Below are 57,671 nucleotides of genomic sequence, written 5' to 3' on the forward strand. Positions count from 1 at the left end.
AAATATCATTGAAAATGCCGATAGCAGCAGTTATGACATCCTTGCTCATTCTTACTACAGCCTGTTCGGGCGGAAGCTCAAGCACAGGCACAACCAGTGATGGCAAGAAGGAAGTAACTGTATCGTTCCGTTCTTCAGGATCTGAAGATACACTTACGAAATTCTTCCAATCAGGCTTGGTGGATCAATTCGAGAAAGAAAACCCGGATATCAAAATCAACATTGCGCCTGTACTGGCAAGTGAAGGCGATTATACGTCCAAAATGGTTCTGCAAATGAAATCCCCGGATACGGCACCGGATGTCATTGCTGAAGATACATCCATCATCAAATCCGATGCTGCTGCGGGATATCTGGAGCCGCTGGATACACAGGTTCAGGGATGGCCCGATTGGGAAGAACACATCATCGACAACCTGAAGGCAGGGGTTACCGGAGAAGACGGCAAAGTGTACGGCGTTCCGGCTACCTCGGATACACGCGGAATCTGGTACAACAAGGAACTGTTTCAACAGGCAGGACTTGAAGTTCCGTTCAAACCTGCAAGCTGGGCAGAAGTGCTCGAAGCAGCACGTACGATCAAGCAAAAACTGCCGGGTGTGACACCACTTAATATGATCGTGGGCAAAGCAAACGGTGAAGGTGTCACCATGCAAACACTGGAAATGCTGCTCTATGGTACGGCGGACACGCTGTATAACGACACCAGCAAAAAATGGGTCGTGAACAGCCCGGGGCTGCTGGATTCCTTCAAATTCATAGATCAAGTGTTTAACACGGATAAAACAGGTCCAACCATGCAGGTTGCCCTGAATGGACAAGCTGGCAGTATTGCATTCCAGCAACAGTTTCCGCAAGACAAACTGGCGATGGCTGTAGATGGTAGCTGGGCAGGTTCGACATGGGCCGAGAACGGTGCTGCTCCAATCGCCAACGTTGAAGAAAAAATAGGTTTTGCACCATTCCCGACACAAAATGGGGAAGAACCTGGAGCAACTACGATGTCTGGAGGATGGGCTTGGTCTGTTCCTGCACAAGCGAAGAACAAGGAAGAAGCTTGGAAATTTATCGAGTTTCTGATGAATAAGGAAAATGCGACTGCTCGTGTAATAGCGGAAGGCAGCCTCAGCCCACGTAATGATTCCACAGAAGTTGAAGGTTATACGGATCGTCCTTATACCAAAGAAGCACAGGAACTCTTGAATGTGGCCCACTTCCGTCCAGCGAACGATCAATATGCAGCGGTATCCGCACAATTGCAAAGCATTGTTGAGAGTATTGCCTCTGGCAAGCTGACGCCGGAAGAGGGAGTTACACAATTGAAGGACAACGTATCCCGTTCCCTTGGCGCGGACAGCATCGAAGAGAAATAAGGATATCGATATATTCGGAGGGGGAGGCACAATCTCCCCTTTTTCCGGTTCGAATGGAGAGTGACTTATGAAAAGGAAAGCACCAGGTTCATTTCTGTTTCTCATGCCTTCCGTACTGTTATTACTTGTGTTTTTCATTGTTCCCATCATTCTGACGATCTGTTTTGCCTTTACGAACATGGCTCTGACCGGGTCGGCAGCCAAGAGTTTGGAGTTTGTCGGATTCCAGAATTTCATTAATATGTTCCATGATCCGGATTTCCGGATTAGTGTTTGGCGCACGCTGGTTTTTCTCATCTTCTCCGCAGTGATTGGTCAGGTATTGCTTGGGTTCATTCTGGCTCTTCTAATGAAGGAGAAAAATGTGACCTTCCGCCGGGTCATCGGCATCATCGTCATTGCCGGTTGGGTGACACCCGAGATTGTTGTGGCATTCTGTATGGTCGCCTTTTTCAGTGACAATGGTTCATTGAATCAGATCCTCGGCTGGTTTGGAGCGAATCCAGTCTCCTGGTTGTTCAGTTTCCCTATGGTGAGTGTCATTATCGCGAATATCTGGCACGGCACAGCCTTTTCAATGATGGTCTATCAGTCGGCACTGGATGATATCCCGAAGGAAGTTGAAGAAGCTGCGATTATTGACAGTGCCACCGGGTTCCAGATTGTCAGACACATTACGATTCCAATGGTAAAAGGGTCCATCGTGACCAACATGATGTTGGTTACTCTACAGACACTGGGTGTTTTCACGCTGATCTATACGATGACCGGTGGTGGCCCGGGTACTTCGACACAAACCTTGCCGATATTCATGTACAATCAGGCCTTTGTGAACTATCAGTTTGGATACGGCACAGCCATATCTCTGGTTCTGTTGTTCATCGGTATTATCGCCAGCCTGTTCTACATGCGATCCATGAAAGTGAAAGTGTAACCATGAAGGAGGTTCGATCCCTATGGTCAAACATGGGCTTCAACGCAAAATCCAGTACGGGATTCTAGTTTTTCTAGGGCTCTGTTTTTTATTGCCGCTGCTCTGGATCATTCTGGCTTCATTTGACCCGAACGCGCAACAGGGCATCAAAATGCCCAGTACCTGGACCATTCAAAATTTCAAGGATGTACTAGGGGATTCGAGCAATCTTCGTTCATTCGGTGTAGGCCTGATTCTGTCGGGAGGGCAAGCGATATTGGTTGTACTGGTATCTGTTCTTGCTGCGTATCCTTTATCCCGTTATGAAATGAGATTCAAAAAAAGCTTCCTGTTATCGATTCTGTTCATGACAGCTCTACCGATTACTGCCGTGATGGTTCCGGTATTTCAGATGTTTCTGTTCTTCAAAATGCAAAATAGCATCATCGCCACGATGTTGTTCCTGACCGCATCCTCACTTCCTTACGGCATCTGGATGATGAAAAATTTCATGGATTCGGTGCCCATTGATCTGGAAGAATCGGCATGGATTGACGGAGCGTCCGTATGGAACGGATTGAGACGAATCGTGGCTCCGCTGATGTTGCCAGGTATTGCAACGATAGCGATATTTACCTTTTCGGGAAGTTGGGGCAACTTCTTCGTGCCATACATCCTGCTCCAGACACCGGAGAAACTCCCGGCATCAGTCACGATTTATCAGTTCTTTGGCAGCCACGGTATGGTTGAATACGGCAGATTGGCTGCATTTTCACTACTTTATACAATGCCTTCGGTTGTGCTATATATTTTCTCCCAGCGTTACATGTCCAAGGGCTTCAGCATGGGCGGGGCAACCAAAGGTTAATGACAGGAGGTACGCTACATGACAACCAAAAAGACGGCACATCTCATCTCGCATACCCATTGGGACCGCGAATGGTATATGCCTTATGAACACCATCACGTATTGCTCATTGAGCTGATGGATAAACTGCTGGACACGCTTGATCAGGACCCCGAATATCGCTATTTCCATCTGGATGGGCAGACGATTATTCGTGAAGATTATTTGCAGGTTCGGCCCGAACAACAGGAGAGGCTCGACCGTTATATTCGTGAAGAACGCATTCATTTTGGCCCATGGTATGTGTTACAGGATGAGTTTCTGACCAGCAGTGAGGCCAACTTGCGTAATCTGCTCATCGGTCATCGTGATGCTCGACCTTTGGGTGTGATATCCAAGACGGGATACTTCCCAGACTCGTTCGGAAATATGGGACAGGCACCGCAGATTCTGCAACAGGCGGATATTCATAACGCGATCTTCGGGCGTGGGGTGAAGCCTACGGGATTCAATAATGCCGTGGTTGATGCAGACAGTTATGAATCTCCCTATTCTGAGATGATCTGGCGTTCGCCGGATGGTTCGGAAGTGCTCGGCATTTTGTTCGCGAACTGGTACTGCAATGGGATGGAAGTTCCGGTTGATTCGGAGAAAGCCCGAGCCTATTGGGATAAAAATCTGGCGGATGCCGAGAAGTTTGCCTCGACTCCCCATCTGTTGTTCATGAATGGTTGTGATCATCAGCCGATCCAGATGGATCTGCCAGAGGCTTTACGCACAGCAGCTGCGTTGTACCCTGACGTGGAATTTATCCACTCCAATTTTGACGATTATATTGAGGCGGTTACGAAGGAAGTCCCTGAGCATCTGGCGACCATTGAGGGTGAGCTTCGCAGTCAGCACACGGATGGTTGGGGAACACTGGTGAATACGGCATCCGCACGGGTTTATCTGAAACAGTTGAACCAGCAGGGGCAGACGTTGCTTGAAAAAGTAGCCGAACCACTGGCCGCCATGGCCCATATAGCCGGGGTAAAAGATTATCCGCATCATCTATTGACGCATGCATGGAAGATGCTGATGCAGAACCACCCACATGATAGCATCTGCGGATGCAGTGTCGATGAGGTTCATCGTGAGATGGTGACCCGCTTTGCCAAGAGCAGACAACTTGCAGAGAAATTGGTTTCCCAGAGCGCGCAGGCGATTGCTGAGTCCATTCGTGTGCAACCTGCTGAGGCTTGGGGAGAGGAAGCGGTGCTGTTCACCGTGTTCAACACGAGTGGGTGGAATCGAAATGGAATCATTGAGATGGATCTGATTGTGGACAAAGCATTTTTCCCGGAAGGTCCTAACCCTCAGGCACTTGCGCAGAAGGTGGAAAAAGATGCACTACCAGTGTATCAGCTGGTCGATTCGGATGGACAAGTGTATTCGGCAGAAATTAACGATCTGGGTGCACATTTTGGCTATGAACTTCCGAAGGATCGTTTCCGACAACCTTATATGGCTCGTAAAGTAAGAGTGACTTTCCAGGCGGTGGATGTACCTTCGCTGGGATATAAGACTTATGCTCTCATTCCAGTAGAGAAGCAAGCAGAGAATGTTGAGATTGTAGAAGTGCCCGATACGAGCGAACTCATCCAGGTGCAGGGAATGATGATGGAGAACGGTCAATTGCGAGTGACGGTTGAAGAGAATGGTACGGCTACAATTGAAGATAAGGTCTCCGGTGCTGTATACAGGGGATTAAATTCATATGAGAATACCGGTGATATCGGCAATGAATATGTCTACCGTCAACCGGAGGGAGAGACAACGCTGAACACGGAGCATCTGAAGGCGGACCTGCGGATTGTGGAGCAGTCTCCGTATCGGGCAGTTATGCAAAGTGTATTACGCTGGGATATTCCTGCTGGAGCAGATGAACTGTTCGAGCTGGAGAAGCGCCAAATGGTTCCTTTTACAGAACGGAAGGCACAGCGAGTCGAGAACACTGTTCCCTTGGTGATTACGACAACGTATACGTTGGAAGCGGGCAGTAATATGGTCAAGGTAAAATCTGACTTTAACAATCAGGCCAAGGATCATCGACTGCGTGCATTATTTCCATCCGGACTGGTGACAGAGGAGCATTATGCAGATTCCATCTTTGAAATTGCAAAACGCTCCAATACACCGGCCAAAGAATGGGTGAATCCGAGTAATGCACAGCATCAGCAAGCATTTGTACATGTGACCGATGGTGATCACGGGTTGATGATTGCGAACAAAGGGCTGAATGAATACGAGATTTTACAGCATGAAGAGGGCAGTACGATTGCGGTTACGCTGCTGCGTGCCTCTTCGGAACTGGGAGATTGGGGTGTGTTTGAAACACCGGAAGCCCAATGTCTGGGACCTCAGAGTGTGGAATATGCGATTATTCCATTTGCGGGCGATGCTGCACAGTCAGGTGCATGTGCATCCGCATACGTGTATCCGATTCCGTGGACGACTGTACAGCAAGGGGCACTTGCGTATACATTTGAGCGAGAAAGTCATGCCGGTGCCGATGGGTACAAGGTGGAACTGCCTCTGTCGAAGCAATGGCTGGCATGGAATGCACAAGGTTCGTCACTAGCCTTCTCCACATTGAAGATCGCAGAGGAAACCGGAGATTTGATTGCTCGCTGGTATAATCTGAACTCCGAACCCGTTGAATTGAACGTACAGCCTGGATTCGAAATAGCCTCCGTCTATGAGAGCGATGTGCTGGAACGGGTTAAGGGCAAGTTGGAGGGGCATAGCCAGAAGGTATCCGGGTACAAGATTGTTACACAAGGTTATGCGATACTTTGAGTTGATTATTGAATATCATAATTATAGAAACCTCCTGGTCACGGTAGCGTGGACAGGAGGTTTTTGTTGTGTGCTCCGTTATGTAAAATATATCAGGGATTTGGGCAAGTGTATAAATGTCTAATAACATTCATGTCGTGATTTTATACATTTATTGTCGCGAGTTTCTATTAAAAATAGATTAAGTCTGTGATAACTTATAGATAAATGTCAGAATATTATATAGTATGGAGGTAAGACAACAGTGACCATTCGAATTGGAAAAATTAGCTTGTGGCATGTTCACGCATGGGATTACATCAAGCAGGCACAGGAACATGAGGATACAGTCATCGCCGCTGTATGGGATGAAGATGCCAAGCGTGGTCAGGAAGCGGCTGAACGTTTAAACGTACCATTCTATGCTTCACTCGAAGATATGTTGGCCAAGGATGACATCGATGCCGTTATTGTAGATGCGCCAACTCGCATCCATGAAGATGTGATCACCGCTGCTGCAAAAGCAGGTAAACACATTTTCACGGAGAAAGTTATTGCGTCGACACAGGTGGAATCCAACAGAATCCTTAATGAGGTAAAGGCAAACAAGGTCAAGATGACAGTCTCCTTACCGCGTCTGAATGCAGGATATACGCTAACGATACAGGATGTGCTTAACCAAGGATTACTTGGTAAAATAACTTATGTAAGAGCGCGTTTATCGCATGATGGAGCGACTTCGAACTGGTTGCCTGAACACTTCTATAATCTGAAGGATTGTCAGGGCGGTGCACTCATTGATCTGGGTTGCCATCCAATGTATCTCGCCAAACTGTTTCTTGGTCAGGAAGTAACTGCGGTTAACGCCAACTTCGGATATATTACAGGCAAAGAAGTGGAAGATAATGCCGTTGCAACCTTGTTTACGGATTCTGGAGCAGTCGGCGTTGTTGAAGCCGGTTTTGTGAACAGCCATTCTCCATTTACGATTGAGGTTCATGGTACGGAAGGTACACTTCTGTACGGAACACCCGAAGAAAAGTTATTGATTCGCACGAAAGCAGCACAGGGACAATATGATGACTGGACTGAACTTCCTTTGGCAGACCAAAGAGAAAGCGCATTCAATCAATGGGTTGCACATATACAGAATGATACGGATGCAACTGAAAACGTGCAGATCGCTATGGAGCTTACCCGTTTGATGGAAGCAGCGAATCTCTCTGCCAAAGAAGGGCGCAGAGTTGCTCTCGATGAGTTGAAGGGTTAGGTTTTATTAAGGAGGTGTGCAATCTTGAGCCTGTATCCTTATGAGAAAATGCTTGAACGGCAGGATCTCCTGGAGAGACTGGATATTCTAATGGTTTGGGGACATTATGAGATTCGCGTGATGCGATTTCATCTGACTTCTTTTCCAGCGGGCCGAGTTGTGGATTTCCATAATCATGCAGAGTTTGAGTTTCATTTTATCCCAAGAGGTAAAGGCAAAGTTATTCTCGATGATCAGACACATGCACTCTCGGAAGGTATGCTGTATTTGACTGGACCGGGTGTCGTTCATTATCAGGAGGCTGATGCCAAAGAGGACATGGATGAACTATGTCTTCATGTGGATATCGTTCACAAGCCAAGGGAACATATCGATCCCTGGGAAGCAGCAGAATCCGAGGAAACGATGGAAAAGCTGAGAACGCTTCCGCTTACTCCGGTGAATGATTATCATCGTGCAATGCATTGTTTTTTGGAAGCCTACGAGGCATGTGATCAGAAATTGTTAGGTTATTATACATCGATCAAGCAACTGGTCATCAGCATATTACTTAAAACCGTGCGAGCATACGACACCGGGGGGAATCGACCGGAAGCCCCTGTGCGGGATATGTCGGTGTATCGCTATGAGTATGCAGTGCAGTATATGGAGGCGAATCACCCTTCAGTGGTCACGCTGGAGCATGTAGCTGAGAAACTTCATATTAGCAGCAGACAATTGCAGCGAATCTTCTACCAAGTACAGCCGGAGATACCGTTCAGCCGTGTACTGGAGGATATTCGTCTGCGCGCCGTGTGCCGCAATCTGGAGGAAAGTAACGTATCCATTGAACAGATCGCACTTGCTTCAGGATTCAATAATGCCAACTATTTGCATGCTGTATTTCGCAAACGTCTGGGGATGACCCCGTCGGCTTTTCGTAAAATGAAACAACCAATACTTAAGTGAGGGTGAATATATATGAGTAAAGTATATCGTATCGGAATTATTGGCTGTGGCGGAATCGCGAATGGTAAACATCTGCCGAGTCTGAGTAAATTGGATAATGTTGAACTGGTGGCTTTCTGTGATATCGTTCAGGAACGTGCGGATGAAGCCAAACAGAAATATGGTACTACTGAAGCCGAAGTCTACACGGATTATCAGGAATTGCTCAAGGATGAGTCTTTGGACATTGTGCATGTGCTTACGCCGAATATTTCTCATGCCGAGATTTCTATTGCTGCCCTGGAAGCGGGGAAACATGTCATGTGTGAAAAGCCAATGGCGAAGACATCTGCTGAAGCACAGCTCATGCTGGAAGCGGCAGAACGTACCGGCAAAAAACTGACTATCGGATACAACAACCGTTTCAGAGAAGACAGTCAGTATTTGAAGAAGGTGTGCGAAGCAGGTGACCTGGGTAATATTTATTTTGCCAAAGCACATGCGATTAGACGTAGAGCAGTACCAACATGGGGTGTTTTCCTGGATGAGGAGAAACAAGGTGGCGGCCCATTGATTGACATTGGTACGCACGCACTTGATCTGACGCTCTGGATGATGGATAACTATCAACCAAAAGTTGTGCTGGGTACGACCTATCATGAGCTTTCACAACGTGAAAATGCGGCCAATGCCTGGGGCCCGTGGGACCCAAAACAATTCTCCGTAGAAGACTCGGCCTTTGGCATGATTGTGATGGAGAATGGGGCAACGATCATGCTGGAATCCAGTTGGGCACTGAACTCACTGGATGTGGATGAGGCGAAATGTAGCTTGAGCGGTAGCGAAGCGGGTGCGGACATGAAGAACGGACTGCGCATCAATGGTGAGAAATTCAGCCGTCTATACACCAATGAGATTGAACTGAGTGCAGGCGGGGTAGCTTTCTACGATGGTAAGAGCGAGAGCGCACCGGATGTTGAGATGAGAAAGTGGATTGAAGCGATTGAGAACGATCAGGAGCCGGTGGTCACACCGAAACAAGCACTGGTTGTATCTCAAATCCTGGAAGCACTCTATGAATCTGCTCGCACAGGCAAGGCTGTATACCTGAATAACGCTAGCGAAGCATAGAAAAGGCTTAAAACAATAGATTAGAGAACCCTTTGTCCTGTTATTTGGGGCAGAGGGTTTTTGGTGTTTTGGATACTAGGGCGTATCTGAAAACTCCGAAGGAAGCAGATTTTGCCGAATTTTCGTTCCAAGCCAGGAAGTTTTCCGCAGGCGTGCCGGGGCACGTCAAGGGAAAGTGACGCAGCAGGGGGCGAAAAGGCGGTAAAAGATGCACTTCAGCGAGTTTTGAGACACGCCCTAGCTATTGGTCCATACCAGACTCTATTTCGGCACATATGATGAGAGAAAAATGAGCTGAAAAGAGGGTATGTCTTGACTAAACACAGAACGGGTCATGGTGTTTCCATTGTTGTATGTACCAATCGGCCACAATTTTTTGACAACATCCTGCAAAATTACAGTCGGCAGCGTTATAAAAGCAAAGAACTGATCATTGTCCTGAATCATGACAGTATGAATCTGGCATTATACCAAAACCGGGTTCGGAATCTTGCCAATGTTCATGTATATCAAGTTCCGGAGAGCATTTCCCTAGGACAAAGCCTGAACGCTGGCATGACAAGGGCGCGCTTTTCGCTGATTGCCAAATTTGATGATGATGACTACTATTCGCCGTATTATTTAACAGAGCAGGTGAGAGAACTTAGACGGACCAAAAGTGATATTGTGGGTAAACATTCGTGCCTGGTCTATTTGGGCGCATCCAAGACATTGTTGGTCAGATCTCCTGCTGAAAAAAATAAACCGGTTGAATTTGTACAAGGGGGCACTATTTTATTCAAAAGAGAGATCTTGAAAAAAGTCCGCTTCACGGACCGTTCAATAGGGGAAGATGTAACCTTTCTCAGACAATGCAGGAAAAGAGGGTTCAAAGCGTATGCGACCTCTCCTTATAATTATGTCTATCACCGCAGACAGAACAAAAAGAGTCATACCTGGAGAGCGGATGACAGCTTTTACCTGAGGGGAAGCAAAAAACTTGCAGTTACAGAGGATTTCAGACCCTTTGCCAATAAGAAGTTATAGAGGAGAATAACGAAAGCGAAGATGCATCTGCTGCGTGTAGATGCGTCTTTTTTGTGCCAAAATGCTTCAATTTGGAGGTGATTAGAAAAAAAATATGAATTTACTTGAAAAAAAGTATTGCATATAAGTTTAGTCGGAATTATATTAATGGTATAAGGTCTAGACCATATACAGATCGGAGTGTTTAGATGTCCAGTACGTTTTCATTTCGTTTTGAGAAAGTATCTACCAAAAAGGTTAGTGAATTCATTAGGGAACAACTGGAAGAAGCCATTATTTTGAAAGAATTAATGAGTGAAGAACAGCTTCCAGCCGAGCGAGATCTGGCAGAGATTTTTAACGTAAGCCGGATTACTGTTCGCGAGGCACTCTCTTCACTGGAAGAGAAAGGCTTGATAGAGAAAAGGGTGGGTGCCAAAGGCGGAACATTTGTACTGCCTCTGACAGCCAATTCGCATAAACGGACCAGAGAAGAAATTAAACGGGATTGGTCACAGATGCTGAAGGTGTTCGAATATCGAACCATCATCGAGCCAGAGGGAGCTTTTCTCGCTGCTGAGCGGATCACCGCAGGCGAACTGGAGTTGCTTGAGGGTTACATGGAGCAAAGTATAGAGCCAGACTGCACAAGGGAATGGTTCAGGGCGCTGGATGTGAAATTTCATCTAACCATCTCCAAGGCTTCGGGGAATCCATACTGCGAGAGAGCCGTCAGACAGATCCGGACGAAAATTAATCCGGCGCTTGACTTGATGCCTTATGATGACCGGATACGTACCGTCAACCACGGTGTACATATGGAGATTCTTGAAGCATTGAAAGCCCATGATAGCACTAAGTCTAAGGAGACGATGAAAAGGCATATCGAATTCTCAGCGGATGCAATCTATGCCCGTTTGGTTTCTGAATCGGACAAAAATGAAGGGAATGACAGCAAATGAATCGTTCAGAACTAATACAGCTGGCTCAGCCACTACAAGCCCAGTTAAGTGCTTGGCGCAGAGATTTACATGAGCATCCGGAGATCGGTTATGAGGAGCATCGCACATCTGCTATCGTAGCTGAGCATCTGGAAAGCCTGGGGTTGGAAGTTACACGCAATGTCGGACAGACCGGGGTTACAGGCCTGCTTCGCGGAGAGACCGACGGACCAACCTTTGCTTTGCGCGCAGACATGGATGCCTTGCCAATCCAGGATCAGAAAGCGGTGGAATACCGTTCGCAAGTAGAAGGCAAAGCGCATCTGTGTGGGCATGACGCTCACACCTCCATCCTGATGGGAGCCGCCCAACTGCTTACTGGTCTTGGAAGACCGAAGTCAGGCAACATCAAATTTATTTTCCAGCCAGCAGAAGAGGGACTTGCAGGTGCAAGAGCCATGATCCAGGACGGCGTTCTGGAGAATCCAAAGGTTGATGCCATCGCAGGATTACACATGACACCTGGACAGGACACGGGAACCTTGGGCGTAAGTCAGGGCGTTGCTTTTGCATCAGCTGATCCCTTGATTATCAAGGTGTTTGGCAAGGGTGGCCACGCAGCTCGTCCGCATGAGGGTATTGATGCAATCGCGGTATCCGCTCAGGTCATCACCGCATTGCAAAATATCGTCAGTCGGATGGTTGATCCACTTGAACCGGCAGTAGTCACGATTGGCAAAATCACGGGAGGTTATATGGGAACAGCCATCGCCCCCGAAGTGGAGATGATCGGTACGGTTCGTACACTCTCACCTGCCATTCGTGAGCGGATGCCAGCTCTGATCGAGCAGGTTGTTAAAGGGGTCTGTGATTCATTCGGAGCAGGATGCGAAGTTGTCTACGGCGATGGATACCCTGTTGTCGTGAATGATCTCGGCATGGTTGACCTGCTAACAGAGACTTGTGATCAGGTTAATGCGGAGAAGGGATGGACTTATATCAAACCCTCCACAGGGGGCGAGGATTTCGCGTTTTATTGTGAACAGGTTCCGGGTGTGTTTTTCAGACTAGGATCTGGGAATGATGAGGAACGTACTCGCTATCCACTCCACCATCCCATGTTTGATCTTGATGAGACAGCGATGCCTTATGGTGTGGGCATGTTGTCTGCAGTGGCACTTGAATTTTTGGCACGGAATACAACTTCTGAGGGGGAGCAATCACAATGAAAAAAAGACAATGGACAGGCTTGTGGATCACGTTACTGGCAGTCGTAATGGTACTCAGCGCTTGCGGAGGAAAATCGACAAGCACAAATGATGGTTCCGCAACAGAAGGAACGGGCAGTGGAAGCGCAAGTACAACACTGACCGTTGCTGCGGCAACCGATATTGAGAGTTTTGATCCGCACAACAACAACAATACTTCCAGTGAGGCGGTTCTGGTCAACGTTTTTGATTATCTGATCAAAAATGACAGTGAACAGAAAAAAGTTGCGGGACTTGCGACATCATGGGATCAAGTCGATGATACAACGTGGAGATTTAAGCTGCGTGAAGGTGTTACCTTCCATAATGGCGATCCATTCACTTCAGCAGATGTAAAATACACGCTGGAGCGCGTAGCCAAGGACGAGACACTGAAACAAAACAGTTATTTCAAAAATATCGTAGAAGTTAAAGTGGTGGATGACTATACCGTAGATATCATCACAGATGGTCCAGATCCGTTGCTCCTGAACCGTCTGTCCAAAATGGGAGCAGGCATTCTGCCAGCAAAATATATTGCGGATAAAGGATTCGATGCTTTCCTGAAACAACCAGTAGGCACCGGCCCTTATAAGTTCAGTAAATGGACCAAAGATGATCGTGTGGAACTAGTAAAAAACGAGAACTACTTTGACGGTGAACCAAAATGGAATGAAGTGGTATTCCGCGTTATTCCTGAAGCCTCCACACGTGTATCCGAATTGCTTGCTGGTGGTGTAGATGTGGCGTCTTCCATTCCCTCCACTGACATTGCCCGGATCGAAGGCGAAGCAGATAAGAAGATTGTCAAAGCGCCAATCCAGCGTGTGCTTCAGTTGATATTCCGTCAGACAGAAGGTAGCATCACAGCTGATCCGAAAGTACGTGAAGCGATTGACCTGGCTATCGACAAACAAGGGATCGTGGACAGCATTGCCGGCGGAGCAGGTATCGTAACCCGCACATCCGTAACACCAGGCAACTTCGGTGCTGATCCTTCATTGTACAAAACATCACTTTATGATCAAGCAAAAGCCAAACAGTTGCTGCAAGAAGCTGGCTATGCGGAAGGTGAAGCCGAGATGACTATCTCCGTTTCCGCACAATACAAAGAACAGGCTGAAGTTGTTGCAGCAATGCTGGAACAAGCCGGATTCAAAATCAATCTGGATGTCCTGGAAGCAAGTGCATTCAGTGAACGTTACAGCTCCAAATCATTCAAAGAAATCTTCATGATTGGTATTGGTAACTCCTTGTTCGATGCTTCGAATAACTACAATCGTTATATGTTGGAAGAAGCAAAAGGCGAGTCGGATTACAACAACCCTGAAGTAGAGAAACTGCTTCAATCGGCATTGGTGAACATGGACCCTGCGTCTCGTGAGAAAGAGTATCAGCAAGTACAACAGATCTTCTCTGAAGAACGCCCAGCCGTATATCTGTACCAAATGGAAGGTGTCTACGGAACAAATGCTAAAGTGAACTTCGCGCCACGCAGTGACGAGATGTTCTATGCTGACGAGATTACACCTGTTGCACAGTAACATCGGGTATAACAACCGGTCATTGAAAAGATAGGCCGTGAACGGCAGGGACTGGATAACCATGTTCCTGCCGTTCTTTTTTAAAAGGGAGGTGAACAAGGAATGGGCAAATACGTACTTAAGTCACTACTGCAGATCATTCCGGTGCTGTTCATTGTTTCATTAATTGTATTCATTTTGGTTCGAGTCACCGGTGATCCGGTTGCGTTAATGTTGCCTGAAACGGCTACCGCTGAAGATCGTGCTGTCTTGACGCAGGCACTTGGTTTGGACCAGCCTTTATATACGCAATACGTGAAGTTTCTGGGCAGTGCGATAAAGGGAGACTTTGGTCAGTCTTTTCGCTACAATCAGCCTGCGCTAGAGCTTGTGCTGGAGAGATTGCCTGCCAGCTTTGAACTGGCTGTAGCCGCCATGTTTTTTGCTGTACTTATGGCTGTGCCACTTGGCGTCATTTCAGCTGTCAAACGCAATACGTTTACCGATCTCATTATTTCAGGAATATCCGTCATTGGTAAGGCGATGCCAAACTTCTGGATGGGGATTATGCTTATCCTCTTGTTCTCCGTCATGCTGGGCGTATTGCCGGTATCCGGTCGCGGAGGATTGTCACATCTGATCTTGCCGGCATTTACACTTGGCGTTGGACTGGCTGCGCAGATGACCCGACTGATTCGTTCCAGCATGCTGGAGATTCTCAACCAGGACTATATTCGAACAGCTCGCAGCAAGGGGCTTGGCCGAATGGTTGTCATTGTGAAACATGCGTTTCGGAACGGATTAATTCCTGTCGTAACGATTATGAGTTTGCAGTTTACAAGTCTGATCGGGGGGACTTTGATTACGGAAACAGTATTCTCCTGGCCTGGACTGGGTCAGTTGCTGGTCGTTGCAGTCAACACACATGATATGGCGATTGTACAGGCAGCGGTGTTTGTCATTGCCTTTATCGTTGTAGTAATCAACATCTTGACGGATGTAGCTTACAGGCTGCTCGATCCGCGCATCAAATACGACTAGAAGGAGGTGCAATCATATGACAGGCAGCAATGAAATGCCAATTCCGGGTACAGAACAGGAAAAAGACAATGGGCGTGCACCAACGGGATTTCGTTATATCTGGCAACAACTGATTATCAGCAAGACCGGAATGTTTGGTGCTGTGCTTGTATTGTTGGTTGTGTTAATTGCCATAGGTGCACCTCTATTGACGAGTCATGATCCGGCAGCGGTGAATCCGCTGGGCCGACTTAAACCACCAGCATGGCTTGAGGGCGGAACGGCCGAATACTGGCTGGGTACCGATAATCTCGGCAGAGACATGTGGAGTCGAATTGTATATGGTGCCCGAGTTTCCTTAATCGTGGGGATGGGTGCCGTGATTGTGTCAGGAATTATTGGCGCGATTCTGGGGCTGGTATCCGGATTCTACGGGAAATGGCTGGATGCTGTCATCATGCGTGTAGGTGATGCATTCATGGCGATTCCAACCATTCTGTTCATGCTTGTTGTGATGGCAATTGTTGGCCCGGGTATTACAACGTTGATCTTTGTCATCGGGGTGACGAACTGGGTTCCATTCACTCGTGTGGTAAGAAGTGAGGTTCTTAGTATCAAAGAGCGTGATTTTGTTCATGCGGCCAGATCGATTGGTGCCAAGAATGGAAGATTGATTCTGAAACACATTCTGCCGAATATCCTTTCATCTTTTATCGTCATCTGTGGTATGAATGTCGGCACAACGATTATTATGGAAGCTTCACTCAGTTTCTTGGGTCTAGGTATCAAACCACCTGATGTATCCTGGGGAGGGATGCTCAGTGATGGCAGACAATACGTTGCAACAAGCTGGTGGGTCGCTACATTCCCGGGACTAGCCATTACATTTACCGTACTCGGTGTTATTTTCCTTGGAGATTGGCTGCGTGATGTGCTTGATCCACGTACGGAGACAACCCATAAATAAACGGAGAAGGGAGCCATCATTATGAATCAAAGACCAATTATGCCGGAGGATCTGCGTCATTATCGTTGGATAAGTCAGCCGGTGATCAGTCCTAACGGACAAGTGGCTTATGTGGAACAGACCATAGATCAGGATAAAAACGAATATAACACGCAAATTCGAGGGATTTCCCTCGATGGTGATGAAGATATTGCACTTTCGGATGGAACAAAGGATTCCTCACCTGCTTGGTCGCCGGATGGCACACAGCTCACATTCATTCGCTCAGTGGATGGTGGCAAAGGACTATGGACGCTCCATTCAGATCAAAAAGAGCCTGTCATGCTGATATCTCCCGCACGTAAAATTTCAAGTTATATCTGGTCACCGAACGGGCAGTACATTGCGTTTACCAGCAAAGTACAACCGGAGGACCAACAGAAGAAAGCAGACGTCCAACAGGAGTCTGTATCTGAGCTGCGAGGTAAAGTCTTCGAGCGTACAACGCCGAAGGCGGAAGGGGCTGGTTGGTGGGATGGTCAATACAGCCAGTTGTTTGTATATGAGATCAAAAGCGGGGAGATCACGCAGGTGACTTCCGGGCTATGGAATATCAGTGCTCCAGCATGGTCGCCAGATAGCAAGCAGCTTTCTTTCATTTCGAAACAAGTAGAGGACGAGGAGCTTGATGCGGATCTGCTGTACTTTACCGATGTATACAGCATTCGATTGGGAGAGAGTGATCTGTTCAAAGTGACGGATTCCAGTCTGGCGATAAGCCAATTCTCCTATTCGTCCGACGGGCAGCGGCTGATCCTGATCGCCAGTGATCGTGAGTATGGAAGCGGGAGCCACAACAGCTTATACGGTGTTCCCGTTCATCGAGGTATACCCAGGCCAATCGCACCTCAATTAGATATGCAGATTGGTAACGCGGCGCTTGGAGATATGAAGTCGGCAGGTGCGTCACCTTCTCCTATCTCGGATGCCCATCATCCAGAACGTGGTGTATATGTACTCGGAACACATAACGGGAATGTGGACGTGTATCGCATTCAAGAAGATGGGAATTATCAAGCTGTGACGGGCGCTGGTGAAAAGGATGTGTATCAGTATACCTTAACGCCAGATGGTACCTCGCTGATTATCGCTGCGTTAACGGATGAACGCCCTGGAGAGTTATATCGCGTGGATATCGACAGTGGTGAAATGTTCAGACTCACCCGGCGTAATGATGAATTCATGGCTGAATTGGCTGTAAATGTGCCAGTCCGTGTAGAGTTTACGTCCTCCGATGGATGGCCGCTTCAAGGTTGGTTAGCTACACCGGCAATACGCGACACCGATGGAAAACTGCCACTGATTTTGCAGATTCATGGTGGACCCCACGCAATGTATACGGGAACATATAGTCATGAGATGCAGACACTCGTTGCGCAAGGTTATGCTGTGCTGTGGATCAATCCTCGCGGAAGTATGGGATACGGTCAGGAGTTTGCCAGAGCTTGCCGTGGTGACTTTGCCGGAGGGGATTACCGGGATCTGATGGAAGCTGTTGATTATGCCCTGGCTACATACGATTTCATTGATGCATCACGTCTGGGTGTAGCGGGTGGCAGTTATGGCGGAGTGATGACCAACTGGATTGTAGCGCATACCCACCGTTTCAAGGCGGCTGTAACCCAGCGTTGTATCTCCAACTGGTTGTCCATGTATGGAACGAGTGATATCGGAATTTCCTATGTCGAGGGAGTCATTGGTGGTAATCCGGCGGAAAACGCTGAATACCTGTGGTCTCGCTCACCTCTTGCCCATGCACATCACATTGAGACGCCACTTCTGATCATGCACGGAGAGCAGGACTATCGGACACCGATTGCGCAAGCGGAGGAATTATATACTACGCTAAAACGATATGGCAAAAAGACCAAACTGATTCGTTATCCGGGCTCCAACCACAGTTTGCTGAAAAGCGGTAAACCTTCATTACGTATCGATAGCTTCGAACAGGTGAATGCCTGGTTCAATCAGTACCTCGGGAATGAGGAGGGCGAGCAATGAATCGAACTCAGCTGTCCATTCCTGTAGGGCTTCTTGTAGAGAATGTTCTGACAAGTGGGGAACCAAAAGAAGTGATTATTGAATGTTTACAACGTCGAGACTATTCCCGTTTGTTGCCTCTGGTTAAGGAATCCGCGATGGATTTTGATGAAAGACTACAGACAGCAGATGATATCGGAGACGATTGGGAAAAGGCGATACGTCAAGGTTATGAGTTCAAGTTTTTGCATATTAACGGGTTGAAACGATTGCTCGATTTCCGGTTTGACCGTAAGGTGGATCGGGATTACGTTCAAGATGAGTTGTCTCTGAAGAATATTCGTTTGACCGCACAAGAGATTGAACTGCTACAATCGTTAATTGGCAGGCAGTGGATCGTGCAAGCAGAAGAAACAGAGGCAGCAGAAGAAGGTAGCAAAGAGAGTGGGATATCCTCCCGCATTCCTGTCCGTATTCAATTGAAGTTCCCTTAATATGGACCAAGAAGAAGCCGCGATGATCGCGGTTTTTTTGCTATGTACAGGTAGAAATGAGGATGACTCAATTCAAAAGTTGAAATTTGACTTTATATGATTTATATTTATATTAAATGATATTATTATCTATCAAAAATGCGGGTGTAAAGAGGGGGACCTAGGATGTCCATTCAAAATGTTTTGGGAAAAATTCAAATATCGGATGATGTGATCTCCAAAATTGTCGGCAAGATTGCGAATACCACCAGTGAGATTTCCTCCATGTCGACAGGACTTATAGAAGGCATCACCAAAAAGTGGAGCGGGAAAAGTCTACAAAATGGCATAGATATCCGCAAGGTAGAATCAAGACTGGAGATAAACGTAAAGGTTGTCGTTTGTTATGGAACAAAAGTGCATGAAGTCTGCAGGGAATTGCAAAACAATGTGAGATTACATGTGGAACAGCTGACCGGATTAACCATTGATACGGTGAATGTGATCGTTGAGGGGTTATCATTCAACCAACCTGTTGCCAAGCTTTAGTCCAATTTCAGCTACCTAGAGGAGTGACAGCGATGAATAAGATTTCCATAACAAAAGCCAGTCCACAATCATTAGTCGGCGGGCAACTAAATCAGATGGCACTTGAATATATGGCCTATTCGCTTGCAGGTACCAAGGACAAAGGCATTATAGAGAAAACATTTAACAAGTTATGGCGTTCAAATCAGAACCGATTCAGTCACCAATATGCTTATGAAGCTAAAATGGGTAACCAAACGCTGGGCATGATCGTATGTTATCCGACCACTATAATGAACAAACTTGCTTTGCCAACGTTCTCCAAGCTGTTTGAACTTCGGAAATGGAGCTTGATTAAGTATAATCTCCAACACTGGAAAGAGTTCTACTCCATGGTGACATTAAAAGAAGCGGAGAACGACGAGTACCACATCGGGACATTGGCTACGTTGCCAGAAAGCAGAGGACTTGGTGTAGGAACACAGCTCATTCATTTTGCTGAGGAGCAAGCTATAACACAAGGTCTGTCCAAATCCTCACTTACGGTTAAAAAGGAAAACCTACTAGCTATTAAACTCTACGAGCGTTTGGGATACCAGAGAGTAGGAGAAATTAATAAACCTTCGTTATCCCTATACAGGATGTCCAAAAAACTGGTGTAATGCTTTCTTATAGGAATAAAACAAGCAGCTAACTGGAGAGTTTCATATATATAAGCCCACATTGGAACAGTTAAAAGTGTGAGCTGGAGGGGCGCTTTATGCGTTCCTTTTTTAGTTTTCAGATTTTACTCATAAAAAAAGTAACTTGACTTTTGCTGGTGTTTAAGCAGGTGCTTGACAGGGGTGTGGTATAGTATAAAAAGTTCTTTTAATGAAGAAAGACGGAGAAATATACAATGTGGGGTGTAACCAGTGTATCAATATAAGGATCAGGAATATGAAGCAGTACATTTTGAGGGACGTGACCTGCGCTATGGAGAACTCATAAGCTGTGTTTTCAAACAGTGTACATTTATGAACGCTTCTATGGAAGAAATTGAAACGAGTAACTGTCGTTTTATCGAGTGTGACTTCAAAGGGGCTTCCATGAATGGTTCGATTCATACGGAATCGGCTTTTGAAAACTGCACCTTCGGTGGTGCAAATCTCTTTGCTTCCAAATTCAGCTCCTGCAAGATGACAGGCTCAGACTTCTCTGGTGCGCAAATGGATGGCATTACCCTGAGTCACGGCGATTGGTCCTACACAAATCTGAGACATACACGTTTGGGGAAACAGGATCTGCGAGGAATTCGTTTCTTTGAGGCTGACTTTACGGACACGGATTTCACCAAAGCGGATTTGAGAGACTGTGATCTTACCCGAGTTGTATTAAGCAGAGCCAAGTTGCAAGGAGCCGATCTTAGAGGGGCTAACCTGGAAGGCATCGATCTGAAATCACTGGATATCAAAGGTGTACGTTTGGATCGCGAACAAGCCGTTATGTTTGTGCGCTCGTATGGTGCGAAAGTAGACTAAGTTGAGTTGAACATACACAGCATGAAGCCGCCCTTAAGGCGGCTTTTTTGACTTTGAGGTTTTCCGATTCAGAGAGAATAGGCAGGAAAAAGAGATCTAAACAAGAAGTAGTTAACATAAGTTTCAACTAAAAGGAGGTTATCATGAGCGTCACATTAATTATTATTGTTGCTATTATTGTCTTTGGGCTTACAACAGGCACGATCACTACGATTATGGCATTTAAACTGTTACGTAACAATGAAGAGAAACATCACCTTCGCAAGAGCATTCTGATGGACGGAATTCCAACAGAAGCAATAATTCATGATATTGTACAGACATCATCCAGTAGGGATGGAAGGCCTGGCGTGCGATTGGATCTGACTGTAACCCAAGTTGACGGCCGCACCTTCCCAACAATTGTAGAGACTTATATTCCAATCACACATATTCCCCATTTTCAGAAAGGAAATGTCATTAACGTAAGATACATTGCGATGGGGAATGAACGAAAAGTTGAGGTAGAGGATGCCTACCTTCCGTGAGGTGCCACATGGTGGTAAGCTTCGGTTATCAGGCATATCAAAAACCATTACCTGAAACAACTCAGGTAATGGTTTTTGACGTTAATTTAATTGAGTTAATCCTCTTCTTTTGACATATTTCGTATATACCTCGCTTTGTTTCATGAAGTGAATTTCATTACGTTTTAACGCTGTGCTTTGGGGCTCGTTTCAACCGCACAGCAACCCAACTCATAATCAGAGCAGCAATGAACAGAAATACGGTCACACCTGCAATGACAACAAAGAAGGATTGGTCAAATGCAGCAAAGGCGGCATTTTTGAGCGATTCAGCAGACGCAACAGGCAAGCTTTCGGCAGCAATAAGCGCTTCATCCAGACTGTCCTTCGCATTGGCTGGCACACTAATCCCCGCAGGAATCTTCATAGCGAGTGTGTAGAAAAGGGTCGACATGCTGCCGATGATTGCAATACCGGATGCTCCGCCCAGCTCATAACCCACTTCCTCAATGGAAGCGGCCATGCCCGCTTTGTGTGGTGGGGCATAACTCATAATGGAATGTGATGCAGCGGTCATCCCTGATCCAAGACCTGCACCAAGCAGTGCCAAGCCGATAATCTGCCCGGTGAACCCAGCATTGAAATACATCAGATACGTCCCCATGCCAAGGGCAGCGATGAAGAGAGTGAAGCTTTTGATATATACAACATCCACACGGTGCATAATGGCCCCCGTAACAGGTCCGGCAATGAGTGCTGCAACAGGTATGGATACGGTGAATAGTCCAGCCTGAAGAGGTGACATGCCTTCCACCAGCTGAAGCCGCTGAGTGACCATATATTGCACACCCATTTGTGCGAACAAGCCAACCAGTGCGGTAATAAAGCCGGTGCTGAATCTTGGGATTTTGAATAAGGACAGATCCAGCAGCGGATTGGGACTGTTATTCTGACGGCGAATAAAGATGATCAGGGACAGAACACCGATCACAGCAGCTATGATAGCGAGTGTCAGAGATCCTTCGCGTCTTGTGAATTCCTTAATGGAATAGATAATTCCGACCATGGCAATCATGATCTGAATGGAACTGGTGAAGTCCCACTTTTTCGAGGTATCCCCTTGATGTTTAGGGATCATTTTCAAGGCGAATACAAAAGCGATAATGGCTATGGGCAGGTTAATCAGAAACACAGAACCCCACCAGAAGTGTTGAAGAAGCAGTCCACCAACAATCGGTCCCAATCCAGCACCACCTGATGCAATGGAACCCCAGATGCCGATTGCCAGTGCGAGTTCTCGCTCATTCGTAAACGTAACTCTGATAATCGACAATGTTGCTGGCATCATCATGGAGGCACCTACGGCTAGGAGAATTCTGCTCATGACTAGCACAGCCGGTACTGGAGAAAAGGCAGCAGCAAGAGAAGCAACAGAAAATACGACCAAGCCCAGGGTAAATATTTTTTTATGACCAAGACGGTCCCCGAGTGTTCCCATTGCAGGAAGAAGACCCGCCATGACAAGGGAGTAACCGTTCAGAATCCATAATTTCTCCGAAGCAGATGCACCGAGATCATGGGTCAAGCTGGGTAAAGCGGTGTACAGGATGGTCATATCCATCACAATGAGTAATAGTGCACTTGAGACAATAACAAGAATCATCCAACGTTTGAATTTAGACATGTTTCCCTCCGGCGATATGAATAACTTACAATTCAAAGACTAAACTATCGGGTAACCCTATAGTCAAACTTTTCTTTACACACTATAATGCATGTATATTGATAAAACTTAGACTACATATGACCATGGAGGGCCCATAGATGGCTGGACATCACGCACAACATTTTACCACCAGTGAATTTGCCAAGATCTGCGGAGTGACCAAACATACCTTGTTTCATTATGACGAGATTGGGCTGTTAAAGCCTGAATATACCAATGCCAAGGGCTACCGCTATTATGGTATGCAACAAACGTATGTGCTGGATGTCATACATGTGCTGAAGAAGGCAGGAAGCTCACTCCAAGAGATTAAGTCGTTTATTCAAAATCAGAATACACCATTGTTAATTGAGCTGTTTGAACAGAAATTAAAGGCACTTGAGTCGGAGCAACAACGAATCAAACGTATGCAAAAGCTGCTAAGTGGTGCCATTGAAATGACGAAACAAGCCACGGATGCTTCTCCTGAAGGGCTGCATATCGAACAATGTGAGCTGGAGTATTTTATTGCTGTACAACTGGAGCAAGGGGATGGGGATAAGGAATTCTTCCGTAAGTTCATTGAATACAGGACCCATTGTGATGAACAGATGATCGACTATGAGTTTCCGGTATGGACGATCTTAACTCAGGAGCACTATGAGGCAGGAGAATACTATCCGGATTACTTTGGCAACAAAATAAAAGCTCCCATTCCAGGGGAAACGATATGGATTAAGCCAAAAGGGATGTATGCCGTCATGAATCATCGAGGTTCATATGAAAGCATGCCGGAGACGTATTCCCTCATGAAAGAGGAGATAGAAAAAGAGGGACTGCAAGTCTGTGGACATGTGTATGCACTGGACCTGCTCACTTATTTTGCAGAAAGTAACCCCGATGAGTACATCATCAAAATTTACGTAGAGGTGTGTAAGCCAGAAAACACAATGGTTTAACGGTACGGGGATGGAAGATGAGATCGAGGCTACACTGTCTTGACCCATATCGTATTCCATGTTAAGTTTTCTGTATTAAATTTTGAACTTTCAAAGGGGGGATAGAGTCATGACTGAATTAGAGGTTGTGGATGTTTATGTGGACCTGTCAACAAACATGAACAGTGGCATGGTTCACAATATGACTAATCAGAATCCGACACTTTGTCCTCCTATGCATAGATCTACTTGGCGCTGAGTGGTTTATCGCCAGGTTTCTTTATTGTATAAGCGAATCTAAATTCTGATTATGTTCAAATATTAAAGTGAGGGAATCCATGCCATGTTCTATGGTGAAATCCCGTCAGTTTACTTTTATATTTCACATAAAAAGGATGATATGCATGTCTTTAATCAACGTTACCAACCTGACCTTTGCTTATGAAGGCAGTTACGATAATATATTTGAAAATGTTAGTTTTCAGTTGGACTCCGATTGGAAATTGGGTTTTACCGGAAGGAACGGCAGAGGCAAAACGACTTTCCTCAATCTGTTGCTTGGCAAATATGAATACAGCGGACATATCTCTGCGAATGTTAGCTTTGAATACTTTCCTTTCCAGGTAGAAAATAAGGGAGCCATGACCGTTGATGTCATCGGCGAGATTCATCCTGAATATCTACACTGGCAAGTTGTGCGCGAGTTTAACCTGTTGAAAGTGTCAGAAGATGTGTTGTATCGGCCTTTTGATACGTTATCCAACGGAGAACAAACAAAGGTGATGCTGGCTGCTTTGTTCCTGAAGGATAATCGGTTTCTGCTCATAGATGAACCTACCAATCATCTTGATCTTCATGCAAGACAAATCGTCAGTAATTATCTTGGCAGCAAGCGTGGATTTATTTTGGTATCTCACGATCGGTCGTTTCTGGATCACAGCGTGGACCATATCCTTTCCATCAATAAAAGTAACATCGAGATTCAGAAAGGCAATTTCTCCGCTTGGTGGGAAAATAAAAGAAGGCAAGATCAGTTTGAACTTGCGAGTAATGAGAAATTAATAAAGGATATCAAGCGTTTATCCGATTCAGCCAAACGGACCGGTGGATGGTCGCATGAAGTTGAAAAGACCAAAAACGGTACGAGAAATTCCGGCTCCAAGGTGGATAAAGGATATATTGGGCACAAGGCTGCCAAAATGATGAAACGTTCCAAAAATATCGAACAAAGGCAGCAATCTGCGATTCAAGAGAAATCCAAACTTCTCAAAAACATCGAGAGTGCAGAACGTTTACAGATTCATCAGCTGGATTTTCACAAGCAGGAACTTGTTGAAATGGAACATGTGTCGATATCATACGGCTCCAATACGGTGTGTAAGAATGTCAGTATCACGGTTGAAAAAGGGGATCGTATTGCCCTGTACGGTAAAAATGGATCTGGCAAATCAAGCATTCTTAAACTGATCTGTGGTGAAGATATCCCTTATACAGGTCTTTTCCGTAAGGATCATCAGCTTAAAATCTCGTATGTGTCGCAGGACACGTCCGATCTCGGAGGGCATTTATCTGAGTATGCGGCCGCACAGGGGGTTGATGAAAGCCTGTTTAAATCGATACTTCGAAAGTTGGATTTTTCCAGACTGCAATTGGAGAAAGATATCTCAACGTTTAGCGCAGGTCAAAAAAAGAAAGTGCTCATTGCTAAAAGTCTTAGTGAAAAAGCTCATCTGCATATTTGGGATGAACCACTCAACTTTGTAGATGTCATTTCACGTATGCAGATCGAAGACTTATTGCTGGAATACTCGCCAACCCTGCTTTTTGTAGAGCATGATCGTGAATTTTGTGCAAATATTGCAACGAGAATCATCGAACTATAAGTACGTATGAGATAAAAGATGACCATGTTAAGAGCCGCCAAATGGCGGCTTTTAGTATTACTCGTGAGGAAGTATGCTATAATTTTATAATCTCATCCAATCATTTGATGGATGACTAGATCAATTGTAGACTAATTCGCCAAGAGGTGTAATACCAATGAAAAAGGAAATGACAACAATCAAACAAACCAGGCTCCATTCCATTTTGGACGAGGCCACCAAATTGCTGATTGAAAAACCGAATGCTTCCATGAATGAAATTGCGGAATCTGCAAAAATCGGAATCGCTACGTTACATCGATACGTGGAAAGCCGCGAACAGCTTATGGTATATCTCGGATTACGCGCAATCGAGGTGGTCAGTGAGACCATGAAAGAAATCCAACTGGATGAGGAGCATTGTGAAAAGTACATACCTGAGCTGATCGAGGCGCTGATTCCATTAGGCGACAAAATTTATTTTCTGGCTCATGACACCACCATTAACTATAATCCCGAGATTGAGGGAGCAGATCTGAAACTGAGAGAACCTGTATTACACGCGGTCGGTCTGTTACAACAGAAAGGTTATTTCCGCTCCGATCTCGATAAAACCTGGATTGTCGATGTGTTGTATTCCATCATGTTCCTGACGTGGCAGCAGGTTGTAAGTGGTCATATCGCGAGAAAAGCAGCCCCTGCGCTTGTGGTGGATACGTTTTATCATGGATTTAAGCAGAGATGAAAATAGGGGTGAGACTAACTCAACAGCATCAGCTCGTTACTCAATGACCAAATGATTTCATAAAGTCGCTAATTTAGCGGCTTTTTTTGCTTGTTTACATGTATATAGACCTGTTCAAACAGCGATATTGAACTAATCTATTCTAGGTATCCGTGAATTTAGCAAAACCAACTATAAACAAAATGAACGATTACATAACATTATTTGTCTTATTAATGAAAACACGGCAAAGGGGGGATAGAATGACTGACAGAGAAATTTTTGAATTGTACAAAGAGCAAGTTTATTACTTCTGTTATTATCTGATGAAGAATCAAGCAGATGCCGAGGACATTTGCCAAGAAGTATTTGTCAAAGTTATTTTGGCTGACAGAACTAAGGTAAGGAACATGAAATCATGGATATTGCGGATTGCTTCAAATGAGTGTCATAACGTTATGAGAAGACGGAAATCTGGATGGTTGAAAGAAATGCGGCATTATTTGTTGTCCAAATCCCAGAGTTATAACCCTGTGGAAGAGGGTGTGTACCATAGGGAAACAAAAGAAGAGCTACGAGGATTATATAGTGGGCTTCCTGACAAGATTAGGATGGTTGTTGTCCTTCGATTTATCAATGATTTGACTGTACCTGAGATCTCTAAAGTTATGAACATACCTGAAGGGACTGCAAAATCCAGATTAAACAAAGGATTAAAACTTCTCAATAAAATGGTTGAACCTCAACTAAAGGAGCTGAGTAATAATGAATCAGTATTCTAATAAGGAAAAAAATATATCTCATCCGGATTATGACTTAATGTGGACAACCATTGAAAAAGAAGCACATAAACGACGAGTCAATCTGAATTCTTCACAAAAGCCTGCTGGATATCGAGCTAAAGCAATTCCTATAAGCATCATTTTTACTTTTTTCTTACTTGTTGCTATTCCTGTATTCGCCAGTATGACGATTGATTGGGATCGAATCGGAGGCCGGGGCGTTGCAAGCGCAATAAATAATGGTATCGGTCAGCAATATGATCTTCAGTCCGCTAGTTCAGGTGTGACAATGAATTTAAGCGGTGTTGTAACAGATGGAGAAAAAATGAAAATGCTCATATCTCTGGACACATCAATCGATCTTTCTCCATATAGTGAATTTGCGACTGAGGAAAATACTATAATAGGAGAATCCGATGCGAGAGCGAACGTATATGGTTATTTGGGGCACGATCCTGATAGTCAGAAACTCATTGGGATCTATGAAACAGCTGATACTTTAAAAGGTGGTACCAAAGAGTTTACATTCGAAGCAAAGAATCTTATCCTTTATCGGGATAGGGATATTTTCCTGAAATCTAATCAACATACTGGAGAATCAATGGTTACTGGTGTTTCACAGTTTCCGGCGATTCATATTGAATCGGTTAGACATGCAGATAATCAAACGGTCATCCGTTATAAAGTCGAGGTAGCAGCATCAGATTTGGAAAGCGTCAAACCTCACTTGAGAGTTCATACCGGGTCCCAGGTTGTAGATGCTATTCCGACCATCTTGCCTAACGAAGAAAAAGGATTGTTGATTGAACAGGTATTTGATATATCGGAAGCGGATTGGGCGAATGCGAACCTTCATTTCAATTATGTTGAAGCAGCAAAACGATTGACAGGTACTTGGAAATTCGATTTTGTCGCAAATGGGAAAAAAGCAAGTGAGGCGATATATACGAAAAAACTGTATACCAATCCTGAATTCCAAGCAAAAACCGGTGTTACTTTAGATCAACTTGTGATTACTCCATTGAATCTTCAGATTTTAATTGATGAAGAAGGTTCATATACAGAAGGTATTGTTCAATATAAATCGATTCAGATGATTATAGATGATAAAACAATCACAGGGGTGCAAGCCACGAAAGGGGGGCGTTCTGAAAATAATCAGCAATTGTTTGATTTTGAATCTCCTGAGTGGTATCAAAACTGGTCTGATGTTCCAATGAAACTCATCTTAAAAGATGCCATTGTTCAGAAACGAGATACAACTAAAAACTGGATTCATTTAAATGAACCCAAGAAACAAAAGCAATACACCAAACTCACTGTCGATGGACTTGAAATACAATTTTCTTATTATAGGGATGGGGAGAAATTAATTGTAGAGTCATATTCCAAAACGCCTAGTTTCAGAGGTATTAACCAAACAATGCTTCGGATCAATGGCAAAGAAGTCTTTCCTGAAATTAACCCCCAAGGGATGACACCTGCAAAAATTCATATAGATACCTACAAAGATATTCCATTTGATGGACATATTGAACTGAATCCGGGCATCTATAAATACAGCGATCCGGACAAAAATGTAGAGATTCAACTGTAGATAAAGTAATTCATAATTTGAGCTTGATGAACAATATAACACCTTCAGAGAGAATCCGTTACATGAGGAACGGAGACTCTTTGAGGGTGTTTTTTTGCGTTCACAAAAGCGTTTCTCAGTGCGCAAGCTGCAAAAACTTGATTTTCTCACATATTCAAATATTAACAGAGTTCAGAATTTAAGATTTTCAGTTTACAAAAAATGATATAAATTTCTAGTAGATTCAAATCATTACCAAATAAAGACAAAATATTCAAGTGAGGGGGCCGGACAGAAACACCAGCAATTGTGCAGTTCGAATCAGCTTATGTACTCATTCCATCAACCCAAATCAGGAGGGATTCCATGCTTTACACCATTATTGTGCCAGTCAACCAGGACTATAACATTTTGAACCTGTTCACAGATTCGCTACTCCGGACGGTAAGCCCATCCACTCAGATTATTTTCATCAACGATGGTTCCGGCTCAGCAGTCTTTCAACATCTGGATAAACTGAAGCAAGAAGTAAGAGAAGGTGTGACCATCGAGATTCTTCAGCATGATTTTCCACTCGGTTGCGCCGTGTCGATTAATAGCGCACTGAGCCTAGCCAAGGGAGAGTACATTTTCTTCCTGGATTCTGACACCATTCTTCAACCGAACTGGCAACCGATGATGAAAGAGACACTGGATAGCGATATTACGATTGGCATGATTGGGGGCGTTCTGTTGTATCCGCAAACAGGAGGCGTGCAGCATTGCGGCATTGCTTTTGCGGACACCATCGGCCGACACCTGTTCCTGAACGCATCTCCTGATGATATCCCAAAAGAAACCTTCTCTGTTCAACTGGTGGTGTTTGCCATGTTTGGCATGAAGCGGGAGGTGTATGAGACCATCGGCAACCTCGATGAGAAATTCTTTAACGGATACGAGGACTTTGATTATCAGATGCGGGCACGAGCTGCCGGATACGATACAGTCATTAATCCGAATATTCAAGCATATCACTGGGAACGCAGCAGCGGCATTCACCGCAACTTCAACCGGAAGAACAATCTGGCACGATTCTGGAAAAAGTGGGGCGGTCAAATCGAGGCTGATGTGTGGCCATTCGTTTTCAGTCATCTGAAAGCACAGCTGGAAAGCCAAGAGGAATACCAGCATCTGCCGATTGTCGGGATTGACCTTGCCGAGGTTCGAAGTGATGCCGATACATTCTGGAACAAGCTGGAGGAAGCCGAATTTGCAAATGTAGCCGAAGTACGGGACTATTCAAACCGCTTTAATTCCAACGGGGCCATCTGGCTGCCACAGGTACTGGGCAAGGAATTGATTCATAGTGAGAACCGGTTACTGTTTTTGGTGGACAATTTCGCCCGTTTGCTGGAGAACCGCTACTGGATTGAGATGAGACATGCTCATCGAGCCAAGGATCTGATCATTGATCTGTATGGCAATGTGATCACAATGGATCGCATATACGATGGATGCTGGCCTGGAACCAAAGTTCGGTAATACACTCACAACGAAAATAAACAGGGAGGTACTTAAGGTGAAAGAAAAAGAGAGCACGCTCGATCGTGCCGTACGGTTTACCCGTAATCTGGAGTGGTTGGAACAAGTCGAAAAGGTAATTCCGAGCGGATGCAGCACTTTAGCCAAAGCACCTGAACGTTTATTTCCGGGCCATACACCCGTATGTTGTGCAGAGGCTTATAATTCCCGATTTACAGATATCGACGGGAATGAATGGCTCGATTGCGAAATGGCCATGGGTACGGCGCCATGGGGCCATGCCAGACATGAAGTCCAATTAACCGTCATTCACCAGTTGAAAAAAGGGACAAGCTTTTCTTTACCTGCCGACATCGAGCTTGAATGTGCGGAGTTGATTCTGGAGCGGTTCGACGGTCGTTATCCATCGCTGCGCTTCACTAAGAGTGGGGCCGATGCAGTGAGTGGGGCCGTGCGTCTGGCCCGTGCCGCTAGTGGCAAAAGCAAGGTTATTGCGACAGCGTATCATGGGTGGCACGACTGGTCTGCCTACGGTTATTATGGTGGCCAGACAAAAGAACGTGGCATACCGGTGGATATCGAGCGTTCAACGATCTGGATCAACAAGCCTACTACGGAGCGAATTGAGGCCCAGATTACCGCGTCTCCCGAGGATATCGCATGTATTGTTCTATGCCCCAACGAGTGGAAAAAGGACGCGCTGGAGAGTGCCGTAAACCTATGTCGGTCTCTGGACATCATTATCATATTCGATGAGGTAACTTCCGGTATTCGAATGGGCAAGCAGGCTACAGCAGGAGAATATGACATCTGGCCTGATATGCTCTGTATCTCTAAAGGTATGGCCAACGGTTTACCGCTCGCAGCGGTTATGGGGCCTGAGCACTTGATGTCTTTGTCAGGACAGGTCAGATTCAGTAATGCCCATTCCAGCGAAACGACAGCGCTCGCGGCAGCCATTGCCTGTGAACGATTAATGAAAAATGCGAAAGTATGGCCGACTTGGCGTGATCCGGCAACCCGGATCATGGATCGTCTGGAATCTGAACTTGTGTTACTCGGATTGACGGATCAATTGGAAGTGAGAGGGACGTATGCAAGCTTCTGCATCCAATCCCTGGCTGAAGATAACTTCCAAACAGATCCTTTCCGCGAGTTCATGGTGAAGAGAATGGCTCACTTCGGCATTTTCACCAAAGGTTACTTTATTTTCTCTGATGCCCATACACGGGAAGAATTGCTGTGGGTCGAGGAAGCGCTACTGCAGATCCTGTCAGACTGGAAAGAGATTCAGAAGCAGGAACATCTTCATGCGATGCAACTTTCGAAAACGTTTGAAGCTTAATCCATAGATCATAATCAACAATCGACTAGGAGGAATTATTCAATGAAAGCACTCGTATATCAGGATCTCAAACAGGTGACTTACCAGGAGATTGAGGAGCCAACCATTCAAAAGCCAAACCAGGTGAAAATTAAAATCTATGGTTCCGGCATCTGCGGGACAGATCTGAATATTGTCAAAGGCAAAGTGCCAGCAAATAAAGGAACGATCATTGGTCATGAAGGCGTAGGCACAGTGGTTGAGGTGGGCGACGACGTTCGTGGTTTCAAGATCGGTGATCGGGTATTGGTTGATCCCACGCAATCTTGCGGTACCTGCTCATACTGCCGTGAGGGTCTGTTCATCTACTGCGAGAATTTTGATGACTATCAAGTAGGGATGACGACACACGGAACCTTTGCTGAATATTTTGTTGGGGACGAAAAGTATATCTATGCCATTCCGGATTCCATGAGTTGGGAAACGGCCATGATGATCGAACCACTGGGATGTGTACTTCAGACGTTCATGAAAGCAGGGACTAAGCCAAGTGACTCTGTACTGGTCCTCGGTTCTGGAGCAATCGGTTCCCTGTGTCAGCTAGTTAGCAAACGATTGGCAAGGCTTACCGTAGGCACGGAAGTTGATCCATACCGCAAAGAGTTCGCTTCAGGGATCGCGGATCATGTGTTCTATCCTCAGGATCTGACGCTGGATAAAGTATATGAGATCAATAATAACAAAAAGTTTGATATTGTAGTGGACGCGGTTGGTAACCAGCTTCATGTAGGGTTTGAGCTGATTGCCAAAGGCGGCAAAATTATTCCTATGGGATATGACGACAGCTATGAGGTGACGTTCAAATCAACAGCCGTCATTAATGATGGGATTAGTATCATTGGCGCGGTGGCTAATCACTCGATGATCAGTACGGCACTGAAATTTGCCCAAAGTATCCCGGAACTGGAACAGATGGTGACAGCCAAGGAACTGCTGAGTGATTATGAACAGGCCTTTAATGGAACGATTGGTTATGACATGCATACTGGAGAGAAGTTGCCGATGAATTCGGTCAAAACAGCTCTTATCCTATAAAAGGTACGATAAGCATGTAGACATTAGCGGGTTTGCCGCTGCGAGAAGTTTGAATTCGCAGCGGTGAAAACCGCAGAAGGAAGGGATATCGATTGAAATTGCTTCAAGATTTGCCGAAGAATCCACGCTACTCCATTTTACTTGAACCGGTATGGGCCATTCCGGGCACGATCGTTCTCTTTTACGCTCCTTTATATATGAAGGAAGCCGGACTTTCGGACATAGAAATCGGTTTAATCAATTCGGTGAATCTTTATTTTGCCTTTATCTTTCAATTGTTTGCGGGTTCCATTACGAATAAGCTGGGCCGGAAACGGACAACACTGATCTTTGATCTGCTTGCCTGGAGTGTTCCCATGTTCATCTGGGCCTTCTCCCAGAACTTCTGGCTGTTTCTGATCGCCTACTTACTGAACGCAACATCCAAGTTTGTAACGGTCGCCTTTAACTGTCTGATCATAGAGGATGTGGAGGAACACAAACGATCCAAGGTATTCGCCATTCTCAACATGATTATTACAGGGGCTGGGGTACTCACGCCAATTGCCGGGGTGGTCATTGCTGATTATGGTATTGTGCCTACACTCGCCACTATTTACTTTGTCGGGGGCATCCTCATGACCGCCATGTTTTTCATTCGTAACCGATACACGGATGAGACCGAGGTCGGCAAGGAACTTATGGGATTGCATAGTAAAACCCGCGTGCTTCAGAGCTTGGGTTCCAGTCTGCGCCTGTTTGGAAAATCGTTCTACAAACGGAGACTTTTTCCGATTATTCTGATCACGGTGTTATCCAATCTGATCTTGCAGCTGAATTTCTTCCAGGTCATTTTCTTCAAGGAACAGTTGAAGTTTGATGACCGTGTCATTTCTTTTATTCCGGTCGTGACCGCGGTGACCGTCATGTTGCTCTATCTGGTCATCATTCCGCGACTGAAGCGGCGTTCGGAAGAAAAGTATGTTGGTTTTTCCATCGTGCTTAGCACGGCCGGAGCCATTCTGTTTCTGTTGATCCCTGTGGGGAATATAGGGATGTTGTTTCTCACGCTAATCGTGCTCGCTGCGGGTAACTTCATTTTGCAGACGTACCGGGATTCCCTGCTGATGAACCGATTAGGTACGCATGAGAAAGCCGATATGTTCTCGGCCGTGCAGACCGTCATGACGCTTACAGCCATTCCATCCGGTTACCTGACGGGCCTGCTCTATCATCACAATCCAACACTGTTATTCAGCGTCATTCTTGGTCTATATGTCGTACTCATGGTCATCATGTTCTTCCTGCCAGATCCGCAAAAGCACTCCCAAGTGCTGGAACCTTACAAAAATATGTAGAAAAAGGGGTTTACTGTATCTGGAGCGAATATGTAGTACAGAAAAAAATAGAACTACCTCTAGAACATATTTTAACTTGGGAGGCTGCTAACAAATGACTAACGTAATGACAACAGAAGCACGGAAGCAATGGAGTTGGATGAACGAGCCCGAAATCTGGTCCTACACGGATCAGGGAGGTGTGCTGGTGGAAGCGAAGGCGGACACCGACTTTTTCCAAGACCCTGCGGGCAAGCATATTCGTGCAACCGCACCATTTCTGTCCATACCTGTGCCTGAGGACTTCGAAATCACAACCCAATTAACCGTTGATATGAAAAATCAATATGATTCCGGATGTCTGATGGTGATGGCGGATGATCGTAACTGGTGCAAAATTTGTTTTGAATATGATGGAAAAGCGCCTACCATCGTGTCGGTGGTGACACGTGATGGTTCATCCGATGATTGTAATTCGGTTGAAGTCTCCGTACCTAATCCCTATCTGCGTATACGCAAAGTAGAGGGCTGCATATCATTCTTTTATTCACCCGATGGGGATGAGTGGAAACTAATTCGTTATTTCGGCATGCCGATACAAGGGGAACTTCGAGCTGGATTAGTTGTTCAGTCGCCAACTGGAACGGGCTGTACGTGTCACTTTTTATCGGTGAACGTTACTCATCCGGACTTGACCGCACGTTTCTAATCCGCTCCCCTGGAGGGAGAACAGGTTCATGGTAAAAGCATTTATATTTGATTTTGATGGACTCATTGTTGATACAGAGACACCTTGGTATTATGCGTTTCGGGATATTTATGAAGAGCACGGAGTTGAACTTGGTCTGGAGCTATGGTCGAAAAATGTGGGGACATCCTTTGAGGAATTTCATCCATTTCTGTATCTGGAGCAAGCGCTCCAAAAAAAGATAGATCATGATCATATCAAACTTCTCTCTGAACAGAAATACGAAGTCTATTTGGGACAGGCTGCCATTCTTCCGGGGGTATATGAATTGCTTCAGTCTGCGAGGGAAAAGGGGATTCAGCTAGCGGTTGCTTCCAGCTCCACACGGGACTGGGTGCATGGTTACTTGCAGAAATTAGGCATTTTCGATTATTTCACAGTCGTTCATACATCCGAGGATGTGAAACGAGTGAAACCGGACCCTGAACTGTACCTTCTTGCTCTCCAGAGTCTTGGGATCGAGGCTTCCGAAGCGATTGTGTTCGAAGACTCACCTAATGGCTTGAAGGCAGCCAATGCGGCAGGTATTCGTTGTATCATCGTACCTAACGAGGTAACGCGTGGTCTGGAATTCGCCATGCATGAACTGCGGTTATCCTCGCTGGCCGAGATCGATATGGAGGCGCTTTAATCCAGATACTGCTTGCGTAGCTCGATAGGGGAGATCCCTTCGTATTTTTTGAACACTGATCCAAAGTAACTGGCACTGTTGAAACCAACGGCTTTGGCTATTTCATGAGCGGTCGTAGCGTTATTTTCGATGAGCATTTCCTTGGCTTTCAACAACCGATATCGCATCAGATACTCTAGTGGAGTCATTTGAAATTCTTTTTTGAATATCCGATTGAGGTGTTGCTCGGTAACGTCCATCTGCTCAGCCAACATGGGGAGAGAAATATCCTGATGATAATTTTGTTTGATAAAAGTAATGATTTCATCCAATCTTAATCGGGCATCAGAACGTTCGTAAGCACTATAGCGTTCACCTTCAATGGTTAATCTGACCAAAAGCATGTACAGTAATGCGGATACGTGCCAGATCTGATCCTTGTGCCGGGACTGCAGCGCCAACGTAATTTCACGCAACAGGATATGAAGCATTCCATCCGGCTTGAAGGCGCGCAGCTCCCCGATCTGCAAGGTATGCAAGAACCGTGGCAATAAATAGCCATTGAAAGACAGACAATCAAATCGTAATGAATCACTCAGATTGTGGTAACGGTAGGTTACCTCCGGGAACAAAATGAGAGCGGTCCCTTTTTTGATCGAAAATTCATGATTCTTTGCTGCGATTCGCCCTGTTCCTCCGATGCACTGTACAATGCTGTAATCCCGTGAATGGTCGCTCCAATTCATCAATTCATCAACGGTCAACTGGTTTTGCCCTGTAATCATGAGCGGCATATCGGTATCCAGTGGATTCCCCATACTAGGTTTCGGCATCGTCGTGTTATTCCTCTTTTCGTTAAAGGATCATGTGCGTAAGTGGCGTGGTTACAGCGTTAAAAGAAACCTAGAAAGAATTATATTACATAAATGGAATAATTTTAATTTAATGACGGGCAATATATAAAACGTTTTCATATAAATGCTTCAACAATTATTAATTGGATGAATGAGTATGAACTGTGGTCTGATCAGCCTTTGATTTATGGATCTAAAAGTACGCCCGCCTTGCCAACAGAATGCGAAACGGTATACGCTATAACGAATGAGTGATTAAGGAAAGGGATGCAAACATGAAGAAAGTCATCGTAGTCGGATCGGGTATTCTGGGGGCATCAACAGCCTATCAATTAGCCAAACATGGCGCAGAGGTCATCATCGTAGATCGAAAAGATATAGGACAGGCAACGGATGCAGCTGCCGGTATCATCTGTCCATGGCTGTCACAGCGACGTAATCAGGATTGGTATCAGCTCGCCAAGGCTGGTGCGCGGTTCTATCCTGGCATCATAGCGGAGCTTAAAGCCGAAGGAGAAACGGAAACCGGTTATGCTCAAGTGGGCGCGCTTAGTATTCATACGGACGTGGACAAAATCAACAAGATGGAAGAGCGGGCCCGTCTTCGCAAAACAGATGCGCCGGAGATTGGCGACATTACACCTCTAGATGACAAAGAAACCCGTGAACGTTTTCCATTGCTGGATGAACGTTATCAATCGGTACATATCAGTGGTGCTGCACGTATAGATGGAAGAGCGCTGCGCGATGCATTGATCCGGTCTGCACAGCGAAATGGAGCGGAAGTGATCCATGGAGACGCCACGCTTCAATTCGAAGCAGATCGGGTCATTGGTGTGAGTGTTAATGATCAGAGTTTCCTGGCAGATGAAGTCGTTGTCTGTGCAGGTGCATGGGCCAACGAACTGCTGAAGCCACTCGGCATACACTTTAAAGTGCATTATCAAAAGGCACAAATTATGCATCTACATGTCACGGATGGGGAGGATACAGGCCGCTGGCCTGTGATCATGCCACCTTCTGATCAATATCTGCTGGCCTTTGATCAACAGAAGATTGTGATTGGTGCCACTCATGAAAGTGATGTGGAGGGTTATGATACAAGAGTAACTGCAGGGGGCATGCAGGAAGTTTTGAATAAAGGTCTGGAACTGGCGCCGGGGCTAGCCAATAGCACATTCCAGGAGGTAAGAGTTGGGTTCCGTCCGTTCACACCTGGCTTTCTGCCAGTAATGGGGGCTGTCCCAGGCTGGCAAGGTCTGATTACCGCGAATGGACTTGGAGCCTCTGGATTGACCATGGGTCCTTTTATCGGGAGTCAACTGGCGAAACTAGCTCTCGGCATGGAGCTGGATATCGATATTGAGCCCTACACTGTTGGCAAAGCAATGGATGAAATTGAAAGAGGTGAGTCATGACATATTCACAACGTGTATCCGATGGAGCGAACTCGTCCGATATCGTATATCTGGAGCATCAGATCGGTACGACAAAAGAAAAACTGCGCATAGCTTTGGAGAAAAAAGAAACATACAAAAGCGAATTGTCGGAATTGAAGTCATCACCAATCAGGAATGCATCCGAAGACAATTCTGAAGAGCAAGTCTTAATGGAGAAGGCAAGCCAAACGAAGAACTTGATTGAAACCCTGTCTGAACAACTGGAGCAACTACAGGAAGCATTAGCGAGACTAGGCGATTGATCGGCTCGTATGGCTTATCTCTCTGAGACATCGACAGAAATAATATACGATACGTATAAAACGAAAACCCCTTATATTAAGGGGTTTTTCTGATTTTGTTCAAATGGTTTATATCAATAAGTGAACATATGGTATAAAATGGAATCAGGTGCTGAACTGTCAATTCAGATACCCATGTAACCAATCACGAAACTATGCTGAGAGGTGGATTCCAAATGTATAAAGAAGTGATACGTGTTGAGGACATTACGGGGTTTCAGTCGAGATCTGAAGAGTTTTTCCCACTTCACTGGTTTCGAAAAATGCTGTCTGAGCAACCAGTGTACTATCACGAAGATACAGACACATGGAATGTGTTCAGATACGATGATGTGAAGCAGGTTCTCAGTAATCATGAGTATTTTTCGGCCGAAGGAACCCGGACGACCATTGCCGTTGGAGCAAAGAACAATGAAGGCACACCTCCAGACAAATTAAACATATCAAGTATCGATCCTCCCCGTCATCAAAAAAGTCGTTCGTTGTTATCCGCTGCTTTTACACCGCGTAGTCTGAAAAACTGGGAGCCACGAATTCGCAACATTGCAGAGCAGCTGGTAGCCGATATTGAGCCAAATACGACCATTGATATTGTTCAAGCATTGGCCGCTCCGCTACCTTCGATGGTTATGGCCGATCTGCTTGGCATCCCTCTTACAGACAGCCATCGCTTCAAAAACTGGGTAGATATTCTGTTTCAACCCATCAATCCCAAGACGGCTGAGGAGAGTGAACTGAAAAAGCAAACTGCCGCTCAAGAGTATTATCAATTCCTGTATCCTATTGTGGTTCATAAACGGACTCATCCTGGTGAGGATATCATTACCGATCTGTTGAACGTGGATGTTGAGGGGGAGAAGTTCACGGAGGATGAGGTTGTTCGCACGACCATGCTTCTGCTTGGAGCCGGTATAGAGACAACGAGTCATATGGTTTCAAATACGTTCTATTCCTTCCTCTACGATGACCCGAGCTTGTATGGCCAACTCAGGCAGAACCCCGAATGGGTTCCGCTCGCAGTGGAAGAAATGCTTCGTTATAGGTTCCATAATGCCAAGCGGCATCGGACAGTAAAGCAGGATAATCAACTGCTCGGAGTGGATTTGAAAAAAGGAGATGTTGTCATCTCCTGGATGAGTGCAGCCAATATGGATGAGCAGATGTTTGAAGACCCCTTTGAGCTGAATATTCATCGTCGTAATAACAAAAGACATCTTACCTTTGGTAATGGCCCACACTTTTGTCTAGGGGCCCCGCTGGCAAGAATGGAACTAAGCATTGCCTTGACAGCATTTGTGGAGAAGATTGCTCGGATTGAACCGGTGGAGTCCTTTGATCTGGAGAATAATCTGGCCACTTCAGCTCCGGGACAGTCATTGACCCATCTGCCAGTGAAGATCGTTGCGGAGTGAGAAGGAATCATACGGGACACAACCTAAAAAGCGGCAGATCAGACGTAAACGTCTTGATCTGCCGCTTTGTTATGCAAGCAAGTATGAGGTTGGACACCTTAATTTGAATTCATAGAAACTTTTTGTCTTACCACCTGTTTGATTTCTTCCTCTTTGGCTTGTTTGGTGCGTTTGATAAAGAAGGAAAGGACCAATCCCACAACAGCGATACCGATGATAACAACATAAGCATCATTGATACCCTGGATCATGGATTCTGTAGCAAGCTGTTTTTGACTGAGACCATTGGCTGCACCAGTCGCCATCATATCCTGTACGTGCGCTGTTGTACGGGAGGTCATGACACTTACGAGTAATGAAGTACCTACAGCACCAGCCACTTGTCTGACGGTGTTGGAGATAGCTGTACCGTGTGCACCAAGTCTTGGTGGCAGTTGGTTAAGTCCCGCAGTCTGAATCGGCATCATGAGCAGAGCCATACCAATTCGGCGGCCGGTAGACATTAATACCAGGTAACCATAACTGGTTGAATCCGTTAAGTCGATAAAACCAATTGTGGTCACGATGGTGATCACCATCCCGATAACAGCGAGCCATTTCGCTCCAAATCGGTCAAACAATTTTCCGGCTACTGGCATCAGGAAGCCCATGACAAGCGCACCCGGAAGGAGTAATAATCCGGACTCCAGTGCAGTGTAACCACGTGCGTTCTGGAGATACAAGGGAAGCAACATCATGTCAGCATACATGATCATTGTAATCGCGATACTAATGACCGTTGTCAGGGAGAACATATTGTACTTGAAAGCCCGCAGATCAAGCAGCGGAGTCTCCGAAACGAGCTGACGCCATGTAAACAGGGCAAGAGAAACAATCCCAGCCCCAATGCAGATAAGAACTTCTGCACTTGACCATCCCAGACTTCCTGCTCTGCTGAAACCATAGAGCAATGCGCCAAATCCGATCGTGGACAGCACCACACTGATTGTGTCGAACTTTGTGTTGACCCGTTCGGATACATTCTTCAGGTATACAAACGCAAAGGCAATGACAATAAGAGTTAATGGAATCATGCCATAGAACATCGTTTGCCAAGAGTAGTTCTCGAGGATATAACCGGCAAGGGTAGGCCCGATTGCAGGGGCAAAAATGATGGCAAAACCAACCATACCCATTGCAGATCCTCGTTTTTCAGGAGCAAACAAGGTCAAAATAACGTGCATCAAGAGCGGCATGATAATGCCGGCACCCGCTGCCTGAATCATACGTCCTGTCAGCAATGTGCCAAAGTTATCTGCAAGAGCAGATACGATGGTACCAATCAGGAAAATAAACATGGAAGCTTGGAATAATTGCTTGGTTGAAAAGCGTTGCATGAAGTAGGCCGTGATCGGGATAAGCACCCCGTTCACCAGCATGTAACCTGTCGTTAACCATTGTGCTGTTGCGGCGGAGATGTTAAAATCACCCATCAGTTCCGGTGTAGCGACACTCATGATCGTTTGATTCAACGTTGCAAGGAAGGCTCCCAAAATCATGATAAACAGGATGGGGCCTTTCTTTACGGATAATTCTTCTTGTACTCTAGCCTGACTCAATCCTTTTCATCCTTTCAATCCACACGTGACTAAATTTACAACGTGTTGTATAGTTTACATTGTATTTATTGAATTATATACATATTCGGACAGATTACAATTTACGTTATGACGTGTTTTCGTCGTTTATTTTACAAATAAAATGAATTTGTTGTGTAAATCAAAAATAAACGACTGATCGTTTAAAATTGTAATGTTTAAAATTTGATGGGAGGGATACACGTGAAAGACGAGAAGAAATCAGCCGTGGACCCAAGAATATTGCGAACACGTCAGTTAATTCGAGGTGCATTTGTTGAATTGCTGCAGGAAATGGATATTGAGAAGTTGTCAGTCAACAAAATTGCCGAACGAGCGACGATCAATCGGGTAACCTTCTACCTGCACTATCGTGATATTACGGATATGATGGAGAAGATGGCGGATGAGATGATTGAGAATATTGAACGGATCGTGGATGAATATGCCCCTCATTTTGAGAAACAAAGGACGGAAGAGGCTTGGCCTGTTCTGGTCAAGTTACTGGAGCATTTTGCAGAGAACGCCTCGTTCTATCAGGTGGTTCTTGCTACAAAGCGCACACCGATTTTTACCGAACGACTGCTTAAATTGTTGAGTACGCTGGTCAAAGCCAAGATTGATCGGGTAGAGATGGAAGATGAACTCGAAGAATCCGGCATTCACAAAGAAATCGCAATATGGTACGGTTCTTCGGCTCTGATTGGAACCATCGTTGCCTGGTTGCGTAATGATATGCCATATTCACCTCATTTCCTGGCGAAGCAATTCTCTTTGATTCGCTCGTACTCTTATAATGACCTGATATAATCATGCTACAATTGCACCTAACGTTAATAGAGGAGGGATAATGTGATGAAATATAGTGCAGAACGTATCTATGTGAGATTTTGGAATGTGGATGATGCCTCATTGCTTCTGGATCTACAGGTTCGCAATCGTGCGGAAATCGAGAACATATCAGCAAGTGATCGGGACGAGTCTTTCTACAGCTTGGAAGGGCAAAGGTCACTCATTGAGAGCTGGAACAAGAAGAGAGAAGAAGGAAATCGCTATTCTTTTGGTATTTTTCTACATACAACGGATGAACTCGTCGGTGAAATTTCTTTGTTCGAGATCATACTGGATTCTACCCCAAAATGGATCCTTGGTTATGTGACGGATACTCTGCATCAAGGAAAAGGATATATGAGCGAAGCCCTGCAATGTGTAATGGAATTTGCCAAACACGAAACTGAAATTACTCGAATCGAAGCTGGCGCTGTGCCCGATAATACAGGTTCCATCCGTGTCCTTCAAAAAGCAGGTTTCAAGGAGAATGGGTCACAGCCTGTGCCAATCCAGGGAACGTTGAAAGAACATACGATGTTTGCTGTGGATATACTATAAGCAAGATGTTTTACTATTTACTATACGTTGAACTATATATTTAAACGTAACGGAGAGGACAGAAAAAACATATGGCTACTATACTCGTTGCAGACGACGATGCGAACATTCGTGAACTCGTCTGTCTATTTCTCAAAAACGATGGATTCACAACAGTGGAAGCTGCGGACGGTAAGGAAGCTCTCACTATATATGGCGAAACTCCAGTGGATCTGGTCGTCCTTGATATTATGATGCCTGTCATGGATGGTTGGGCACTGTGCAAAGAACTCCGAAGAGCCAATCCCGACCTCCCGTTACTCATGCTGACGGCGAGAGGAGAGACTTGGGAGAAGGTGAAAGGATTCGAACTGGGTACGGATGATTATTTGACCAAACCGTTTGATCCATTAGAGCTGACCGCTCGTGTCCGAGCATTACTGAAACGATACAAAATCGGCTCCACACACACAATCCAGTTTGGCAACGTCATTCTGGACCGTCAGACGTATAAGGTGATGAGAGGCACGGAGTCGCTTACGTTACCACTTAAGGAGTTCGAATTGCTGTATAAGCTTGCTGGAACACCAGGACAAGTCTATACACGTGAGCAATTAATCGACCAGATATGGGGAATTGACTACGCTGGAGATGATCGAACAATAGACGTACATATTAAACGCCTGCGCGAACGATTCGCGACAACACCTGATTTTCGGATTGAAACGGTGCGTGGGCTAGGGTACAGACTTGAGGTCTATGAATGATCAGATCCTTATATATTCGTGTTGTTCTGACCTTTCTGGTGTCAGTCATCACAGGCACGATTATTTCATTTTTTATGTCAACCTGGATATTCGAAGATCAATTGAATGAAAATGCTCAAATTAACATACGCAACTTTGGCCAGGACGTTGTGCAGATTTATAAGACGCTGCCTGCTGATGAAGCAGAATCATTCGTTAGTAGAATGAAGCAACTTGATTCGTATCATATTCGAATTTATGATGCAACGGGCAAGTTCCAGTCTTATGGGAAGCTTAACGAACATAAATCATCCCCCGTATCGACGGATCAACTCAAGAAGGTGTTAAACGGAGGGGTTGTGCAGGACACACCTAAAGGTATCGCTACCGTTCTTTTGGGGCTACCGATCAAGACGGAAACGGGTACAAGAGCGATGTTTCTAGAAACACTCTCACCGCCCTCAGCCTCTTTTGTGGTCCAGTTTGGGTTGATTTTTGCAAGCTGTTCCTTGATTGTAGGAAGTTTGTTGATTGTGGTTGCTTCTGTATATCTGGTTAGACCGATCAAAAAACTGACCAAAGCGACCAAACGGATTGCAGCTGGAGACTTCAACGTCAAGCTGAACATTAAACAAACGACGGAGATTGGTACATTGGCCCGCAGCTTTGAAGAAATGATGCATGATCTTCAGCAGTTGGAGCAGATGCGCAGGGAATTCGTTACAAATGTTTCGCATGAGGTTCAGTCTCCGCTCACCTCGATATCCGGTTACGCTTCGGCACTGAAGCAAGTAAATCTCTCAGAACAAGAACGAAACCGTTACCTGGATATTATCATCTCAGAAGCAAAAAGAATGTCCAAAATGAGCGATAGCCTGCTGAAGCTGAGTTTGCTTGAATCGCAGTCACAGCAACTACGGCTCACCACCTTAAGCCTTGATGAACAGATCAGGCGGGTCATCGTGGCGCTTCAGCCGCAATGGTCTGGGCGCAACATTCATTTCGAGCTTGATTTGGAGAACGTGAAGGTTACGGCTGATCACGATCAGTTAAATCAGGTATGGACAAACATCATCGGAAATAGCATCAAGTTTTCCAAGGATGGCGGTATGATTAAAGTCAGTATCGAAGAGGACTTCAAAAATGTGACTGTTCGAATATCCGACACGGGCATTGGAATTCCCCTGGAAGATCAGAAGCGTATATTCGACCGTTTTTTCAAGGCAGATCGTTCCCACAGCCGCAAATATGACGGGAGTGGTATGGGACTTGCTATCGTTAAACAGATCGTCTCCCTTCATCAGGGTGACATCCAAGTGGAAAGCGAACCTGGTCAAGGCACGACCTTTATGATTACGTTGCCCATCCATCCACCAACGGATAGTTAGGCTCACAGGTTAGGCCAATGAATAGAATATCCATTGGATTATCTAAACCGAATGTTCATGTCCTATGTAACATGCAAGCTTCCTTGTATGTTACATAGGACATTTTTTTTGCTTGTTCATACTCCGTTCATATTCCGGTCATGGGGAGTACATCTTTCTTGATTAGGATTTCTTAAGTAGCCTGCCAGGCCAATATAAAGATGAGGATAGGAGCAGATGAATGTGAATCTACAAGCAGACAGAGGAGTCCAGAGTAAAAGCAAAACCAAGAAAGTGTTAAGCATTTTGTTTAAAGTACTTTGCGCAATCATTATAGCAATCTTACTTTTTGTAGCTATCGTATATACCGTCAATAAAATCAGCAGTTATTCGGAGCAAAAAAGAATGGAACCGTATGGTCAACATGTATCCGTAGACGGAAAAAATATGAATGTGTTCATTCAAGGCGAAGGCGAGGAAACGATTGTGCTTCTGCCTGGTTTTGGAACAGCGGCACCAGCGCTTGATTTTAAACCTCTTATCTCCGAGTTATCTCCATATTATAAAGTTGTCGTTGTTGAGCCCTTTGGTTACGGATTGAGTGATCAGACCAAAAAGGAACGTAGCACAGCAAATATCGTCAGTGAAATTCATGAAGCGTTACAGCGTCTACATATTGATCGTTATATCCTCATGGGTCATTCCATTTCGGGGATCTATAGCCTGGATTACGTGAACAAGTATGCAGATGAAATAAGTGCATATGTTGGGCTGGATAGCAGTGTTCCAGCGATAAGTGAACAGAAGATTGATTCATCAGATACACAACCAATTAAATGGTTCCGCAACTTGGGTTTCGCCCGAGTGCAACTGAAACTGAGTGCTGACCCTTATGATGGACTGCCTTATGATGAGCAAACGAAAGAACAATTGAACATTCTGATACGCAAAAATATGTATAATACCACGCAATTAAATGAGGCAGAAAGTATGTATTCCAACTTTAAAGCATCTGAACAACTAACTTTCCCTGTTAATCTTCCGGTTCTTTTCTTTGTTCAAAAGAATCATCCGGCAGCAGACAATTGGGTTCCGGAACACGAGAAGTTAATAGAAAACTCTGTGCGTGGTGAAGTGGTGCTGCTGGAAGCAAATCATTATTTGTATCGTTCCCATGCCAAAGAAATTTCTGAAAAATTCATGGGATTTATGACGCAGCAGTAAATATAAATGAATTGGCTTGTTCATATTCAGTTCATATTGACGTCACGGGGAGTACATTTTCATTGGATAAGATTTCATTAGCAGCAAAAAAGACAATCGAACTATCAGTTCAAGACAGGAGAAGATAACACTGACGACGCAGCCAGCGGAAAAGAAAACAAAGAATAGATCAAAGGCCAAAAAAGTGAGAAACATGATACTGAAAATAGTAGGAGCAATCGTAATCGCCATTATTCTATTTCTAGGTATTGTTTATATCACCAATGTGATCAGTAGTAATTCAGAGGCCAAGAAAATAGATTCCTATGGTCAGCATGTATCTGTAGACGGGAAAAATATGAATGTGCTCATTCAAGGCGAAGGCAAGGAAACGATTGTACTTCTGCCTGGTTTTGGAACAGCAGCACCAGCGCTTGATTTTAAACTGCTCATTGACGAACTATCACCATATTACAAAGTTGTGGCGGTTGAGCCATTCGGGTATGGGTTAAGTGATGCTACTGAAAAAGAACGAACCACAGAGAATATCGTAAGTGAAGTTCATGAAGCTCTGCAGCAACTCGATATTCATCAGTACATGCTCATGGGTCACTCCATTGCAGGCATTTATGGCATTGATTATGTGAACAAATATCCGGATGAGGTCACGGCATTTGTCGGAATTGATAGCAGTGTTTCAACACAACCGGGTATGGATGCCAAATTACCTACTAAAACGTTCGCATTTCTTAAAAAATCAGGTCTCCAAAGATTGGTGGTCAAATTTAGTACTGACCCCTATGCTGGACTCGCATTTGATGAACATACCGTAGAGCAGATGAACATGCTGTCGAATAAAAACTCGAACAGTTCCACGACTTTGAATGAGATGGGTCATATCTCTTCCAATTTTAAAGGAGCTCAAGGTTTAACCTTCCCTAAAGACCTTCCACTTCTACTCTTTGTACAAGCTAATAATGAAGGTGTAGAAGGATGGATACCGCTGCATGAAGGGCAGATCAAAGATTCAGTACATGGGAAAGTAATCACCATGGATGGCGAGCATTACTTGCACCATACGTTATTCAAAGAAATAGCAAAAGATATTAGAGCATTCATGAACGAAGCGAAGTGAAAATTCTGTAAAAGTCCGTGATGAGAGAGAGGAATTCAATTGAGATTATTTGAGATACTGTTAGTACTATCCTGTTTCGCGTTACTCATAGACCTACTATTTATTAAAAGAAGTGCAAAGAAAATAGGTTTGGGTTTGGGTATAGGAAGTAGCGTTATATTATTAGTTCAATTGTTTGTTGAGGGATACAGATGGCAGTTGCTTTTGGTATATATCATGACGGCTCTATTCATAATCATCGTTTTATTCAGACATTCCGATAAGATGGCGAATCTTAAAATAGGGAAGTTCTTGAAATATAGTTTATCTTCCTTAATCGTTATTCTGCTTGTTGGTTCTACCGTCTTGTCTGTATACTTACCTGTTTTTAATCTGCCGAAGCTTGATGGTCCAGAGAAGGTGGGTACTCAAACATTTCATTTAACAGACCAGAACAGAGACGAAATCTTCACTGAAGATCAAAGCGATAAGAGAGAACTAATGGTTCAAGTTTGGTACCCAACTGAAAACAGCAATAATAACAAGCGTGACACGCTGTTTCCAAAAGATAAAGAAATGTTCAAAAAGTATATTCAGAGCTTCTCTAATTCTTTAAAACTGCCCGAATTTTTGCTCGACTACTTGAAGTATAGTCAAACCAACTCTTATGAAAATGTTGAAATATTACCTTCTACAAGTCCTTATCCCGTGGTACTACTATCTCATGGTATGGGAACCAGTAGAGTTCTACATGTATCACAGGCCGAGAATCTGGCCAGTCATGGGTTTATCGTGGTCACCATCGATCACACGTATAGCACCTTTGCTACCCTTTTTCCAGATGGCCGTGTAACGGATTATAAAAAAAGCACGACTACACTAGATGAACGTACAAAAACAGGGAGTATATGGACGAAAGATGTGGAGTTTGTAATCGATCAAATCGAAAAGTTGAATTCAGGTGCAATCGAAAGTCAGTTTAAAGGGAAAATCGATCTAGATCACATCGGCGCGATGGGGCATTCTTTTGGGGGGGCAACCGCGTTTAATGCAACGTATTTAGATCAGAGAATCAAGGCCGGGGTTAATATGGATGGGTCACTATATGAAGTGGAAAATAGAGATGATATAAACAAGCCGTTTATGTTCATCCGATCGGGAAGTTTTGAAGACTGGTTCGCCAACTTTGAAATAGATAGAAATTCGGATGATGAAGTAACTAAATCTCTTTCAGATGAGCTGCACATTATGAAAAATGTTATGAATCATGGGGGAAAAGTGATCTATGTAGAAGGAACCCAGCACTTCAATTTCACGGACCTTCAGTTCTATTCAGAGCTGGTTAAACTGTCCGGTATCACAGGAGATATCAATGGTAAAAGAGGATCAAACATCGTAAATCAATATGTACTCGATTTCTTTAACAAGCAACTGAAAGGAACGGGTGGAGATCTCATTCAGGGACCAAACGACTTGTATCCGGAGGTGAAATTTGTAGACCCAGAAGAAATCAAATAACCAAAACACTTAAAATTCAGGAGATGATGTGAATGGGACGACAAAAGGGAAAACGCACTTCAATCGCCGTGTTAACGCTGGCATTAACCATGTTAGCTCCAATGTCTGCAATGGCTGCGCCTACTACAAGTAGCAGTGATCATACGTATGAACCAACCAAGAAAACGGTGATGGAGAAAGCCAAGTTACTCACTGAGAAGCATGGAATCACAAGCCTGCAATATGCCCTTATCGATGGTGGCGAGATTGTGGTGTCCGGTCAGACAGGCAAGAACGATAACAACAACAAGGTGCCTCTTACGCCCGATACAATCTATGGCATAGGATCAACGAGTAAAATGTTCCTCACAGCTTCTGTTATGAAGTTAGTTGAAGAAGGCAAGGTGGATTTGGATCTGCCTGTTGTGAACTATATACCTGATTTTCAAATGAAAGATCATCGCTACAAACAAATCACACCACGCATGCTGTTGAATCATTCTTCCGGTCTGCTGGGAGGCACGGGCAGCAATGCCACATTGTACGGGGATAATGATACGTACTCACATGATACGTTTCTGGATCAATTGGCAAGTCAAAACCTGAAGGCAGATCCGGGCGCGTTCTCGGTGTATAGTAACGATGGGTTTACGTTATCCGAGATTATGGTTGAACGTGTTAGCGGCATGAGTTTTACAGCTTTTATACACCAATATTTTACGGAACCTTTGGACATGAAACATACCAAAACACCACAGGATGTGGTTGACACGGCAGCAATGGCGGGAATCTATTCTCCTATGTATGAGGGTCAGCTTCCACAAGAGAATTATAATGTTATCGCTACTGGAGGCATTTATTCCACCGCTGAAGATCTTGCGAAGTTTTCACAAATCTTCACGGGAGAGGTCCAAGGCATTCTTACCGATAAGTCTGTAGAAGCCATGGCGCAAGAAGAATACAAAAAAGGCATGTGGCCAGAGGGTGGCGATACGTCTATATCTTACGGTTTAGGGTGGGATAGTGTAAATCTGTACCCATTCAGTGAATACGGTATCAAGGCAGTAACAAAAGGTGGAGATACCATATCGTATCACTCATCATTAGTCGTACTGCCGGAATATAATCTGGCTGCAGCCGTTACCTCATCAGGTGGGACAAGTGCCAAAGATCAGTTCATTGCGAGTGAATTATTACTCAGCGCACTTGAGGAAAAGGGCATTATTACAGAACGGAAGCCGGAAAAATCGTTTGGTGTTCCAGTGAAGGCAGATATACCTAAAGAAATAGCCACGAATGCAGGTATATATGGCGGCAATAATTCGGTTAAGAAGATCGAAATGAATACTGCTGGACAAATGACTGTATCCACACCTTCAGCTCCAAGTGATCCGGTTCAAAAATACACCTATACAGCAGATGGTACTTTTGTTAACGATGAAGGCACGGAAAAGTTGAAATTTGTTAAGGAGAAGAATGGAATGACTTATCTGTGGTATCGATCTTATATATCCTTACCAGGACTTGGACAATTGGCTTTCTCCGAATATAAAATGGAAAAGCTGGAAGCCAATGAATTATCCCAGGATATTACGGCCTCATGGGAGAAACGTGAAGGTAAAAAATATTACCTTCTGAATGAGAAATATACATCAACGGTTTATCTCAATTCGGCACCAATTCTCCCTATTCATTTGGACAAAGAGACGCCTGGGTATGTATCCAATACTAAGATTATTGGAGCAAACGAAGCAGTCACGGAGCTGCAAATCCCTGGCCTGGCTGGACGTGATACAAAGGAGATTTATTTTGCTAAAAAGAACGGAGTAGAGTACATTACAGCCGTTGGTAGCATATACGCCAGTGAGGAAATGGTACAACCACTCTATTCGGGTAAACAATCTCTAGCAACGATTCAAGCAGATGGATATGCCAGATGGTTTTCGTTACCAGCAACGGTGAAAGGAAAAGTCATGACGGTTAAAATGCCTGCAACTGGCGCCTTTGCCGTATATGATCAGAAGGGGATTTGTATTAATCACACCGTAGTCAGCGGTCAGAATGAGGTTGTATTACCAGAAAACGGCCGCATTGTATTTGCAGGTGACGTGGATTCCACTTTCGAAATTTCATTAAAATAGATGTTGTGCCGTAGTTAGTTTTATGAAAGAAACTAAGAAAGTAGCCGATCAAAGTTATCGGCTGCTTTTGTTCAATTTAACTATAATTAGTTTGTCACTTCAGTTAGAATTCTTCGCTATTGCTCAACTGAAGAATTATTCTTTTTTAGGAGAGTGGAAACGTTGCCTACGATATTGGTTGCTGACGACGATGCGAACATTCGCAAACTCGTCTGTTTATTTTTGCGCAACGACGGATTTACAACCATCAACGCCGTAGACGGAAAGGAAGCCCTGGCTATCTATACCTCCATGCCAGTCGATTTGGTTATTCTTGATATTATGATGCCAGTCATGGACGGTTGGGCATTATGCGAGGAACTTCGAAGAGCCAATCCGGATCTTCCGTTACTAATGTTGACGGCAAGAAACGAGACCTGGGAGAAAGTACAAGCATTTCAGCTCGGGACAGATGACTATATGACGAAGCCATTCGATCCGCTTGAGTTGATGGCTCGCGTCAAGGCACTGTTGAAACGATACCGTATAGGATTAACGCAGACCATCCAATTAGGAAACGTTATTCTGAACCGGCAGACTTATAAGGTCCTGAGGGGTACAGAGTCGTTCACCTTGCCGCTTAAAGAGTTCGAATTATTGTATAAACTTGCTGGATTACCGGGACAAGTCTATACGCGGGAGCAATTAATCGATCAAGTTTGGGGAATTAATTATACTGGCGATGATCGAACGATAGACGTGCATATTAAACGTCTACGCGAACGTTTTGCCGATATCTCCGATTTTCGTATCGAAACGGTGCGGGGACTTGGCTACCGGCTAGAGGTGCAAGAGTGACCGGCTCCCTCTATACACGTGTAGTCCTGACCTTTCTGGTCTCCGTGATTGGGGGCACAATCCTTTCTTTTCTTGCTACAACCTGGATATTTCAAGATAAATTAAACGAAAACTTACAAGGCTCCTTGCTTGACTTTGGCCAGGATATCGTCCGCATCTACGAGACATTGCCGTTACATGAAGCAGAAATGTTTATAAGTGAAATGAAACAACTCAATTCCTATCACATTCGAATCTATAAAGCAACGGATCAATTCCAATCCTACGGAGAACTTAAAGAACAACATCCTTTCCCGGTGACGACGGAACAAGTGAAGAAAGTGCTGGATGGGGAAAGGGTCCAATTCAATGGGATCGATACGTTCTTCTTGGGATTGCCGATAAAAACTGAAATGGGAAGCAAAGCAATGTTTGTAGAGCCCCTCACTTCCTCTTCCACCTCATTTCTCATCAAGTTTGTTTTAACTTTTATGATTTGTTCGTTAATAGCAGGAAGCCTATTGATACTAATTGCGGCTATGTTTCTGGTGAGACCGATCAAAAAGCTGACAGAAGCGACCCGGCTTATAGCTGCCGGAGATTTCAATGTCAAGCTTAATATTAAACAAAAGGGTGAGATAGGTGCTCTGGCTCGTAGTTTCGAAGAAATGATGCACGATCTAAAGCAGCTTGAGCAGATGCGTAGGGAATTCGTAGCAAACGTGTCCCATGAAGTTCAGTCTCCGCTCACTTCCATTTCCGGTTTTGCTATAGCGCTCAAGCAGGTAGACCTCCCGGATGACGAAAGAAGCGATTATCTCGATATTATCATCACTGAAACTGCAAGAATGTCCAAAATAAGTGATAGTCTGCTAAAGCTGAGTTTGCTTGAATCTCAATCATTGCAAATGCGGCTCGCCACGCTAAGTCTGGATGAACAGATCAGACAAGTAATCGTCGCTATTCAACCCCAATGGTCGGCCCGTAACATTCAGTTCGATCTTGATTTGCAGCCCACCAAAATCACGGCCAATCATGACCAGTTAAATCAGGTGTGGATCAATATCTTCGGCAATGCCATCAAATTTTCCGAAGATGGTGCCCGAATTAGCATCAGGATCAAACAGAATATCAAGAACGTGACGATCCGCATATCGGATTCGGGTATTGGTATTCTCCCGGAAGACCAAAAGCGTATATTTGACCGCTTCTTTAAAGCTGATCGTTCCCACAGTCAGAAATATGAAGGAAGCGGTATGGGACTAGCTATTGTAAAGCAGATCGTCTCGCTTCATCAAGGGGACATCCGGGTGGAGAGCGAATATGGACGAGGAACGACCTTCATAGTCATCTTGCCAATCACAACACCCACAGAGTGATTGGATTTCATGTCTTCTCTTAGCTATGACACTCTATATAAACCTCCTTGCGTATGATGATGCAAACTTTTTTTGCCTGTTCATCCTCCGTTCATGCTGCAGTCATTAGGGGGACATCTTGGTTTGTTATATTGTCTTTAGCGCCCACGTTAAGGTGGCTTAACACAATGATGAAGACAGGAGTAGATGCAAGAATGAAACCAAGAGAGGTAACAAAACTGAAGATGAGTGTGAGGAGAGCAAGAAAGAGAAATACTATAGCTGCTGTGACTCTCATGCTGACGATACTTGCCCCAATGTCTGCAATGGCCGCACCGACTCCCATGAACAACAGCAACCTTACGTATGAGACAACAAAGAAAGCCGTGATCGAAAAAGCCAAATTACTGACCGAGACATATGGTACGACGAGTCTGCAATATGCGCTCATCGATGGTGGAGAGATTGTGGTGTCCGGTCAAACGGGCAAAAACGATATAAACGATAAGGTGCCTCTTACTTCGAACACCGTCTATGGCATTGGTTCAACCAGTAAAATGATGCTTACAGCCGCTGTAATGAAGCTGGTTGACGAAGGCAAGATTGATTTGGATGCACCTGTTGTGAACTATATGCCTGACTTTACAATGAAAGATAACCGATACAAACAGATCACACCCCGTATGTTGCTGAATCATTCCTCCGGTCTTCTGGGCACCTCAACCAGCAATGCCACATTGTACGGAGATAATGACACGTATTCACATGATACGTTTCTGGAGCAATTGGCGAATCAAAACCTGAAAGCAGATCCCGGCGAATACTCAGTCTACAGCAACGATGGCTTTACGTTAGCCGAGATTCTGGTCGAAAGAGTGAGCGGCATCGGTTATACCGCATTTATACACAAGTATTTCACGGAGCCTTTGGATATGAAACATACCAAATCACCACAGGATGTGGTTAATCCGTCAGACATGGCGGCAATCTATTCCCCTTTTTATGAGGGACCACTTCCAAAAGAGAATTATAATATCATCGGTACTGGAGGTCTGTATTCCACCGCTGAAGATCTGGTCAAATTTTCAAGAATCTTCACGGGAGAAGTTGATGGTATTCTTTCCAGTAAGTCTGTCAAAGCTATGGCGCAAGAAGAGTATAAAAGAGGCATGTGGCCAGAGGATAGCGATACGCTGATGTCTTACGGGTTGGGGTGGGATAGTGTGAGCTTGTTCCCATTCAACGAATACGGCATTAAGGCCGTTATGAAAGGTGGAGATACTTTATCTTATCAGTCCTCATTAGTGGTACTTCCGGAATACAATATGGCTGCAGCCGTTATCTCTTCAGGCGGGTCAAGCTTAACCAATCATTTTATTGCCAATGAATTATTACTCAGCGCACTTGAGGAAAAGGGCGTTATTAAAGAACGGAAGCCGGAAAAATCATTTGGCGTACCTGTGAAGGCAAATATGCCTAAAGGAATATCCAAGTATGCAGGTATATATGGCGGCAATAATTCGGTTATGAAGATCAAAATAAATACGGCTGGAAAAATGACTGTATCTTCACTTGCAGCTCCGAGTAATCCGGCTCAAGAATACACCTATACAGCAGATGGTACTTTTGTTAATAACGAAGGTACAGACAAGTTGAAATTCGTTGTGGAGAAAAATGGGAAAACCTACTTGTGGTCACGATCTTATATATCCGTTCCAGGACTCGGACAGCTGGCTTTCTCAGAATATAATGGGGAGAAGCTTGAAGCCAATAAATTATCCAAGGAGATTAACGCTGCATGGGCAAAGCGTGATGGTAAAAAATATTATCTGGTGAATGAGAAATACACATCAATGCTCTATCTTAATGCTACATCGATCCTGCCTATTCAGTTGAATAAAGAGAATCCGGGGTATATGTCCAATAATAAGATTATTGGAGCCAACGAAGCAGCCAATCAATTGCAGATTCCGGGTACTGCCGGACGTGATACGATGGACATTCATTTCTCCAAAAAGAACGGAGGAGAGTATCTTACATTTTCAGGTTATGTATACGCTAGTGAGGAAATGGTGAAACCAATCTATTCGGGTAAACGATCCGCAACAACCATTCAAGCAGATGGATATGCCAAATGGTTTTCGGTACCAGCTACTGCGAAAGGAAAAGTCATGACAGTGAAGTTGCCTGCAAATGGAGCCTTTGCTGTCTATGACCAGACCGGAATTTGTATTAATCACACCGTGGTCAGCGGTAAAAATGAAGTTGTTTTACCAGAAAACGGTCGTATTGTATTTGCAGGTGAGGCTGGTTCTCAATTTGAAATTACATTAAAAAAGTAAAATGAATAGCGTTTCAAACGGCTGTACAACAAACGAACTCAACAGGAGAACACCATCATGATGAAAAAAATATTAATCATTTTGCTCAAAATATTCGGAGCCATCGTTATCGCTTTTGCATTATTTATTGCCACTGTTTTTATTGTTAATGTATTTAGCAACAAATCAGAGGAAGGGAAAATAAAACCCTATGGTCAGTTTGTAGCAGTTGACGGGAAAAACATGAATGTGTTGATTCAAGGAAAAGGCAAAGAAACGGTGGTATTGCTTCCTGGATACGGAACACCTGCCCCGGCCCTTGATTTCAAACCGCTCATCGATGAGTTATCTCCATTTTACAAAGTTGTTGTCATTGAGCCTTTTGGTTATGGATTAAGTGATATTACTGAAAAAGAGCGTACCACTGAAAATATGGTTAGTGAAATTCATGAAGCGTTACAGCAACTTGGTATTCATAATTACACGCTTATGGCTCACTCGATTTCAGGGATATACGGCCTGGATTATGTGAATAAATATCCAAACGAAGTAAGTTCATTTGTCGGAATTGAGAGCAGTGTCCCAACGCAGGGAGGTAATGATGATCCATTTCCAACCGAAACGTACAAACTGCTTAAAAAATCAGGATTCTACCGATTGTTAATGAAACTGGCCCCTGATCAACTGATTGCACCCGATGTTGATGAAGAAACCAGAGAACAAATTAGAATACTTTCACTCAAAAATACGTTTAATCCGAACAACCTGAATGAAGGTGAAAACTTTGGTCCTAATTTCAAAGAAGCTGAGAACCTGTCCTTCCCCAAAGATCTTCCTGTGATTTTCTTCTTACAAGCGAATGATACCGAAACGGAAGGATGGATACCATTACATGAAGAGCAAGTCAAAGCTTCTGTACATGGAAAAGTGATGACATTTGAGGGAGAACATTATTTGCATCACACCCGATCCAAAGAAATGGTTCAAGAATATAGAAAGTTTATGAGTGAGATAAAATAGTGTCGCCAACAAAAGAAGTCGCGAAATCGCGGCTTTTTTCTGTTAGGGAGATGGTGAATATACATACTTCGTTATCTATTGGAAAATTTAGGTTGACACTTCTTTTTGTCGCGTATACAATCGTATACATGAACACGTTGTATACATATGTATACACGTAATGGGGGTGGCACAAATGAGAGATCGTCCTATCGAAGAGATGGATGGAAGTGTACGTCAAGGTGAGCGTCCAAGACGTGATATGAGTGACAGTGAGCAACGTGGTGAACGTTCCAGACGTGGAAGAGGTCATGGTGAACATGAGGGAAAACGGGGCCGTGGTGCGCAGACATTCCGTCGCGGCCGAATTCTTGTATTTCTGGAACAAATGCAGAATCGGAGAACAACGCTTGTCCGACAACTTGGACAGGAGGAGTATGAACATATTCGCCCGGTGATCAGTGGGGAGTTAAAAGCTATTGATCAGGTCATCGACGAGTATATCCATCTGTTCGAGCTGCAAAATGAAGATGTAAACCCCAATAAGGATCTGGAGAGTGAGAGTGAATAAGTATGATTCGTCGTTTTTTTTCGTATTATCGTCCCTATAAAAAACTGTTTTTGATTGATTTTGGATGCGCTGTACTCGCAGGTCTTCTGGAGTTGGCTTTCCCCCTTGCCGTCAGCAAATTCATTAATGAATTGTTGCCAGGTCAGGATTGGCCTCTCATTATGCTTGCCTGTGTTGTGCTGTTATCCATCTATGCACTTAATACCGTATTAAACTATGTAGTTACATATTGGGGACATATGCTAGGCATTAACATTGAGACCAACATGCGTGAGAAGATGTTCGCTCACTTGCAGAAGCTGTCCTTCCGGTTCTTTGATAATCGTAAAACAGGCCACTTAATTGGTCATCTTACGAATGATCTGAATGATATCGGCGAGGTTGCTCACCATGGACCTGAAGATGTGTTCATCGCAATAATGACATTAATCGGATCGTTCTGGCTGATGGCTAACATTAATCTGGAGCTTGCGCTGCTTACCTTTATCATTATCCCAATTATGGCTTGGGTGATTATCGTATTTGGTGGTCGCATGACAAAGACGTATCGGCGACTTTTCGGAGACGTCGGCAATTTCAATGCGCGTATTGAAGACAACGTCGGGGGTATGCGTGTTGTGCAATCGTTTGCCAACGAAGAACATGAGAAAGAACTTTTTGCGGTGGATAATCAGAATTTCCGTAAAACCAAACTGCTTGCCTACAAAACGATGGCGAAAAGTATCTCGGTCAGTTATATGATGATGCGACTTGTTACGGTGTTTGTCATGATCAGCGGGGCTTGGTTTTATATCGATGGCAGAATCAATATGGGTGACTTTATGGCCTTTCTGCTCCTGTCCAATATCTTCTTCCGCCCGATCGAGAAAATCAATGCCGTCATTGAAAGTTATCCAAAGGGTATCGCTGGTTTCAAGCGTTATCTGGAGATCATTGATACAGAACCTGAGATTGCGGATAGCAAAAACGCCGTTGAATTCGAAAGTGTGAAGGGTGATATTCGCTTCGAGAACGTCTCGTTCGGATATGAATCCAGTCGGCGAATTCTAAGTGATATCAGTCTGTCTGTTCGACCAGGGGAAACGGTTGCTTTTGTTGGTCCTTCGGGTGCAGGCAAAACGACGATCTGTAGCCTGCTGCCCAGATTCTACGAGGTAGAAGAGGGACGTATCACTGTGGATGGCGTCGACATTCGTAACGTTAAGCTTCAATCCTTGCGCAAGCATATCGGAATCGTTCAACAGGATGTATTTTTGTTCTCGGGTACCATTAAGGAGAATATTTCTTATGGTGATCTGAGTGCAACGGATGAACAA

The 57,671-nt window shown here is 44.7% G+C and carries 50 protein-coding genes (2 of these 50 running past the window's edge); 47 read left to right on the forward strand and 3 right to left on the reverse strand.

Annotated elements, in window-relative coordinates:
* The 19 genes from NSQ20_RS15235 to NSQ20_RS15325 all read left to right on the forward strand — a co-directional run.
* Positions 1 to 1,373: the 3' portion of an extracellular solute-binding protein gene (locus NSQ20_RS15235; RefSeq protein WP_340032899.1), read on the forward strand. Its footprint begins 7 nt before the window's first position; 1,373 of the gene's 1,380 nt are visible here — the last part of the coding sequence; its start codon lies off the left edge, out of view; it ends in the stop codon at positions 1,371 to 1,373.
* 67 nt (positions 1,374 to 1,440) lie between these two features.
* Positions 1,441 to 2,307 carry a sugar ABC transporter permease gene (locus tag NSQ20_RS15240; protein WP_340032900.1) on the forward strand — a complete coding sequence of 289 codons (867 nt, stop codon included), beginning with the start codon at positions 1,441 to 1,443 and terminating at the stop codon, positions 2,305 to 2,307.
* A gap of 22 nt (positions 2,308 to 2,329) precedes the next feature.
* Complete coding sequence (locus tag NSQ20_RS15245) at positions 2,330 to 3,154, forward strand: carbohydrate ABC transporter permease (protein WP_076211825.1); 825 nt, start codon at positions 2,330 to 2,332, stop codon at positions 3,152 to 3,154.
* An 18-nt stretch (positions 3,155 to 3,172) separates the two neighbouring features.
* Positions 3,173 to 5,974, forward strand: coding sequence for an alpha-mannosidase (locus tag NSQ20_RS15250; protein ID WP_340032901.1), 2,802 nt, complete (start codon positions 3,173 to 3,175; stop codon positions 5,972 to 5,974).
* A 244-nt stretch (positions 5,975 to 6,218) separates the two neighbouring features.
* Positions 6,219 to 7,223, forward strand: coding sequence for a Gfo/Idh/MocA family oxidoreductase (locus NSQ20_RS15255; RefSeq protein WP_340032902.1), 1,005 nt, complete (start codon positions 6,219 to 6,221; stop codon positions 7,221 to 7,223).
* Positions 7,224 to 7,247: 24 nt separating this feature from the next.
* The gene (locus NSQ20_RS15260) at positions 7,248 to 8,171 is read left to right on the forward strand and encodes an AraC family transcriptional regulator (RefSeq protein WP_340032903.1); all 924 of its coding nucleotides are present in this window, start codon (positions 7,248 to 7,250) and stop codon (positions 8,169 to 8,171) included.
* Positions 8,172 to 8,183: 12 nt separating this feature from the next.
* Positions 8,184 to 9,281: a Gfo/Idh/MocA family oxidoreductase gene (locus NSQ20_RS15265; RefSeq protein ID WP_062834239.1), complete on the forward strand. Its 1,098-nt coding sequence runs from the start codon at positions 8,184 to 8,186 to the stop codon at positions 9,279 to 9,281.
* A 312-nt stretch (positions 9,282 to 9,593) separates the two neighbouring features.
* Positions 9,594 to 10,307, forward strand: a complete 714-nt coding sequence (locus NSQ20_RS15270; RefSeq protein ID WP_340032904.1) for a glycosyltransferase family A protein — start codon at positions 9,594 to 9,596, stop codon at positions 10,305 to 10,307.
* A 188-nt stretch (positions 10,308 to 10,495) separates the two neighbouring features.
* Positions 10,496 to 11,248 (forward strand): FadR/GntR family transcriptional regulator, encoded by a 753-nt coding sequence (locus tag NSQ20_RS15275; protein WP_127545888.1) that lies wholly within the window; start codon positions 10,496 to 10,498, stop codon positions 11,246 to 11,248.
* On the forward strand, positions 11,245 to 12,456 hold the full coding sequence (locus NSQ20_RS15280) for a M20 family metallopeptidase (RefSeq protein WP_076317980.1): 1,212 nt from the start codon (positions 11,245 to 11,247) through the stop codon (positions 12,454 to 12,456). The genes NSQ20_RS15275 and NSQ20_RS15280 overlap by 4 nt, the downstream gene beginning before the upstream one ends.
* Positions 12,453 to 14,018 carry an ABC transporter substrate-binding protein gene (locus tag NSQ20_RS15285; RefSeq protein WP_127545891.1) on the forward strand — a complete coding sequence of 522 codons (1,566 nt, stop codon included), beginning with the start codon at positions 12,453 to 12,455 and terminating at the stop codon, positions 14,016 to 14,018. The genes NSQ20_RS15280 and NSQ20_RS15285 overlap by 4 nt, the downstream gene beginning before the upstream one ends.
* Before the next feature lie 102 nt (positions 14,019 to 14,120).
* On the forward strand, positions 14,121 to 15,038 hold the full coding sequence (locus tag NSQ20_RS15290) for an ABC transporter permease (protein WP_253508187.1): 918 nt from the start codon (positions 14,121 to 14,123) through the stop codon (positions 15,036 to 15,038).
* A 16-nt stretch (positions 15,039 to 15,054) separates the two neighbouring features.
* Positions 15,055 to 15,984, forward strand: coding sequence for an ABC transporter permease (locus NSQ20_RS15295; protein ID WP_340032905.1), 930 nt, complete (start codon positions 15,055 to 15,057; stop codon positions 15,982 to 15,984).
* 21 nt (positions 15,985 to 16,005) lie between these two features.
* Positions 16,006 to 18,024, forward strand: coding sequence for a S9 family peptidase (locus NSQ20_RS15300; protein WP_340032906.1), 2,019 nt, complete (start codon positions 16,006 to 16,008; stop codon positions 18,022 to 18,024).
* Positions 18,021 to 18,497 (forward strand): hypothetical protein, encoded by a 477-nt coding sequence (locus NSQ20_RS15305; RefSeq protein WP_076327708.1) that lies wholly within the window; start codon positions 18,021 to 18,023, stop codon positions 18,495 to 18,497. Before NSQ20_RS15300 ends, NSQ20_RS15305 begins: the two co-directional genes overlap by 4 nt.
* A 165-nt stretch (positions 18,498 to 18,662) precedes the next feature.
* The gene (locus NSQ20_RS15310) at positions 18,663 to 19,025 is read left to right on the forward strand and encodes an Asp23/Gls24 family envelope stress response protein (RefSeq protein WP_076327707.1); all 363 of its coding nucleotides are present in this window, start codon (positions 18,663 to 18,665) and stop codon (positions 19,023 to 19,025) included.
* Between the two features lie 32 nt (positions 19,026 to 19,057).
* A complete protein-coding gene (locus NSQ20_RS15315) occupies positions 19,058 to 19,666 on the forward strand; it encodes an N-acetyltransferase (RefSeq protein WP_076327706.1) in 609 nt (202 codons plus the stop codon).
* A gap of 252 nt (positions 19,667 to 19,918) precedes the next feature.
* Complete coding sequence (locus NSQ20_RS15320) at positions 19,919 to 20,524, forward strand: pentapeptide repeat-containing protein (RefSeq protein ID WP_076327705.1); 606 nt, start codon at positions 19,919 to 19,921, stop codon at positions 20,522 to 20,524.
* A 143-nt stretch (positions 20,525 to 20,667) separates the two neighbouring features.
* On the forward strand, positions 20,668 to 21,051 hold the full coding sequence (locus NSQ20_RS15325) for a hypothetical protein (RefSeq protein ID WP_340032907.1): 384 nt from the start codon (positions 20,668 to 20,670) through the stop codon (positions 21,049 to 21,051).
* 157 nt (positions 21,052 to 21,208) lie between these two features.
* Here the strand turns inward: NSQ20_RS15325 and NSQ20_RS15330 are convergent, their stop codons facing one another.
* The gene (locus NSQ20_RS15330) at positions 21,209 to 22,714 is read right to left on the reverse strand and encodes an MFS transporter (RefSeq protein ID WP_340032908.1); all 1,506 of its coding nucleotides are present in this window, start codon (positions 22,712 to 22,714) and stop codon (positions 21,209 to 21,211) included.
* A 140-nt stretch (positions 22,715 to 22,854) separates the two neighbouring features.
* On the opposite strand from NSQ20_RS15330, the gene NSQ20_RS15335 reads away from it, so the two are divergent.
* The 11 genes from NSQ20_RS15335 to NSQ20_RS15385 all read left to right on the forward strand — a co-directional run bounded on the left by NSQ20_RS15335 (position 22,855) and on the right by NSQ20_RS15385 (position 35,252).
* Entirely contained in the window at positions 22,855 to 23,694 is an 840-nt protein-coding gene (locus NSQ20_RS15335) for a MerR family transcriptional regulator (RefSeq protein ID WP_076327702.1), read from the forward strand.
* Between the two features lie 383 nt (positions 23,695 to 24,077).
* A complete protein-coding gene (gene abc-f, locus NSQ20_RS15340) occupies positions 24,078 to 25,556 on the forward strand; it encodes an ABC-F type ribosomal protection protein (protein WP_076327701.1) in 1,479 nt (492 codons plus the stop codon).
* A gap of 157 nt (positions 25,557 to 25,713) precedes the next feature.
* Positions 25,714 to 26,280 (forward strand): helix-turn-helix domain-containing protein, encoded by a 567-nt coding sequence (locus NSQ20_RS15345; RefSeq protein WP_036608234.1) that lies wholly within the window; start codon positions 25,714 to 25,716, stop codon positions 26,278 to 26,280.
* A gap of 242 nt (positions 26,281 to 26,522) precedes the next feature.
* Positions 26,523 to 27,041 carry an RNA polymerase sigma factor gene (locus NSQ20_RS15350; protein ID WP_036670797.1) on the forward strand — a complete coding sequence of 173 codons (519 nt, stop codon included), beginning with the start codon at positions 26,523 to 26,525 and terminating at the stop codon, positions 27,039 to 27,041.
* Positions 27,025 to 28,638: an RNA polymerase subunit sigma gene (locus NSQ20_RS15355; protein WP_076327700.1), complete on the forward strand. Its 1,614-nt coding sequence runs from the start codon at positions 27,025 to 27,027 to the stop codon at positions 28,636 to 28,638. The genes NSQ20_RS15350 and NSQ20_RS15355 overlap by 17 nt, the downstream gene beginning before the upstream one ends.
* Before the next feature lie 345 nt (positions 28,639 to 28,983).
* A complete protein-coding gene (locus tag NSQ20_RS15360; protein WP_076249421.1) occupies positions 28,984 to 30,138 on the forward strand; it encodes a glycosyltransferase in 1,155 nt (384 codons plus the stop codon).
* A gap of 37 nt (positions 30,139 to 30,175) precedes the next feature.
* Entirely contained in the window at positions 30,176 to 31,483 is a 1,308-nt protein-coding gene (locus NSQ20_RS15365) for an aminotransferase class III-fold pyridoxal phosphate-dependent enzyme (RefSeq protein WP_127545908.1), read from the forward strand.
* 42 nt (positions 31,484 to 31,525) lie between these two features.
* Positions 31,526 to 32,557, forward strand: a complete 1,032-nt coding sequence (locus NSQ20_RS15370; protein WP_036608226.1) for an alcohol dehydrogenase catalytic domain-containing protein — start codon at positions 31,526 to 31,528, stop codon at positions 32,555 to 32,557.
* Between the two features lie 92 nt (positions 32,558 to 32,649).
* A complete protein-coding gene (locus NSQ20_RS15375; RefSeq protein WP_101314042.1) occupies positions 32,650 to 33,894 on the forward strand; it encodes an MFS transporter in 1,245 nt (414 codons plus the stop codon).
* A 94-nt stretch (positions 33,895 to 33,988) separates the two neighbouring features.
* Positions 33,989 to 34,582, forward strand: coding sequence for a DUF1349 domain-containing protein (locus NSQ20_RS15380; protein WP_340020290.1), 594 nt, complete (start codon positions 33,989 to 33,991; stop codon positions 34,580 to 34,582).
* Positions 34,583 to 34,610: 28 nt separating this feature from the next.
* Positions 34,611 to 35,252, forward strand: a complete 642-nt coding sequence (locus NSQ20_RS15385; protein ID WP_127548321.1) for an HAD family hydrolase — start codon at positions 34,611 to 34,613, stop codon at positions 35,250 to 35,252.
* On the opposite strand, the gene NSQ20_RS15390 is transcribed toward NSQ20_RS15385, so the two are convergent.
* A complete protein-coding gene (locus NSQ20_RS15390; RefSeq protein ID WP_340020291.1) occupies positions 35,249 to 36,064 on the reverse strand; it encodes an AraC family transcriptional regulator in 816 nt (271 codons plus the stop codon). The genes NSQ20_RS15385 and NSQ20_RS15390 overlap by 4 nt on opposite strands.
* A gap of 296 nt (positions 36,065 to 36,360) precedes the next feature.
* Here NSQ20_RS15390 and NSQ20_RS15395 point away from each other — a divergent pair, with 296 nt between their 5' ends.
* The 3 genes from NSQ20_RS15395 (at position 36,361) to NSQ20_RS15405 (ending at position 39,238) form a co-directional block, all read left to right on the forward strand.
* A complete protein-coding gene (locus NSQ20_RS15395) occupies positions 36,361 to 37,503 on the forward strand; it encodes an FAD-binding oxidoreductase (RefSeq protein ID WP_340020292.1) in 1,143 nt (380 codons plus the stop codon).
* Positions 37,500 to 37,787: a hypothetical protein gene (locus NSQ20_RS15400; protein ID WP_340032909.1), complete on the forward strand. Its 288-nt coding sequence runs from the start codon at positions 37,500 to 37,502 to the stop codon at positions 37,785 to 37,787. Before NSQ20_RS15395 ends, NSQ20_RS15400 begins: the two co-directional genes overlap by 4 nt.
* 215 nt (positions 37,788 to 38,002) lie before the next feature.
* Entirely contained in the window at positions 38,003 to 39,238 is a 1,236-nt protein-coding gene (locus NSQ20_RS15405) for a cytochrome P450 (protein ID WP_315371142.1), read from the forward strand.
* A gap of 98 nt (positions 39,239 to 39,336) precedes the next feature.
* Here the strand turns inward: NSQ20_RS15405 and NSQ20_RS15410 are convergent, their stop codons facing one another.
* Positions 39,337 to 40,776 (reverse strand): DHA2 family efflux MFS transporter permease subunit, encoded by a 1,440-nt coding sequence (locus tag NSQ20_RS15410; RefSeq protein ID WP_237175774.1) that lies wholly within the window; start codon positions 40,774 to 40,776, stop codon positions 39,337 to 39,339.
* 282 nt (positions 40,777 to 41,058) lie between these two features.
* Here NSQ20_RS15410 and NSQ20_RS15415 point away from each other — a divergent pair, with 282 nt between their 5' ends.
* The 14 genes from NSQ20_RS15415 to NSQ20_RS15480 all read left to right on the forward strand — a co-directional run.
* On the forward strand, positions 41,059 to 41,664 hold the full coding sequence (locus NSQ20_RS15415) for a TetR/AcrR family transcriptional regulator (RefSeq protein ID WP_047842851.1): 606 nt from the start codon (positions 41,059 to 41,061) through the stop codon (positions 41,662 to 41,664).
* A 45-nt stretch (positions 41,665 to 41,709) separates the two neighbouring features.
* Entirely contained in the window at positions 41,710 to 42,243 is a 534-nt protein-coding gene (locus tag NSQ20_RS15420; RefSeq protein ID WP_076249414.1) for a GNAT family N-acetyltransferase, read from the forward strand.
* A 71-nt stretch (positions 42,244 to 42,314) separates the two neighbouring features.
* Complete coding sequence (locus NSQ20_RS15425; RefSeq protein ID WP_017688634.1) at positions 42,315 to 42,989, forward strand: response regulator transcription factor; 675 nt, start codon at positions 42,315 to 42,317, stop codon at positions 42,987 to 42,989.
* Positions 42,986 to 44,356 (forward strand): HAMP domain-containing sensor histidine kinase, encoded by a 1,371-nt coding sequence (locus NSQ20_RS15430; protein WP_127548329.1) that lies wholly within the window; start codon positions 42,986 to 42,988, stop codon positions 44,354 to 44,356. Before NSQ20_RS15425 ends, NSQ20_RS15430 begins: the two co-directional genes overlap by 4 nt.
* Positions 44,357 to 44,578: 222 nt before the next feature.
* Positions 44,579 to 45,559, forward strand: coding sequence for an alpha/beta hydrolase (locus tag NSQ20_RS15435; RefSeq protein ID WP_255319826.1), 981 nt, complete (start codon positions 44,579 to 44,581; stop codon positions 45,557 to 45,559).
* A gap of 193 nt (positions 45,560 to 45,752) precedes the next feature.
* Complete coding sequence (locus NSQ20_RS15440) at positions 45,753 to 46,673, forward strand: alpha/beta hydrolase (protein WP_340032910.1); 921 nt, start codon at positions 45,753 to 45,755, stop codon at positions 46,671 to 46,673.
* A gap of 39 nt (positions 46,674 to 46,712) precedes the next feature.
* Entirely contained in the window at positions 46,713 to 48,170 is a 1,458-nt protein-coding gene (locus NSQ20_RS15445) for an alpha/beta fold hydrolase (protein WP_127548335.1), read from the forward strand.
* A gap of 32 nt (positions 48,171 to 48,202) precedes the next feature.
* Positions 48,203 to 50,290 (forward strand): serine hydrolase domain-containing protein, encoded by a 2,088-nt coding sequence (locus tag NSQ20_RS15450; RefSeq protein WP_340032911.1) that lies wholly within the window; start codon positions 48,203 to 48,205, stop codon positions 50,288 to 50,290.
* A 162-nt stretch (positions 50,291 to 50,452) separates the two neighbouring features.
* Positions 50,453 to 51,127: a response regulator transcription factor gene (locus tag NSQ20_RS15455; protein WP_340032912.1), complete on the forward strand. Its 675-nt coding sequence runs from the start codon at positions 50,453 to 50,455 to the stop codon at positions 51,125 to 51,127.
* Complete coding sequence (locus NSQ20_RS15460) at positions 51,124 to 52,485, forward strand: HAMP domain-containing sensor histidine kinase (RefSeq protein WP_127548339.1); 1,362 nt, start codon at positions 51,124 to 51,126, stop codon at positions 52,483 to 52,485. The genes NSQ20_RS15455 and NSQ20_RS15460 overlap by 4 nt, the downstream gene beginning before the upstream one ends.
* 194 nt (positions 52,486 to 52,679) lie before the next feature.
* Positions 52,680 to 54,806, forward strand: coding sequence for a serine hydrolase domain-containing protein (locus NSQ20_RS15465; RefSeq protein WP_340033033.1), 2,127 nt, complete (start codon positions 52,680 to 52,682; stop codon positions 54,804 to 54,806).
* 57 nt (positions 54,807 to 54,863) lie between these two features.
* Complete coding sequence (locus NSQ20_RS15470; RefSeq protein WP_282321520.1) at positions 54,864 to 55,805, forward strand: alpha/beta hydrolase; 942 nt, start codon at positions 54,864 to 54,866, stop codon at positions 55,803 to 55,805.
* Between the two features lie 175 nt (positions 55,806 to 55,980).
* Positions 55,981 to 56,355, forward strand: a complete 375-nt coding sequence (locus NSQ20_RS15475) for a hypothetical protein (RefSeq protein ID WP_282321519.1) — start codon at positions 55,981 to 55,983, stop codon at positions 56,353 to 56,355.
* Between the two features lie 2 nt (positions 56,356 to 56,357).
* Positions 56,358 to 57,671 carry the 5' portion of an ABC transporter ATP-binding protein gene (locus tag NSQ20_RS15480; protein WP_340032913.1) on the forward strand. Its footprint extends 405 nt past the window's final position, so 1,314 of the gene's 1,719 nt are visible here — the first part of the coding sequence; its start codon is at positions 56,358 to 56,360; its stop codon lies off the right edge, out of view.

This window comes from Paenibacillus sp. FSL K6-1122 (genome assembly GCF_037977015.1).
GTDB lineage: Bacteria > Bacillota > Bacilli > Paenibacillales > Paenibacillaceae > Paenibacillus > Paenibacillus amylolyticus.

Coding starts and splice junctions, on each gene's coding strand:
- NSQ20_RS15325 (WP_340032907.1), top strand. CDS start 20,668: ATGAGCGTCACATTAATTATTATTGTTGCTATTATTGTCTTTGGGCTT.
- NSQ20_RS15405 (WP_315371142.1), top strand. CDS start 38,003: ATGTATAAAGAAGTGATACGTGTTGAGGACATTACGGGGTTTCAGTCG.
- NSQ20_RS15370 (WP_036608226.1), top strand. CDS start 31,526: ATGAAAGCACTCGTATATCAGGATCTCAAACAGGTGACTTACCAGGAG.
- NSQ20_RS15350 (WP_036670797.1), top strand. CDS start 26,523: ATGACTGACAGAGAAATTTTTGAATTGTACAAAGAGCAAGTTTATTAC.
- NSQ20_RS15360 (WP_076249421.1), top strand. CDS start 28,984: ATGCTTTACACCATTATTGTGCCAGTCAACCAGGACTATAACATTTTG.
- NSQ20_RS15240 (WP_340032900.1), top strand. CDS start 1,441: ATGAAAAGGAAAGCACCAGGTTCATTTCTGTTTCTCATGCCTTCCGTA.
- NSQ20_RS15385 (WP_127548321.1), top strand. CDS start 34,611: ATGGTAAAAGCATTTATATTTGATTTTGATGGACTCATTGTTGATACA.
- NSQ20_RS15295 (WP_340032905.1), top strand. CDS start 15,055: ATGACAGGCAGCAATGAAATGCCAATTCCGGGTACAGAACAGGAAAAA.
- NSQ20_RS15465 (WP_340033033.1), top strand. CDS start 52,680: ATGAAACCAAGAGAGGTAACAAAACTGAAGATGAGTGTGAGGAGAGCA.
- NSQ20_RS15265 (WP_062834239.1), top strand. CDS start 8,184: ATGAGTAAAGTATATCGTATCGGAATTATTGGCTGTGGCGGAATCGCG.
- NSQ20_RS15390 (WP_340020291.1), bottom strand. CDS start 36,064: ATGCCGAAACCTAGTATGGGGAATCCACTGGATACCGATATGCCGCTC.
- NSQ20_RS15410 (WP_237175774.1), bottom strand. CDS start 40,776: ATGATTTTGGGAGCCTTCCTTGCAACGTTGAATCAAACGATCATGAGT.
- NSQ20_RS15290 (WP_253508187.1), top strand. CDS start 14,121: ATGGGCAAATACGTACTTAAGTCACTACTGCAGATCATTCCGGTGCTG.
- NSQ20_RS15330 (WP_340032908.1), bottom strand. CDS start 22,714: ATGTCTAAATTCAAACGTTGGATGATTCTTGTTATTGTCTCAAGTGCA.
- NSQ20_RS15380 (WP_340020290.1), top strand. CDS start 33,989: ATGACTAACGTAATGACAACAGAAGCACGGAAGCAATGGAGTTGGATG.
- NSQ20_RS15475 (WP_282321519.1), top strand. CDS start 55,981: ATGAGAGATCGTCCTATCGAAGAGATGGATGGAAGTGTACGTCAAGGT.
- NSQ20_RS15440 (WP_340032910.1), top strand. CDS start 45,753: ATGATACTGAAAATAGTAGGAGCAATCGTAATCGCCATTATTCTATTT.
- NSQ20_RS15425 (WP_017688634.1), top strand. CDS start 42,315: ATGGCTACTATACTCGTTGCAGACGACGATGCGAACATTCGTGAACTC.
- NSQ20_RS15245 (WP_076211825.1), top strand. CDS start 2,330: ATGGTCAAACATGGGCTTCAACGCAAAATCCAGTACGGGATTCTAGTT.
- NSQ20_RS15395 (WP_340020292.1), top strand. CDS start 36,361: ATGAAGAAAGTCATCGTAGTCGGATCGGGTATTCTGGGGGCATCAACA.
- NSQ20_RS15275 (WP_127545888.1), top strand. CDS start 10,496: ATGTCCAGTACGTTTTCATTTCGTTTTGAGAAAGTATCTACCAAAAAG.
- NSQ20_RS15285 (WP_127545891.1), top strand. CDS start 12,453: ATGAAAAAAAGACAATGGACAGGCTTGTGGATCACGTTACTGGCAGTC.
- NSQ20_RS15400 (WP_340032909.1), top strand. CDS start 37,500: ATGACATATTCACAACGTGTATCCGATGGAGCGAACTCGTCCGATATC.
- NSQ20_RS15430 (WP_127548329.1), top strand. CDS start 42,986: ATGATCAGATCCTTATATATTCGTGTTGTTCTGACCTTTCTGGTGTCA.
- NSQ20_RS15470 (WP_282321520.1), top strand. CDS start 54,864: ATGATGAAAAAAATATTAATCATTTTGCTCAAAATATTCGGAGCCATC.
- NSQ20_RS15420 (WP_076249414.1), top strand. CDS start 41,710: ATGAAATATAGTGCAGAACGTATCTATGTGAGATTTTGGAATGTGGAT.
- NSQ20_RS15450 (WP_340032911.1), top strand. CDS start 48,203: ATGGGACGACAAAAGGGAAAACGCACTTCAATCGCCGTGTTAACGCTG.
- NSQ20_RS15335 (WP_076327702.1), top strand. CDS start 22,855: ATGGCTGGACATCACGCACAACATTTTACCACCAGTGAATTTGCCAAG.
- NSQ20_RS15300 (WP_340032906.1), top strand. CDS start 16,006: ATGAATCAAAGACCAATTATGCCGGAGGATCTGCGTCATTATCGTTGG.
- NSQ20_RS15250 (WP_340032901.1), top strand. CDS start 3,173: ATGACAACCAAAAAGACGGCACATCTCATCTCGCATACCCATTGGGAC.
- NSQ20_RS15305 (WP_076327708.1), top strand. CDS start 18,021: ATGAATCGAACTCAGCTGTCCATTCCTGTAGGGCTTCTTGTAGAGAAT.
- NSQ20_RS15355 (WP_076327700.1), top strand. CDS start 27,025: ATGAATCAGTATTCTAATAAGGAAAAAAATATATCTCATCCGGATTAT.
- NSQ20_RS15345 (WP_036608234.1), top strand. CDS start 25,714: ATGAAAAAGGAAATGACAACAATCAAACAAACCAGGCTCCATTCCATT.
- NSQ20_RS15310 (WP_076327707.1), top strand. CDS start 18,663: ATGTCCATTCAAAATGTTTTGGGAAAAATTCAAATATCGGATGATGTG.
- abc-f (WP_076327701.1), top strand. CDS start 24,078: ATGTCTTTAATCAACGTTACCAACCTGACCTTTGCTTATGAAGGCAGT.
- NSQ20_RS15315 (WP_076327706.1), top strand. CDS start 19,058: ATGAATAAGATTTCCATAACAAAAGCCAGTCCACAATCATTAGTCGGC.
- NSQ20_RS15280 (WP_076317980.1), top strand. CDS start 11,245: ATGAATCGTTCAGAACTAATACAGCTGGCTCAGCCACTACAAGCCCAG.